This window comes from Comamonas sp. 4034 (assembly GCF_050434545.1).
GTDB classification, from domain to species: domain Bacteria; phylum Pseudomonadota; class Gammaproteobacteria; order Burkholderiales; family Burkholderiaceae_C; genus Comamonas; species Comamonas odontotermitis.
In genome coordinates this window covers 57,235-113,495 of the sequence record NZ_JBNDIT010000012.1, presented here as the reverse complement: position 1 = coordinate 113,495, position 56,261 = coordinate 57,235, and the positions used below count along the sequence as shown (strand labels likewise).

The window sequence follows — 56,261 nt, the reverse complement described above, 5'->3', positions numbered from 1 at the left end:
CCAGGTTACTCCGGCGGGCGTGGTGCCGCGCCTCAAGCAGATGAATGTCGTGGGCACATTCAACTCGGGCCACTATGAGTACGACTCCGCCCTGGTGCTGATGCACTACGAGGATGCTGCCAAGCTTTTCCGGCTGGAAGGCCCCACCGGCGTGCGCCTCAAGCTCAAGAACCTGCATGATGCGCCCGAAGTGGTGCAGCAACTGGCCAAGACGCTCAGCGGCCATTTGCTGATTCGCGACTGGACGCAGCAGAACAAGACCTGGTTTGCAGCCGTGCAGGTGGAAAAACGCATGATGTTCATCATCCTCACCCTGATCGTGGCCGTGGCAGCCTTCAATCTGGTGACGACCCTGGTGATGACCGTGACCGACAAGCGCGCCGATATCGCCATCCTGCGAACCCTGGGCGCCAGTCCCAAAAGCATCATGGGCGTGTTCGTGGTGCAGGGCGCACTGGTCGGGGTGATCGGCACCCTGGCGGGCCTGGCGCTGGGTTTGCTGATTGCCTGCAACATCGATGTGATCGTGCCTGCCATCGAGCGGGCGCTGCACACCAGCTTCCTGCCCAAGGATATTTACCTGATCAGCCGCATGCCGAGCGAGCCGCAAAGCGCCGACATCGTGCCGATCACCGTGATTTCGCTGATTCTGGCTTTTGTGGCCACGCTGTACCCGAGCTGGCGCGCCAGCCGCGTCAACCCTGCGGAGGCCCTGCGTTATGAATGATTCTTCTGTGGTGTTGCAGGCCAGCGGCCTGACCAAGCGTTTCTCCGAAGGACTTCTGGATGTGGAGGTGCTCAAGGGCATCGATCTGGAGGTACGCGCTGGCGAAACGCTGGCCATCGTGGGGGCCTCCGGCTCGGGCAAATCCACCTTGCTGCACCTGCTGGGTGGGCTCGATGAGCCCACCAGCGGCTCGGTGCGCCTGAAGGGCCAGTTGCTGGGCGAATTGAGCCCTGCGCGGCAGGGTCAGTTGCGCAACCAGCACCTGGGCTTCATCTACCAGTTTCACCATCTGCTGCCCGAGTTCAGCGCCCTCGACAATGTGGCCATGCCGTTGCGCATCCGCCGCATGCCTTATGAAGCGTGCACGGCGCGCGCCGAAGCCATGCTGGCGGCCGTGGGCCTGAAGGACCGCGTGCAGCACCGCCCGGCCGAATTGTCGGGCGGCGAGCGCCAGCGCGTGGCCATTGCGCGGGCGCTCGTCACGCAACCGGCCTGCGTGCTGGCGGATGAGCCTACCGGCAACCTGGACCGCTCCACCGCTGATACCGTGTTTGCGCTGATGATACAGCTCGCCCGCGAGCAGGGCACCGCGTTTGTGATGGTGACGCACGATGGCGAACTGGCAAAGCGCTGCGACCGCGCCGTACGCATGGCCAACGGCAGATTTGAATGAAATGGGCTGTCGGCGCTCAACCAGTGAACGCTGATTGCTCATATTTTGATAGCGTTTGATGGACGAGCATAGCCGCATATCGTGAGCTTCTGGATCGACACCCACTGCCACTGGGACGCGCCCGAGTTTGACCCTGATCGCGACCCGCTGCGCGAGGCTGCGCGTGCCGCCGGTGTGGCGCACTGTGTCATCCCTGCCATTGGCCGCATGGATTGGGAGACGGTGCGTGAGCTGGCCCATCGCTGGGGTGACAGCTACGCGCTGGGCATTCACCCGCTCTATACCGGCCCGGGTCGTGCGCATGAGCGTGATATCGACGCACTGGCGCAAATGCTGGAAGACTGCCGCGATGACCCGCGCCTTGTGGCCATCGGCGAGATAGGGCTTGATTTCTTTGTCGAAGGCCTGGATTCAGAACGGCAGACCTGGTTCTACCAGGAGCAGCTCAAGCTGGCGCGCCGCTTTGACCTGCCGGTGATCGTGCATGTGCGTAAATCCAGCGACCAGTTGCTCAAGGCCTTGCGGCAGTGGCCGGTGGTGGGTGGCATTGCCCATGCCTTCAATGGCAGCCTGCAGCAGGCGCAGCAGTTCGTGGAACGCGGCTTTGCGCTGGGCTTTGGCGGTGCGCTCACCTATGACCGGGCGCTTCACCTGCGTCGCTTGTTGCAAGGAGTGCCGATGGAGAGCATCGTCGTCGAGACCGACGCGCCGGATATCCCCCCGCATTGGCTCTACACCACGGCCGAACAGCGCGCGCAGGGCGTGCCGCAGGGGCGCAACCAGCCTGCCGAGATACCGCGCATTGCGCAGGTTTTGCAGGAAATACGCGCCCAGGGGTCATCAAACAAGCGCGAAATGCTACAAGATTGGATGCAAATCACCACGGCCAATGCTTGCCGGGTACTGCCCAAGCTGGGCGCTCTGCTGGCAGGAGCGCGCCATGGCTGACGGGCGCGAGCAGTCTTCGCTGGTGCTGCATGGCCTGTCGCCGGTGGTGGGGGCAGAGACTCGGGTGCTGATCCTCGGGAGCTTTCCCGGCGCTGCATCGCTGGGTGCCCAGCAATACTATGCCTACCCGCGCAACCACTTCTGGCCCATTCTGGCGCAGCTGTGGCCACAGTACCCGCAGCCGCAGGATTATGCGGGCCGCTGCGAGTGGCTGCTGGCGCGCGGGCTGGGGCTGTGGGATGTCTACGCCAGTTGCGAGCGCGCCGGCAGCCTGGACAGCGCCATCCGCAATGCCACGGTCAACGATTTTGCCGCGCTGAAGGCCCATTGCCCGCAACTGGTGGCAGCCGCCCACAATGGCGGCGAGAGCTTTCGCCATGCCAGGTCCGTTCAGGCCATCCTTGGTCTACCGGTGTACCGGCTGCCATCCACCAGCCCGGCCAATGCCTCATGGAGCATGCAGCGCAAGCTGGAGGGCTGGCGCGAGGTGCTGCGTCACTGCGGCTTGCCGGTCTGAACACGGGCCAGGGGCATGGGCGTGCCCGCATGGCTTTGCAGCAGGCGCAGTGACAGCCTTTGCACCCATGGGCCGAGCAGCACCACGATGACGAAGGCCGCTGGCCAGGCGCATGCATAGGCATGCAGCCACAGGCCGACAAAATGTGCGGTGAAACCCAGGTTCAGCCAGGTGACCCAGGCGGTCATCAGCCCGCTGAGCAGCAGAGACATCAGCATGGAAGTCAGCAGTCGTTGTTTGAGTGCGAGAGACATGGTGTGCGAAGCCTTTCTTGTGAATGGCCCGCAGTGTAGATTCTGATTAAATTAGAAAAAAGAGATAAATTATCATTTTTAAATTCCATATTTGAAATCATGTTCGATGATCTGGCCTTGTTTGTCGCCATTGTGGAAAGCGGCAGCCTGAGCGCAGCGGCACGCCGGGCCGGACTACCGCCAGCGACTGTGACACGCCGACTGCAGCAACTGGAGCGCCAACTGGGATGCAAGCTACTGCACCGCAGTGCACGCCGCATGCTGCCAACGCCCGAGGGCCAGGCCTACTTCGAGCGCTGCAGCCCGCTGTTGCAGTCGCTGGCACAGGCCACGCAGAATCTGGAGCAGAGCCTTACCCAGGTGCAAGGCATGGTGCGTGTGCTGGCGCCCATGAATCTGGCCAAAGGTCTGTTGCTGCCGGTATGGCAGGAGTTTCTGGCGCGCTACCCGGGTGTGCAACTGGACTTGCGCCTGTCCAATCTGCGGGAGGACCTGCTGGAGCAGGGGGCCGATCTGGCCATCCGCGTTGGCTCGCTTGCCGATTCGAGCCTGACAGGGCGCAGGCTGGGCCATGCTGCCATGGGGCTGCTGGCATCCCCCGGCTACCTGGCCCAGGCTGCACCCATCAACGGTCCGCAGGATTTGGCCGGGCATCGCTGGATTGTGGCCGATCCACTGCGCCAGTTGCGCCTTGCGCACAGCCAGACGGGGGAGGTCTACAGCCAGTCGCTCTATGGCGCTGCGATGCGTGGCATGGTCAACGATGTAGCGGTGGCTGCCACCATGGCGGCCAGTGGGCTGGGTCTGCTGTTTGCCCCGCTGTGGGCCTGCGCGAGCTATCTGGAGCAGGGCAGTCTGGTGTCGGTGCTGCCGCAGTGGCAGGCGGGTTCGCACGATATTTCGCTGATATGGCCGCAGCACCATCTGCCTGCGCGGGTGAGGGCCTTGATCGACCTGTTGCTGGAGTTTTCGGCCAACGATCCGCGACTGCAAGGCCAAATGCAGATAATGCCCGCACCATGACCAAAAGAAAAACCGTGGCAGCCGATGCAGCGCTGCCTGAAGTGACCATTTCCGATTTCGACGGCATCCGTTACCTGCACCTGGGAACGCCCTGGGTGCAAGGCTCCATGCGTATCAGGAAGCCATTCGACATCGACCTGGAATACGTGCAGCGCATGATGGCCTGGTTGCTGCTGGTAGACCCGGCCACCGTACCCGAGCGCCGCGCCATGCAACTAGGTCTGGGCGCGGCGGCGGCCACCAAGTTCTGCGTGCAGAAGCTGGGCATGGCGACCACGGCGGTGGAGCTGAACCCGCAGGTCATCTCTGTATGTCGTCAGTGGTTCAAGCTGCCGCCCGACAGCGACAGATTGCAGGTGGTGCTCGGCGATGCGGGGGCAGAAATCCAGAAGCCCCAGTATCTGCAGACGGTGGACGCCTTGCAGGTGGATCTGTATGACCACGAGGCGGCGGCTCCGGTGCTCGACAGCCCCGACTTCTACCTGCATTGCCGTAATCTGCTGACCGACGAAGGCTGCATGACGGTCAACCTGTTTGGCCGCACCAACAGCTATGCGCGCAGCCTGGCCAATATCCAGCAGGCTTTTGGCGATGAGGCCGTATGGCGCTTTGCTGCCACCAAAGAGGGCAATACCGTCGTGCTGGCACAACGCACCGCCAGCCGCCCGGAGCGCGAACTGCTGGTGCAGCGTGCCGATGCCATACAGCAGGCAACTGGCTTGCCCGCACTCAAATGGTTGAAGGTTTTTAAACCTGTGGTGGCCCTGGCGGTCTGAGCTTTACCCCGCCTGCGCGGGCTTTCAGGTATAACCTCGGCAGACCAACTATGACATGAGGGATTGCACCATGGGCGCGCCAGATCACCCGTCGGATGACGAGCCGGATTTTCAACATACGGTGCTGGTGGACCCTGCTGGCTTGCCGAGGGATGCGGACCCTCCTGCACCGCCTGCCTCATCCGGTCGGCGCTCTGCCGTGTTTGTGCCCGGCACGGTGGACAGCAACGATCCCGTGAGCGCACCGGCGGCATCTGCTTCTCAAGGTTCTGCATCCTCGCCCATTGGCCGCAGCGCCAAGTCTGCGCTGATGCAGCGCCCGCTCGATCTGGTGCAGATCATCAGCTGGCTGCAGGCAGATGGCTGGATCACTTCGGCCATTGCCAAGGCCACGATCGAGCGATGCAGCCATGCGTCCAGCAGCCAGCATCCGATCGTTCGTCTGGCCAGCGTGGTGGTGCCCCGCGCGCAGGATGGCAAGGCGCTCGACGTGGAGATGCTGACCGAGTTCGTCGCCAAGCACTGCGGCCTGCCTTATTACAAGATCGATCCACTCAAGACCGATGCGGCGAAGGTGGCCGAAACCATGGGCGCGCCGTATGCCCAGCGCCACGGCATCCTGCCGGTGCAGGCCTCCTCCCAGGAGGTGGTGATTGCCGTCAAGGAGCCCTGGATCGACGAGTGGGTGGGCGAGGTGGAACGCCAGGCACGGCGCAAGGTACGCCGTGTACTCGCCAACCCCAAGGATATCGACAGGTACCGCAGCGAGTTCTTTGCACTGGCCAAATCGGTCAAGGCGGCCAACAAACTGAGTGGCTCGCTATCGAGCATCGGCAATTTTGAGCAACTGGTCGATCTGGGCAACGCCAACCAGCAGTTCGATGCCAATGACCAAGGCATCATCCGGCTGGTCGATTGGCTGTGGCAGTTTGCGTTTTCGCAGCGCGCCAGCGATATTCATCTGGAGCCGCGCCGCGACCAGGCGGTGATCCGCTTCCGCATTGATGGCGTGCTGCACAAGGTCTACCAGATGCCCATTGGCGTGCACAACGCCATCGTCTCGCGTGTCAAGCTGCTCGGCCGTATCGATGTGGTGGAGAAGCGCCGCCCGCAGGACGGCCGCATCAAGACCCGCAACACCCTGGGCGACGAAGTGGAAATGCGCCTCTCGACCTTGCCGACCGCATTTGGCGAGAAGATGGTGATGCGTATCTTCGACCCGGAAAACACGGTCAAGGATCTGGCCGAACTGGGCTTCACCCCACATGACGCCCAGCGCTGGGAGCAGTTGGTATCGCGTCCGCACGGCATCATTCTGGTGACCGGCCCCACCGGCTCGGGCAAGACGACAACCCTGTACTCGACGCTGAAGCGGCTGGCGACGGAGGAGGTGAACGTCTCGACGGTGGAAGACCCGATCGAAATGATCGAGCCCTCCTTCAACCAGACGCAGGTGCAGCCGGTACTTGATTTCAGCTTTGCCGAAGGGCTGCGCGCGCTGATGCGCCAGGATCCGGACATCATCATGGTGGGCGAAATCCGCGATCTGGAGACGGCTGAGATGGCGGTGCAGGCGGCGCTGACCGGTCACCTGGTGTTCTCCACCCTGCACACCAACGATGCCCCCAGCGCCATCAGCCGCCTGATGGAGCTGGGCGTGCCGCCTTACCTGATCAATGCCACCATGCTGGGCGTGCTGGCCCAGCGCCTGGTACGCACCCTGTGCGAAACCTGCAAGCAGCCTGATGAAGAAAGCACGGTGGATGCGCTGAACAACGCCATCCACCCCTGGAAGATCAAGCGCGAGTACAGGCCCTACAAGCCCGTGGGCTGTGACGAGTGCCGCAATACCGGCTACCGTGGCCGCATGGGCCTGTATGAGTTGCTGACGGTCAGCGAGGCGATCAAGGACCAGGTGCATATCTCGCCCTCCATGTCTGCCCTGCGCCGCCAGGCGGTAAAGGACGGCATGCACCCATTGCGCCTGGCGGGCGCACTGCGCGTATCCGAAGGCATGACCACCTTCGAGGAAGTCATCGCGAGCACGCCGCCCATCGAGATGGGCGACCGCTGACAGCCACTGGCTCTTCAGCCTGTCTGCCAGTCGTTCGGGCTGTTATCAAAAGCAAAGTTCTGCCGTGCGCCGATGGCGCGGTGGTGGCCGGTCTCATAAAAAATTTCCGGGGCTAGAGAATCCCGGAAATACAGCCGTGCCCGTAATTGCTTGTGAATCATGGCGCTGCGGTTGGGGGCGGCGTTTTGACCTAGGGTTTTCCTGTGTCCAATCGTAAGTGGAATCCACATCTGTCAGCCAACTGTCAGCATCCACAATGCACAACATCCATATTTTCGTTTGGAGACATAGTGAAACTCAAGAGCCAAAAAGACTTTTGGGCGGGCATCATGTACATGACGGTGGGGATTGCGTTCGCAGTGGGCGCAAAGAACTACACGATCGGTACAGGCGCTCGCATGGGGCCAGGTTACTTCCCGCTGATTCTGGGCATTCTGCTTGCTGTGATTGGTGCGGCCGTCGCCTTCAAGGGCCTCACCAGTGGCCCCCGGGACGGTGATCCCATCGGTAAATGGGCATGGAAGCAGGTGTTCTTCATTCTGCTGGCGAACTTTGCATTCGGCATCCTGCTGGTTGGCGTGCCTACGCTCGGTATTCCAGCCATGGGCCTGATTGTTGCCATCTATGCACTGGTCTTCATTGCCAGCATGGCGGGGCATGAGTTCCGCGCCAAGGAAGTGTTCATTCTGGCCACCATCCTGGCCGTTGGCAGTTACGTCGCTTTCGTGTGGGCACTGAATCTGCAGTTCCCCGTGTGGCCTAGCTTCATTACCGGTTAAGAGGAGCCAGGACCATGGATCTGATCAATAACCTGGCCACCGGTTTCGGTGTGGCCTTCACTTTCCAAAACCTGATCTACTGCTTTGTCGGCTGTCTGTTGGGTACCCTGATCGGCGTGCTGCCTGGCATTGGCCCTGTGGCCACCATCGCCATGCTGCTGCCCGCCACCTACGCGCTGCCCCCCGTGGCCGCGCTGATCATGCTGGCCGGTATCTACTACGGCGCGCAGTATGGTGGCTCGACCACCGCCATTCTGGTAAACCTGCCGGGCGAATCGTCCTCGGTGGTGACCGTGATCGATGGCTACCAGATGGCCCGAAAAGGGCGAGCGGGGCCGGCGTTGGCAGCGGCGGGCATTGGCTCGTTCTTTGCGGGCTGCGTGGGCACCGTGATTCTGGCTGCCTTTGCGCCTCCGCTGACCGAAGTGGCCTTCATGTTCGGCCCTGCCGAGTACTTCTCGCTGATGACCCTGGGCCTGATCGGTGCCGTGGTGCTGGCCTCGGGCTCGCTGCTCAAGGCGGTGGGCATGATCGTGCTGGGCCTGCTGCTGGGTCTGGTGGGAACGGACGTGAACTCGGGCGTGGCCCGCTACTCCTTCGACATTCCTGAGCTGACCGACGGCATCGACTTCGTCGTGATTGCCATGGGTGTGTTCGGCTACGGTGAAATCATTGCCAATCTGTCCAAACCTGACGATGAGCGTGAAGTGTTCGCCGCCAAGGTGACGGGTCTGATGCCCACGGCAGAAGACTTCAAGCGCATGTTCCCTGCAATGCTGCGCGGCACGGCCCTGGGCTCGGCGCTGGGCATTCTGCCAGGTGGCGGCGCCATGCTGTCGGCATTTGCGGCTTACACGATCGAGAAGAAGACGCGCCTCAAGCCAGGTGAAGTTCCATTCGGCCAGGGCAATATCCGTGGCGTATGCGCACCGGAATCAGCCAACAATGCAGGTTCGCAGACCTCGTTCATTCCACTCTTGACCCTGGGTATCCCGCCAAATGCCGTGATGGCACTGATGGTGGGCGCCATGACCATTCACAACATCCAGCCTGGTCCCCAGGTGATGACCAGCAACCCCGAGCTGTTCTGGGGTCTGATTGCCTCGATGTGGATCGGTAACCTGATGCTGATCATCCTGAACCTGCCGCTGATCGGCGTCTGGATCAAGCTGCTCACCGTACCTTACCGCTGGCTGTTCCCTTCGATCGTGCTGTTCTGCGCGGTCGGTGTGTATGGCACCAACAACAACAGCTGGGACGTGTGGATGGTCGGTATCTTCGGCTTTGTGGGTTATGTGTTCCACAAGCTGGGCACCGAGCCTGCACCACTGCTGCTGGGCTTCATCCTGGGCCCGATGATGGAAGAGAACCTGCGCCGTGCACTGCTGCTTTCGCGCGGTGACTGGTCGGTGTTCGTCACCCGCCCCATCTCCGCAGGCTTGCTGATTGCAGCTGCCATCCTGCTGATCGTGGTGTGCTTGCCCGCAGTGAGCAAGAAGCGTGAGGAAGCCTTCGTTGAAGAAGACTGATCGCTGATAGAGACAGACAACTACCACTTTGCAGCGGCACCTTCGGGTGCCGCTTTTTTTTGGGCCTTCGATGCAATGCGGCGGGTTGTGGAAGAACTGCGTTTCAGGGAGTGCGGTGCCGGGTGGGGAGCAGGTAACGACTCTGGATGGAACTCGCAAGATTAACAACAGGGCGGGCAACAGGTACTGGCTTGGCGTAACAATGGCTGCCATGGCTGCGCCACCTACACAGGGCGTGGCTGCCAGCAACGCACACCTGCATGAAAAATCTGCCTCTCCTGCAACAGCACGGCCTGCGCCGCTCCTTGCACAACGAAGTCCATTCGCGCCCGCCCGAAGCCTTGCCCAACGACACCGCAGTCTTTTGCGTGGTGATGTGGGCTGATGCCGCAGAGCGCGCAGCCAGCCGCCAGTGGCTCTACCAGTTGCTGCGCGAGCTGCACCTGCCTATCCCCGATGGCGCAGACGATGCCAATCACCTGAGGCTGGATTTGGGAGACTGCCGCCTGCGCTGGGAGCTGCACACCGAGTTTGTATCGTGGACCTGGATGGTGTCCGCCAACGCCGCCACCATGCAGGCTACCGGCCCGCAATCGGCCAGTGATGCCATTCCTGCGCAATGGCTCGCCGGTTTACCGGGCCAGTGCCTGCTGGCGATGAATGTGTGGGTGCTGGCGCCGGCTGAAGGCCTGGAGCGGAATATCGAGCACGGCTGGCTGTATGAGGACAAGCTGGTTGCATCGCAAACCGCCGAGCAGCAGGCGCACATCTACACCGATTTCGCCATCCATTCGGATGGTGCCTCGCGCCTTTTTGTACTGAACCACGGCTTGCCGGCTGCACGCATGGGCCGGCTGGTGCAGCGGTTGATCGAGATCGAGACCTACCGCATGGCCGCACTGCTGGGTTTGCCTGCAGCGCGCGACACCATGGAGAAGCTGGCCGCCACCGAAATCGAGCTGGCCCAGCTGTCCGAAGCCATTCGCAGTGCCGGTACCACGAGCGAGCCGCAACTGCTCGATCAGCTCACGCGGCTGGCGGCGCAGGTGGAGAGCCAGTACGCGGCCAACCACTCACGGTTTTCGGCCAGCACGGCCTACTTCGCACTGGTGCAGCAACGGGTGGGCGACATCGCAGAAACGCGCCTGGCGGGCTACCAGACCATCCGCGACTTCATGGACAGGCGCCTCACCCCGGCGCGCAACACCTGTGTCTCCGCCCATCAGCGGCTGGAGGCGTTGTCCCAGCGCGTATCGCGCATCAGCAACCTGCTGCAGGCGCGGGTCGATATCAGCCAGAAGCAGGGCCGCCAGGCAGTACTCAAGGCGATGAACGAGCGGCAGGGCCTGCAGCTCAAGATGCAGTCGACGGTGGAGGGCCTGTCGGTGGCGGCCATCACCTATTACTTCGTCGGCCTCATCAGCTACCTGGCCAAAGGCCTGCAGAAATGGGGCTGGCCGCTGTCGCCAGAAACGACGGCAGCGCTGGCGATCCCCATGGTAGGCTTGGGTGTCTGGTGGTCGATCCGCCGCATGCACCACCGCTTGTTCCATGGTGCGCAAGAGCACAACTAAACCGCCCGCAGGCCCTGTGGTACCCGGGCCTTCTTCTTCGCTGGATTCACTGTGTCAGTTACTGCAGCACCTGCGCCGGTGCTTTCGCCATCGGCCCGCAAAATGGGCATGGCCTGTGCCGTGGTGGGCGCCATTGCCTTCAGTGGCAAGGCCATCATCGTCAAGCTTGCCTATCGCTACGGTGTAGATGCGGTCACGCTCATCATGTACCGCATGCTGTTTGCGCTGCCGTTGTTTGTTGTGATGGCCTGGTGGGCCGGGCGCGGCAAGCCCCCGCTTTCGCTGCGCGACTGGCTGGGTTCTGCAGCGCTGGGCTTTTCGGGCTACTACCTGGCGAGCTTTCTGGATTTTGCAGGGCTTACCTACATCACCGCAGGGCTGGAGCGCCTCATCCTTTACCTCAACCCCACCCTGGTGCTGGCACTGGGTTGGTTGCTCTATCGCAAGACAGCCTCCCGCCGCCAATTGCTGGGCCTGGCCATCAGTTACGCCGGTGTGATGCTGGTGTTTGGTGTGGAGGCGCTCGGGCACGGCGCTGCGGGCCCTGGTGGTGGCAAGGTGTGGTGGGGTGCCACGCTGGTGTTTGCCAGTGCGGTGAGCTATGCCATCTACCTGGTGTACAGCGCGCAGTTTGTGCAGCGCATGGGCGCGTTGCGTCTGGTGGGGCTGGCCACCAGCTTTGCCTGCCTGTTCTGTATTGTGCAGTTTCTGCTGGTTCGGCCCTTGGCTGCCGCACAGGTGGCGATGCCCGTCATCTGGCTGTCGGTACTCAATGCAACGGTGTGCACGGCGCTGCCGGTGCTGCTGGTCATGCTGGCGATCGAACGCCTGGGCGCCGCCACGGTGGCGCAAACTGGCATGATTGGCCCCTTGTCCACCATTTTGATGGGCGTTTGGCTGCTCGATGAGGCGCTGACACCCGTGATGGTGGCTGGCACGGCACTGGTGCTGGTGGGGATCTATGTATTCACCCACCAGGTGAAAATTATAAAAAAGATAGCTACAAGCGCTTGACAGGTAAGCGCTGGTGGCAGATTTTCTTTGATCTTGGTATTGCAATCTCGAAAGGAGACGGATTATGGATTTGGGAATTGCGGGCAAATGGGCCTTGGTGTGTGCGGCCAGCAAGGGGTTGGGGCGTGGCTGTGCGCAGGCCCTGGTCAACGAGGGCGTGAATGTGGTCATCAACGCCCGTGGCGCCGATGCGCTCAAGGATACGGCGCGCCAGTTCAAGGTGATGGCTGCCATGTGGGCGGCTGCAGCACCTGGCCGGGTGGCTCCACAGGTGATTGCCGTGGCAGCAGACATCACCACCGAGGAAGGCCGCGCTGCGGTGCTGAACGCCGAAGGCGGCCCTGGCAGCAACTTTGACATCCTGGTGAACAACGCAGGCGGGCCGCCCCCGGGTGATTTTCGCGACTGGGACCGCGAGGCGTGGGTGAAGGCGCTGGATGCCAACATGCTCACCCCGATTGCGCTGATCCAGACCGTGATCGACGGCATGGCCGAGCGTGGGTTCGGCCGCATTGTCAACATCACTTCCAGCTCGGTCAAGGCGCCCATCGATATCCTTGGCCTGTCCAATGGCGCGCGCAGCGGCCTGACTGGCTTTGTGGCGGGTGTGGCGCGCAGCTCCATCGCTGCGCAGGGCGTCACCATCAACAACATCCTGCCCGGCAAGTTCGATACCGACCGCATTGCAGGCACCATTGCTGCCACCGCCCAGAAAACCGGCAAGTCCGAAGCGGACATCCGGGCTGCGCAGCAAAAGCAGATCCCTGCGGGCCGCTATGGCACCGCTGAGGAGTTTGGCGCCATCTGCGCGTTTCTGTGCAGCCAGCAGGCGGCCTACATCACCGGGCAGAACATCCTGCCTGACGGTGGCGCCTATCCAGGTACCTATTGAGGTCAGGTACGGGGTGTCGGCTGGCGCTTGTCCCTGAGGGCCAGCTGCCATCAAACAAAAAAGCCACGGCATGCCGTGGCTTTTTCATTGCAGTTGCATGCAATCAGGCGAAATTGTCGTCGTCAAAGCTATCGCCGCCGTCGCTGAAGTTGCTGCCGAACCCGTCATCGCGGCTCTCATCGGCGCGGCCGTCGTCCAGCAAGGTGTTGGGTGACGTATCCGGCTGGCCGACATGGTCACGCCCGGCTTGCTGGGCCAGCTTGTCCAGGCCGCTGTTGTCGTTGCCGGGGAGGGCGCTGCCATGGTCCGTGGTGTTGGCGTTGCTGTCCTTGTTCCAGCCATTGCCCGCAGTTTGTTGGCTGCCCAGCAGGTGGCCCAGTCCATTGAACAGCAGCATGCCTCCTGCGACACCGGCAGCTGCTGCGGCGGCGCTGCCCAGAAAACTGCTGCCCAGGTTTGACGCGGGTGATGTGTAAGCGCCAGAGGACGTGGCAGGAGCCTGCGCAAGGGGAGCGCCGAGCCGGCGGTCGCGCCAGCCTGGGAGTGCGGAAGGCGCTGCGCCAACCGGCCCAGCAGTTGGCACATCGGCACCTCGGCCAAAGCGGGTGTCCAGGCCAGGCGCGGATGACAGAAAGCTGCCGGCTCCACTGCTGGCGCCAGTGCCAGCGGCGGCCGAGAGCTGGCCTTGCAGCTGTGCGATCTGCTGCTGGGCCTGTTGCAGCGATTGCTGCAGCAGCAGCGTGCGTTGGGTGAGCCAGTAAGCGGCATCCGGTGTTTGCGCGGCCCACTGGCGAATGCTGGCCTCAGCCTGTGCATCCTTGGGCTGGCCGTCCAGTTGGTGTAGTTGTTGGAACAAACTACTGATTAGTTGCTGCTCTTGTTCGGTCATGGGGTGAATTCCTTCCAGTCTGCCGAGGAATGAACCGAAGATGGTTGCAGTGTGCGCCGAAACAAGAGCACTTATGTGAAGTTACAGAGGCAGCCGTTGCAGGGTGTAACTCTGCGTCGCAGCCAGAGGCCGTGCATGTGTTTTCAGGCGCGGCGCGATGAGATCACGATGCCCGCCACAATCAGCAGGAAGGCGATGGCATGGTAGAGGCGCGGTGGCTCCCCCAGAAAGGCTGCGGAGAGCACGGCGGCGAAGAGCGGCGTCAGATTGGTGAAAAAACCCGCAGCCGTAGGGCCCGCGCGCTGCACACCCACGCCCCAGAAGCGGTAGGCCAGGATGGCCGGGCCGATCACGATATAGGCAATGGCGGCCAGCAAGGTGCCGTTCAGCTGCAGGTGGCTCGCGCCCACGGCCCATTCGCCTCCGGCAAACAGGCCCGACCAGACCAGGCCGAAGGCCAGTTGCGCCATCAACAACTGCGCCCAATGGCTTTTGATGCCTGCCGGCTCCGTGGTGCGCACCAACAGCCAGCTGTAGAGAGACCAGCAGGCCGTGGACAGCAGCATGTACAGATCGCCGGGCACCAGCCGCAGCTGGGTCAACTGCTCCCACTGGCCATGGCTGAGCACGATCAGCACGCCGGTGATGGAGAACACTGCTCCCGCCAGTTGTGGGCGCGTGATGCGGCTGTTGAAGAACAGGGCGCCAAAGGCCATCATCCACAGTGGCATGCTGGCGGCCACCAGCGTTACGTTGATGGGCCCCGAAGTCTTGAGCGCCAGGTATTGGAAGGCGTTGTAGCAGCCGATGCCCAGAAGGCCGATGACGGACCAGCGCTTCCAGTGCGACCACAGCGGGCTGTTCCTGGTCAGAATGCTGCGTGCCAGCGGCAGGATGACGGCAAAGGCAACCAGCCAGCGGATGAAGTTGAGCAACATGGGTGACACCAGATCGTGCACCACCCGCCCAACCACTGCATTGCCTGCCCACATGAGCGGAGCGGCTGTCAGGAAGAAGATGGTCGATGGCGTCAGTTTTTGTTGCATCGCGTGACTGTAACTGCTGCAGACCGCGTTCGAAGTCTCCTCGGGCAGTTGCCTGGTGCGCTGAGGCTTTGAGAAACCTGTGCTGCAGATTTGGCGAAACCATGGCAGCATGACCGTTCATTTGGCGACAGACAGGCGCAAAGGAGATCCCATGGTTTTGGCAGTACAGATTGAACGCAATGGTGGCCCTGAGGAGATGAAGCTCGTTCAGGTGCAGGTAGGCGCACCGGGCAAGGGCGAGGTGCGGGTGCGCCACCATGCCATCGGCCTGAACTTCATCGATGTGTACCAGCGCAGCGGCCTGTACCAGCTGCCCCTGCCTTTGCAATTGGGCATGGAGGGTGCGGGCGTTGTGGAGGCCGTGGGAGAAGGCGTGGACCATTTGAAGGAGGGCGACCGCGTCGCCTATGCCACCAATCCGCCGGGCAGCTACAGCGAAGTGCGAGTCATGCCTGCCACCTTTGTCTGCAAGCTGCCCGACGCGATCAGCTTCGAGACCGGCGCTGCCATGATGCTCAAGGGCATGACGGCGCAGTATCTGCTGAAAAGGGCCAAGCCCGTGGAGGGACTGAACCCTGGCGATCATGTGCTGTTCCATGCGGCTGCAGGCGGTGTCGGCCTGATTGCCTGCCAATGGGCGAGAGCGCTGGGCCTGCGCCTGATCGCCACCGCGGGCTCGGAAGAAAAATGCCAGCTGGCGCTCGCCAATGGTGCGGATGTTGCTATCAATTACCGCACGGAGGATTTTTCCAAGCGCGTGCACGAGATCACCGGCGGTGAAGGCGTGAAGGTGGTCTACGACTCGGTCGGCAAGGATACATGGGAAGGCTCGCTGCAGTGCCTGCGCCGTTTCGGGCTGATGGTGTCGTTCGGCAATGCATCCGGACCCGTACCGCCGTTTGCACCGGCGGCACTGGCACCCAAGAGCCTGTATGTGACGCGCCAGACGCTGTTTGCACACCTCAGCTCGCGCCAGGACGGTCAGGCCATGGCCGATGATCTGTTCGGCGTGGTGGCTTCCGGCGAGGTCAAGATTCACATCGAACAGCGCTTTGCGCTGGCTGATGTGCAAGAGGCCCACCGCGCGCTGGAAGCGCGCAAGACGACCGGCTCCAGCATACTGCTGCCGTAAACACCCTAGGCGTTATAAGAACCATAGCTGGCAGCGCTGTCTGATATTAGGTTTGATGGATAAAATCCATGTAAAGCCAATAAGGTAAAGCGCTACCAGCTCTCTTTTTTGATAGTTTCCATGCCAGCCATTCTTTCCGCCCTCTTTGCTTCAGAGCCGCCAGCGTGGCTTGCTACAGCACAAGCAGCCATGCAGCAGCCAGCGCGCAAGCCGCGCATTCCGCTGTGGGTCAATGGCCAGGCAGTGGGTTCGCTAGTGGAGCACTTTCTGCTGGAGACCGGTATCGCAGGCAGACTGGGAGGCGACAGTCTGTTGTCCAAGGAGGAGCGCGCAGGCGTGGCGGTGTGGCTGCTGGAGTCTCCCACCCAGGACGCCACCCGGTTGATGAACCGGTTGGCCGATGCGCTGCGCGATGTGGGCCGCAATGGCCCATGGCGCAATGAACAACTGGCCGTGCAGGCCGTCGATGGGCGCCGCATTGGAACGGTGGAGCGCGGTGCAGTGCGCGTGCTGGGTATTGCGACGCAGGCCGTGCATCTGGTGGGCGTCAGCCCCGATGGCCGATTGTGGGTGCAGCAGCGGGCGGCAGACAAGGCCAGCTATCCGCTGCACTGGGATACCCTGATGGGCGGTATGGTGTCCGCACAGGACACGCTGGAGCAGGCGCTGGAGCGCGAAACCTGGGAAGAAGCAGGGTTGCGAACCGCCGAGCTGGCCGATATGCGCTGGGGCGGTGTTCTGCATTTTCGTCAGCCGGGCATGGATGGCGGTGATGACATCAGCTACATGCACGAAGACATTCACTGGTATGCGGCTACCGTGCCCCAGGGCATGGCGCCGCAGAACCAGGATGGAGAGGTTGCACAGTTTGCCCCCTGGACGGCAGACGAGGTGCAGCAGCACTTGGCGCAAGGCCAATTTACCCCCGAGGCCAGCCTGGTATGGGCAGGCTATGCGGGATGGATGAAGTAGCAACAGAGGATGGTCATGGCAGAGCAGGCAGGTGCGGGAGGCGCAAACGTGGTGCGCCCCAAGGAAGCGGTGGTAGTGGGCGCGGGCGTGGTGGGTGTGGCAACTGCGCTGGCGCTGCAAAGCTATGGCGTGGCCGTCACCCTGATCGACCGTGGAGAGCCCGGCATGGAGTGCAGCTACGGCAACTCGGGCGCGATCAGCCCGGGCTCGGTGGCGCCGCTCGCCTTGCCCGGCATCTTGAAGACCGTGCCCGGCATGCTGCTGGACCAGGATGGCCCTTTATCCATTGCATGGAAGCATTTCCCCAAGGCGGCGTCGTGGCTGGTGGCCTTTGCGCAATCGGCCGAGCCCAAGCGTGTGGCGGCGGCTGCAGCGCGGCTCAACGACCTGTACCACGGCGCGGTTGATGCCCACGAAACCTTGGCGCAGCGCTTGGGCGTGCCGGAGCTGTTCATTCGCCATGGCCATCTGCACCTCTACCCCGATGCAGTGGCTGCAGAGAAGGACGCCATGGGCTGGAAGCTGCGCGAGCAATACGGCTACCAGGTCGAACAGCTGGACCGCGCCGGAATTGAAGCGCTGGAGCCCCATGCTCCCCCTGGCTATGGCCATGGCCGTTTTCTGGCTGACCACGGCACCATCCTGAACCCCTTGCGCTATGTACAGGCCATGGCGGATGCCTTTGTGCGGCGTGGCGGCACCTTGGTGCGTGCCGAAGTGCGCGCGCTCCACATCACTCCCGATGGCTGGTCGGTGAAAACCGGAGAGACGGCACTGGACAAGCAACGCTGGACGCAGGTGGTTGTGGCGGCGGGCGCCTGGGCTCCGCAATTGCTGCGGCCGCTGGGCATGTTGCTGCCGGTGGAATCGCAGCGCGGCTACCACGCGCAGTTTGCGGGTGCCCAGCATCTGGTGGGCCGTACCGTGGTGCTGGCCGACAAGAAGGTGTTCATCGCACCCATGGAGGGCGGCTTGCGTGTCGGTGGCACGGTCGAGATTGCAGGCTTGAAGGCGCCACCCAACCCGCGCCGCGCAGCGGGTATCGAACGCATCGCGCGCGAGGCATTCCCAGCCCTGGCGCAACACCAGGCCCAGCACTGGATGGGGCACCGGCCCTGCCTGCCGGGCTCAGTGCCGGTGGTGGGCCACATCGACACCATCCCCGGTCTGTGGCTTGCCGTGGGTCACGGCCATCTGGGGCTGACCGGATCGCTGCCCACGGCACAGCGCATTGCCGCAGGCATGTGCGGACCGCAGGCGCTGCCGTTCTGGCAACTGCGCACGGCAGGCTAGCGGTTGCTGCGCCACCGAAGACCTGCATGCCCGCGCAGTGCTTTTGGCGGGTGGCGCTTCGAGGTTTGGCGCTTTTAACTATATTTTCAATGGCAATATAAAAACCCCCTGTCACCGATTCGGCCGCAGGGGGTTTTGCGCAGGGCGGGTGCCCGGGTTATGGCATCAGGCGTTCGCGCGGCGCGCAGCGGCGCTGGCAACGGCCAGGGCTGTCATGTTGATCACGCGGCGCACGGTGGAGGCCGGTGTCAGGATGTAGGCCGTAGCAGCCGTGCCCATCAGGATCGGGCCGACGGTAACGCCACCGCTGGTCGTGGTCTTGAGCACGTTGTACAGAATGTTGGCCGCATCCAGGTTGGGGCAGACCAGCACATTGGCTTCACCCTTGAGCGTGGAGTCTGCCGATTCCATGTAACGGTCGCGGATGGCGGGCTCCAGCGCAGCGTCGCCGTGCAGTTCGCCATCACACTCGATGCCGGGGTGGCGGGCGACGAAGATGTCGCGCGCTTCGCGCATCTTGCGGGCCGAGGCACGCTTGGACGAACCGTAGGTGGAGTGCGAGAGGAAGGCCACCTTGGGCGGAATGCCAAAGCGTTGCACTTCCTGCACCGAAGCCCAGGCGATGTCGGCCAGCTCTTCAGCGGTCGGGTTTTCGTTCACGTAGGTGTCGGCAATGAACAGCGAACCGTTCTGCTCGGTCATTAGCGCGTTCAGGGCTGCGTACTGCTTTTCGCCTTCTGCGCGGCCGATGATGTTGTGGATGCGCTCCAGATGGGTTTCGTAGGTACCCACCAGGCCGCAGATCATGGCGTCGGCGTCGCCAAGTTTGACCATCAGCGCTGCGATGATGGTATTGGAGCGGCGCACCACCGCCTTGGCCACTTCGGCAGTCACGCCATTGCGCTTCATCAGCTGGTGGTAAGCCTCCCAGTACTGACGGAAGCGTGGATCATCTTCTGGGTTGACGATTTCCACGTCCTTGCCAGGCTGCATGCGCAGGCCAGCCTTGGCGATGCGTGCTGCAATCACGGCGGGGCGGCCCACCAGAATGGGGCGGGCAATGCCGTCGTCGATGACGATCTGAGCGGCACGCAGCGCGCGCTCATCTTCACCGTCGGCGTAGGCCACGCGCTTCTGGGCGTCCGGCAGGGCCTTGGCGGCGGTGATGACAGGGCGCATCAGCATGCCGGTCTGGTAGACGAAGCGGGTCAGGTGTTCCTTGTACGCTTCCATGTCGGTGATGGGGCGCGTGGCAACACCGGATTCCACTGCAGCCTGGGCTACGGCGGGCGCGATCTTCAGGATCAGGCGCGAATCGAATGGCGTAGGAATGAGGTAGTCCGGGCCAAAGGTCAGTTCCTTGCCGGAGTAAGCGGCGGCCACTTCTTCGCTGATGTCGGCCTTGGCCAGCTCGGCAATCTGGCGCACGCAGGCGAGCTTCATGGCTTCGGTGATCTTGGTGGCGCCGCAATCGAGCGCGCCACGGAAGATGTAAGGGAAGCACAGCACGTTGTTGACCTGGTTCGGATAGTCCGAACGGCCCGTGGCGATGATGCAGTCGGGGCGGATGGCCTTGGCCAGCTCTGGACGGATTTCCGGCTCGGGATTGGCCAGCGCCAGGATGATGGGCTTGTCGGCCATGGTCTTGACCATGTCGGCCGTCAGCACGCCGGGAGCCGAGCAACCGAGGAACACGTCGGCGCCATCGACCACGTCGGCCAGCGTGCGTGCTTTGGTGTTTTGCGCGTAGCGGGCCTTGGAGGCATCGAGGCCACCAGGGCGGCCTTCGTAGATCACGCCCTTGGAGTCCACCATGTAGATGTTCTCGCGCTTGACGCCCAGGCCCACCATCACGTCCACGCAGGCAATGGCTGCAGCGCCCGCGCCCGATACGGCAATCTTGACGGCGCCAATGGCCTTGCCCACCAGCTCCAGGCCATTGAGCAATGCCGCGCTGGAGATGATGGCGGTGCCGTGCTGGTCGTCATGGAACACCGGAATGTTCATGCGCTTGGACAGCTCCTGCTCGATGTAGAAGCACTCGGGCGCCTTGATGTCTTCCAGGTTGATGCCGCCCAGCGTGGGCTCCAGTGCTGCAACGATTTCGATGATCTTGTCAGGGTCGCGTGCGTCGAGTTCGATGTCGAACACATCGACGCCGGCGAACTTCTTGAACAGGCAGCCCTTGCCTTCCATTACCGGCTTGCCAGCCAGCGGGCCGATGTCGCCCAGGCCCAGCACGGCGGTGCCGTTGGTGATCACGCCCACCAGGTTGCCGCGCGAGGTGTAATCGAACGCCTTGCTGGGGTCGGCCTGGATGTCGAGGCAGGGGTAGGCCACGCCTGGCGAATAGGCCAGCGACAGATCACGCTGGTTGGACAATGGCTTGGTGGGGGTGACCGAAATCTTGCCTCTGCTGGGGCTGCGGTGGTATTCGCGAGCCGCATCGCGAAGGGCCTGTTCGGCGGCGGAAAGTGGTTGCTGTGCCATAGATCAATCCTGTAAATGTCAACTGCATCATAAATGCGTCGACCCACTCCATTTTGGTAGTGGGTCTCAATTTCAATGCTGCAGCGCAGCAAGTGTTGTTAGTGAGCGTCCGCCTGCCGAGCGGCCTGCACAATGGCGGCCTCGTCGTGTTTGGCACCGTTGAAGAACACGTTCAGTGCCACGGCGCAGATGGATGCCAGCAGAATGCCCGATTCGATCAGCGGGTGAATGGCGTGCGGCATCCATTGGCGAAAGCTCGGTGCAATGAGCGGGATCATGCCCACGCCAATGGACACGGCGACAATCATGCCGTTGTAGCGGTTGTTGCGGAAATCCACATTGCCCAGAATGCGGATGCCCGTGGCGGCCACCATGCCAAACATCACCAGGCCCGCGCCGCCCAGCACCATGGTGGGCAGCGATTCCACCAGGGCTCCCAGTTTGGGCAGCACGCCCAGAATGATCAGGATGAAGCCGCCAGCCACGCAGACGAAGCGGCTCTGGATGCCGGTGACTGCCACCAGACCCACATTCTGCGAGAAGCTGGTATAGGGGAAGGTGTTGAAGATGCCGCCCAGCAAGGTGCCCAGGCCATCGGTGCGCAGGCCGCGCGTCAGGTCATCCGGCGTCACTTCCTTGCTCGTCATGTCTCCCAGCGCGAGGAACATGCCAACCGATTCGATCATCACGACGATCATCACCAAGGTCATGGTCAGGATCAGGATCGGATCGAACACGGGTGCTGCAATCTCGAACGGCATCACGAAATCGAACCATTCGGCCTGTGCCACCTTTTCATAGGTCATGAAACCCATCGCCGTGGCGATGATGGCGCCGATCACGATGCCAGCCAGCACGGCCACATTGGCCAGAAAGCCTTTGGCGAACTTGGTGATCAACAGGATGGATGCCAGTACGATGCCCGAAATGGCCACGCCGCTGAGGTCTGCGTATTTGGGGTTGGGAATGGACGGCAGGATGCTCATGCCCTTTGGAATGGGTGGCAGCGAAGAGCCTGGTGCGCCGGCCATGGCCTGGGCCTCTTGCAACCACTTGGCGTATTCGGGGTTGACGACATTGGGCGCGGTCGGCCCTACTGGGTTGCCGAAGATCCAGTTGATGCCCACGCGCATCAAGCTGATACCGATGACCGTGATGATGGTGCCGGTGACGACAGGTGGAAAGAACCGCAGCATGCGGCTGACAAACGGGGCTATGGCAATCGATATCACCCCGGCCCCAATGACCGAGCCAAAAATCAAACCCGCCCCATAGGTGCCGCCCGTGGTTTGCGCCATGGAAATCATTGGCGCCACGCTGGCAAAGGTCACGCCCATCATCACCGGCAGCTTGATGCCGAACCAGCGTGTTGCGCCCCAGGCCTGGATCAGGGTGACCAGGCCGCACACAAACAGATCGGCGGAGATGAGCTTGGCGATCTGGTGGTGGTCCAGGTTCAATGCCCGGCCCACGATCAGCGGCACCGCGACCGCACCCGCATACATGACCAATACATGCTGCAAACCAAGTGCCGTCAACCGCCCCAACGGCAGTACTTCGTCCACAGGGTGTTTGTTAGATTGCATTCTTTCGCTCCTATCACGAAAAATCTTGTACAGCTGGATTGCGGTACGGCGAATCCATACAAAAAGTGTATACACATTCGGCGTGCAAGCGACTTGCTGATTACCCTGAAACTGCCCGCAACCTGTGCAGTCGGTGACAATTTTCTTGCTATTGAATCAGGAGCTTGCATGCGGACAGTGCATGCGCTGGAAGACGAAAGAATGCAAAAAGCCTCCCGAAGGAGGCGCTGCGAGAAGGCGATGCGCGGGGGATAGCTGCGCTCAGGCAGCGTTCGCGGCTACTTTCGCAGCCATCGTCAGGCCAGCAGGTCGTACAGCGCGCGTGCCACCACCTTGGTAGCGCGACGCAGGTCCTGCAGATCAAGGCGTTCGTCGGCGCGCTTGGCATGCGATTCCAGCACGGTACGAGGGCCTGCTCCGTAGATCACACCGGGAATGCCACGCTCCACATACAGGCGCACATCGGTGTACAGCGGTGTGCCGACTGCGGGCGGCTTTTCGCCGAAAACGGCTTCGCCATGCTGCTGGATGGCATCCACCAGGGGCTTGTTGCCGGGCAGCGGGGTCATGGCATTGGCCAGCAGCAGACGCTTGATATCCACGCGCACGGCATCTTCGCCGGTGTAGCCGCCTCGGGTGTTGAAATCTTCGATGGCCTTGGCGATGACCGCACGGATGTGGGCCTCGACTTCTGCGGGATTCTCTTCCGGAATCATGCGGCGGTCGATCTTGAGCATCACCTTGCCCGGCACCACGTTGGTGTTGGTGCCACCGTCGATGCGGCCGATGTTGAGATATGGGTGCTTGATGCCGGGCACCTTGGAGGTGATCTGCTGGTACTTGGCATTTTCGGCATACAGTGCATTCATCAGCACCACGGCGGCCTGCAGCGCGTCCACACCGGTGTGCGGCACGGCAGCGTGGGCCATCTTGCCCTGCACGGTGATTTCCATCTGCAGGCAGCCGTTGTGGGCCGTCACCACTTCGTAGCTGAAGCCGGCAGCGATCATCAGATCGGGCTTGGTCAGTCCCTTCTCCAGCAGCCAGCCCGGGCCCATGATGCCGCCGAACTCTTCGTCGTAGGTGTAGTGCAGTTCCACCGCGCCCTTGGCGGGCTTGGCCACGGCTTCGAGGGCACGCACGGCGTAGGTGAAGCTGGCGAAATCGCTCTTGCTTACAGCGGCTGCGCGGCCATAGAGCTTGCCATCCACGATTTCGGCGCCGTAGGGGTCCTTGGTCCAGCCTTCGCCCGGAGGCACCACGTCGCCGTGGGCGTTCAGGGCGATGGTGCGGCCCGTGCCTGCGCTGCCGTACTGGCGGCGCACGATCAGGTTGGTGATCGATTCCATGCCATAGGCCTTGACCTCGGCTTCCGGTACGACGTGCTTCTCGGCTTCGTAGCCAAAGTCCTTGAGCAGCTCGGCCGTGCGCTCCGCGTGAGGCGCGTTGTTACCGGGCGGCGTATCGGTGGGAACCTGCACCAGCTTCTGGAAGAACTGCACTTCTTCGTCAAAGTGCTGGTCGATCCACTGGTCCAGGGCTGCGTAGGTGGTTGCGTTGGTCATGCTGCCTCTTTTTCGAGTTGTTGAAGGATGTGGGTGAAAGCGTCGATGGACAGCTGCATGTCGTCAGACGTGCTCGATTCCAGTGGGTTGTGGCTGATGCCGCTGTTGATGCCGCGCACGAATAGCATGGCCTGCGGCATGACTTCGTGCAGCTTCATGGCATCGTGTCCCGCGCCGCTGGGCATGCGGAACAGAGACACTCCCTGGGCCTCTACCGCTTTTTCCCAGCGTTGTTGCCACTGCGGCGCGCTGGGGGCAGCGGCAGCCTGCATGGTCAGCTCGCTGGTCACGCGCAGGCCGCGGCGCTCGGCAATGGCTGCCAGCTCGGCGAGGATGTCGTTCACCATGGCATCGCGCTGTGCATTGGTGGGGGCGCGCATATCGAGGCTGAACTTGCAGCGGCCGGGCACCACGTTGATGGAGCCGCTGGGCACCTCCAGCATGCCGACGGTGGCGACCGAATCGCCATCCTGTGCGGCACGCTTTTCGGCGTACAGCATCAGCTCGGCCACGCCACAGGCGGCATCGCGGCGGCGATCCATGGGGGTGGTGCCTGCATGGCTGGCCATGCCGATCATCTCGCACACATAGCGGGAACTGCCGTTGATCGAGGTGACGATACCCAGCGGAATATCGAGTTCGTTGAGCACCGGGCCCTGCTCGATATGCACTTCAATGAAGCCCAGGTACCTGGCGGCATCGCGCTGGATCTTGGGGATGTCGTCGATGCACAGGCCGGCGTGCTGCATGGCTTCGCGCATGGTGATGCCATCCGCGTCCTTCTGGCTCAGCCAGTTCTGGTCAAAGTGGCCGATCAGCGCGCCTGAGCCCAGGAAGGTGGCCTTGTAGCGCTGGCCTTCCTCTTCGGCAAAGCCGACGACTTCGATACCGAAGGGCAGACGCTTGCCCGCGCGGTGCAGTTCGCGCACGCAGGCCATGGGCACGAAGATGCCCAGGCGGCCATCGTACTTGCCGCCGTTGCGCACGGTGTCGTAGTGGCTGCCGGTCAACAGGTATTGGGAATCGGGTGTGGCGCCGTGGTAGCGACCCACCACGTTGCCTACGGCGTCGATCTCGACTTCGTCAAAGCCGCACTCACGCATCCAGTGGCTGATGCGTTGGGCGCAGGCGCGGTGCGCATCGGTGAGGTAGGTGACGGTGAGCTGGCCTTTTTCAGCGTAGCCTTCGTCGCTATGCTGGGCCAGTTTTTCCTGCCAGTCCCAGACGTCGTTGCCCAGCGTGGGTTCGTAGCCGAACTTGTCGTTCAGGCGGATTTCTGCAATGCGGTGGATGTTGCGCAGCGCTTCGTCACGTTCAAAGCTTGGGTGGTTGTGCAGGCGGCGCTCGAAGGTGGCGATGATCTCGGCCTTGAGCAGGCCCAGGCCACGCGGGCCGCGCACAGCGAGTACGGGCGGGAAGCCGAAGCGCGCCTGGTAAGCGGCATTGAGCTGGCGGATATGGGCCAGCTCTTCAGGCGAGCAATTGGTCAGGCCTGCCTTGCTTTGCTCGTTGGTCGATTCGGCAGTGAGCGTGTTGGTTTCCATGGCCTTGCCAGCCAGCTCTGGGTGGGCGCGGATCAGGTCGAGCTTTTTTTGATCGCTGCTGGTGGCCAGCGCCTGGACCATGGCGTACTTGAGCTGCGCGAGCGATTGGAAGGGGCGCTGCGCCAGGGCGGCTTGCGCAATCCAGGGCGAGTGCTCGTACAGGCCATCGAGCATGGCAAGCGCTGCTTCAGGCGTTGCGCTGTTGAGTTGTTCCAGGGTCAAGGCCATGGTTGTCTCCTATCAAAATATGAGCATCCAGCGCTTGCCAATCAGGCGCTTGATGTCGTTTTCATTCAAAGTGCAGGTGCAGGGAAGTGCTGGGCCCAGTGGCGTGCAATATCGATGCGCTTGCAGACCCAGACCTTGTCGTGCTGCTGGATGTGGTCCAGAAAGCGCTGCAGCGCGGTGATGCGGCCAGGGCGGCCGAGCAGGCGGCAGTGCATGCCGATGCTCATCATCTTGGGGCGGTTCTCGCCGTGCGGGTCGCCTTCGGCATACAGCACGTCAAAGCTGTCCTTCAGGTACTGGAAGAATGGATCGGCATGCGAATAGCCCTGGGGCAGCGCAAAGCGCATGTCGTTGCAGTCCAGCGTGTAGGGCACGATCAACTGGTGGGCGGTTGCGCCATCGGATTTTTGCAGCTTCATCCAGAACGGCAGGTCGTCACCGTAGTAGTCGCTGTCATAGGCAAAGCCACCAAAATCGGCCACCAGGCGGTGGGTGTTGGGGCTGTCGCGGCCGGTATACCAGCCCAGGCCGTGCTCTACGCGGCTGCCATAGATATTCTTGAAGATATCCATGGCCTGCTGCATGTGCGCGCGTTCGGTCTCTTCGGACACGTTCTGGTAATGGATCCATTTGAGGCCGTGGCAGGCCACTTCATGGCCCAGGTCGGCAAAGGCCTGCGCCAGTTCGCGGTGGCGCTGCAGGGCCGTGGCCACGCCAAACACGGTCAGCGGCAGGCCGCGTTTTTCAAATTCGCGCAGCAGGCGCCACACGCCTGCGCGCGAGCCGTACTCGTAGATGCCGTCCATGCTCATGTGGCGCTCGGGGTAGGCCGCCGGGTTGAACATTTCGGACAGGAACTGCTCGCTGGCGGGATCGCCATGCAGCACGTTGTTCTCACCGCCTTCTTCATAGTTCAGCACAAACTGCACGGCAATGCGCGCGCCCTGGGGCCATTGCGCATGGGGCACGTCGCGGCCATAGCCAATGAGGTCGCGGGGATAGGAGGCGGTGGCGTCGTAAGTCATATCGTGATCGTGGACAAAGCCATGGACAAATCGTTGCTGGGAATATCGCGCTCAAACTGCAAGCCTTGCTCAACGTGCTCCAGGTGCTCCTGCAGCAGTTGCACGGCGCCTTCGACATCGCGCGCAGCAATCGCCTGCACGATGGCCTCGTGCTCTTCGTGCGAATGCGCGGCGGCGCTGGCCGACTGGTACATCAATGTGATCAGCGCACAGCGGGAGATCAGGTCGCTCAGCATCTGGGCGAGCACTTCGTTGCCCATCAGCTCGGCAATGCGGACATGGAAGTCGCCCAGCAGTTCGGTGCGGCTGCTGACATCGGTGCTGTTCATCGCGGCGGCCTCCTGCTTGACGTGGTCGCGCAGGGCCTTGAGCTGCTTGGGCGTAACGTTCTGCGCAAAGTTGCGCGTCATCTCGATTTCGAGCATCTTGCGCACGGCAAACACCTGGCGGGCCTCTTCGACTGAAGGGGTGGATACGAACGCGCCACGGGCGGGCTCCAGCGTGACCAGATGGTTCTGCGACAGCTGGAAGAGCGCCTGGCGCACCAGGGTGCGGGAGACGCCGAAGTGATCGGCAAGCTTTTGCTCTGCCAGTTTGGTGCCTGGCAACAGCTTGTGCTCGACGATGGCGCGGGTCAGCGCCTGGGCGATGGTGGAAGTGGAGGTGGATTCCATACCAGGATGATAGATCGATTGACAAAAAGTGTATACACTTTCAGTGCACATCACCAGTGTCATCTTAACCATAATCATCAGGAGATTTCCCTATGGGCCTCAGCACCCACGTTCTCGACACCATGAATGGCTGCCCCGCTGCGGGTATGGCGGTGGAGTTGTTCGCCACCGAAGGCGACAAGGCCACCCTGGTCAAAAGCCTGGTTCTGAACCACGACGGCCGCACCGACGCGCCGCTGTTTGACAACAGCACCCTCCAGGTGGGCACCTATCGCCTGACCTTTGACGTGGCAGCCTACTTCAAGGCCCGGGGCGTGCAATTGCCCGAGCCCAGCTTTCTGAACAAGGTGAGCCTGGATTTTGGCGTGGCCAATGTGGACCAGCACTACCACGTGCCGCTTCTGGTCAGTCCCTGGAGCTATTCCACCTACCGAGGTTCTTGATGCAAGTCATGCCTGGCTTTGTGGCAGCCTTTTGCGGCCGAGATTTCTGAGAAAAGCCGCTGTGACGCAACGCTAGTGCGCGCGACAAGCGACTGTTTGGATGGTGTCAGCGCTGGCCTTCTGTGAGGGTGTGCAGCTGAAAGCGGCCGCTTTCGTCCCACAGCCAGGTATCGGTGTAGATGGTTTGCGCCAGTCGGGGTGCAGCCGGAAAAGGGGCGGCGTCGTAGACCATGTCTTCGATCTGCTGCACTACTTCTGGCGCGTGGCTTGGCTCGCGCAGCCAGTTCAGGCCCTCGATGCGGCCTTGGGCATCCAGATAGAGTTCCAGGCTGCCGATGGCGTAGAGCATGGGCGGCATTACGCCCTGGAAGATGCGGTCCGCATAGCGTTCGTACAGGTATTGCGCGCACTCGCGGCGGTACTCGTCTTCGTTGCGGGCGGCAGACAGTGTGACGGGCTTGTCGGCAGATGGTGCAGAAGGCGCAAGTGGCGCGGGCTGTGCCGCTGTACCTTCCGTGGCAGCCAGGCTGGAGTTGGAATCTGCGTAGCCGGTGATTCTCTTCCAGAAGCGCTGCCAGGCGCTGGGGTTGGGTTCGGTCATGGTAGAAATGATAGCGTGCAGCGTCAATGGGCGTTGCCGCCTTTCGGGATGGAGAACTAGGAATGCGTGCGTTGCAGCAACTATTGGCCCGCCTGTCAACGGAGCCGGCGTGCCTGGTCGAAGTCGAGGCGACCCAGGGGTCGGTGCCACGTGAGCAGGGCGCATGGATGGCGGTGTTTGGTACAGGTGTTGCGCCAACCGCCATGGGCCAGATCGGAACCATCGGGGGCGGCCACCTGGAGTGGCTGGCCGCCGAAAAAGCCCGCACCATGCTGGCTGGCGGCGAGACGGAGGCGCACGAGCGCTACCCATTGGGCCCCAAACTTGGCCAGTGCTGCGGCGGCGTGGTGCATCTGCGTTTTTTGAAGGTGGGGCCCGCAGACCGTGCTGCCTTGCAGGCTCGGCTGGCGGAGAAGTTCGCGCCGGTCGCCATTTTCGGCGCTGGTCACGTAGGTGTGGCTCTCGTGCAGGTGCTGGCGCCACTGCCTCTGCAAATCACCTGGGTGGACAGCCGGGACACGATCTTTCCCACTGAGTTGCCCGCCAATGTGGTGGCCGAGCACTCCGAGCCCATCGAGGCTGCCGTGGCCGATCTGCCTGCTGGCAGCAGTATTTTCATCCTCACGCACAACCACCAGCAGGATCTGTTCATCACCCATTCCTGCCTTGCGCGGCTGCGCGAGCAGGGCGATTTGGGCATGGTCGGCCTGATCGGGAGTGCCACCAAGCGTGCGAGTTTTGCGCATCGCCTGGAAGAGCGCGGTTTTTCTGCCACTGAATTTGCCCGTATCACCTGTCCGATTGGCGTGTCGGGCATCACGGGCAAGGCGCCCGAAGTGATTGCCATTGCGGTGGCAGCGCAGCTTTTGCAGTCATTGAACTATTAATTTGATAGCTGGCGGCGCTTTCATGCTGTGCGCCAGAGGCCGAAGGAAGGCATCTTTTAGCCTTGGTTGCACGCACCTGTTCGAGACAGTGCGTAATCATGGTGTATTTCACATCAGGGTTTTAACTAGGGCGAGCGTGACGCAATAAACTCCCGCTGTCGCCAAAAATTGCATACACTTTGCGTCTACAAAATGGTCGCAGCGGAGCCCTGGCATCAATGATTGCTGTGGAGCGCGGCCACTTGGCTGCTCAGAGCGCCCGCAGTGGTGAGCAGCTTTTCCCGGACGGTGCCGGTTGCCCCACGCAACAGCGCCGCCCGCTAGGGCAGCTCCACGCTGCCAAGGATGAAAGCGATGGAAGGCTATATCCTCGACTGGGCGAACCTCTTGCTGCGCTGGCTGCATGTCATCACGGCAATTGCATGGGTGGGCTCGTCGTTCTACTTTGTGTTTCTGGACAGCAGCCTGACGCCGCCCGAAGACGAAGACCTGAAGAAGCAGGGCGTCAGTGGCGAGTTATGGGCCGTGCACGGCGGCGGCTTCTACCACCCGGTCAAGTTCAACGTCTCACCCCCCAAGCTGCCTGATCACCTGCATTGGTTCTACTGGGAAAGCTATACCACCTGGTTGTCCGGCTTTGCGCTGCTGACGGTGTCTTACCTGTGGAACGCGAATATCTATCTGGTCAACCCCGCCAACCCCAATGCCATGAGCACGCCGATGGCGGTGTTTGCGGCGCTGAGTTTTCTGGTGGTGTTCTGGCTGTTGTATGACGGCATCTGCCGTACCTTCGGCCAGAAGAAGAATGGCGATGGCATTGTGGGCGCCCTGGTGCTGGTGCTGGTCTGCATCGCAGCCTTCCTGGCCTGCCACATCTTCCCCGGCCAGGCGGCTTTCCTGCTGATGGGTGCCATGCTGGCGACATCAATGAGCGCCAATGTGTTCTTCTGGATCATCCCCGGCCAGCGCACGGTGGTGCGCGCGCTCAAGAACGGTGAACCGGTCGACCCCATCCACGGCAAGCGCGGCAAGCAGCGCAGCGTGCATAACACCTATTTCACGCTGCCAGTGCTGTTTGCCATGCTCTCCAACCACTACGGCTGGTTGTACAACCAGAAGTACAACTGGCTGGTGCTGATCTTCATGATGTTCGCGGGGGCAGCCATTCGCCAGTTCTTCGTGCTGCGCCATGGTTTCAAGCTTGGCCGCAACAAGCATCCCTGGCCGTATGCGGTGATTGGCGTGGTTGTCATCCTGGGCGTAATGGTCTGGCTCAAGCCTGGCCCTCAGGCTGCCGCGCCGGCAGCACCCGCAGCGGCTGCAAAGCCTGCAGCAGAAGGAGCTGTGGCGTACAGCGAGGTGTCCAAGGTGTTTGCCCAGCATTGTGTGGCCTGCCACAGTGCAGCTGGCCTGGCGCAGAAGAACGTGAAGCTGGATTCGCCGGGCGAAGTCGCGCAGCACACCCAACAGATCTACCAACAGGTGGTGGTGCTCAAGAAGATGCCATTCGGCAACCCGGATGGTCTGTCTGCCGACGAGCGCGATCTGGTCAAGCGCTGGTTTGAAAGCGGTGCGGCGACGGCGCCTTGATGGCTGGCGATGAATTGCCGACAAGACGCCCTCTGCTGAGGGCGTTTTTCATGGCATTCGTTTTGCCGCTCCGCAGCTCTTTAGTTCTTTAGCTTTGGCTTAACCCAGGAACAAGAAAACCTCCAAACTTTGTTTGGAGGTTTTTGCTTGTCGGCGCATAGGTAATGCGCGTCAGCGGCTATCCATCAGAGTGCAAGGCCGCAGTTGCATTTGAGTGGATGCATGGAGAGCATCGGCTGACGCGCAATGGGCTAGGGTCAGAAGCGGTGGCGAATGCCCACGCCCACGCTGGTGCCGCTGCCAACGTCCTTGACCTTGTCATACATCACGATGGCGTAACCATCGGTGCGTTTGGAAAAGTCGTAGTTGTAGCCAATCGAGACCGTATTGCGCTTGGTGCTGGACTGGTCCAGCTTGGACTGAGCCCAGGCGGCCAGGATGCGGCTGTTGGCAGCCAGTGGAATGGTGGCGCCCAACGAGCCGGTCTTGGCCTTGTAGTCGTCATTCTTGCCCTTGGTCTGGCCATAGGTGGCAAAGGTCTTGACCACGCCAAAGTCATAGCGTGCGCCCAGCATCCAGTTCTTGCGGCCATCGGGTAGCACGGTGGCAATGGGGCTGGTGATGCTGACGTCTTCGTAAAACGCCGTCAGGCCCAGCGGGCCCTGGCTGTAGGTAGCGTTGACGCCGACATTCTTCTTGCCGTTATCGCCGGGTTGCTCGCCAAACTGGTAGTGCACATTCGCCCTGAGACCGCTGAAGTCAGGGGTGGAATAGACGATCTGGTTGCTCCAGCCAGTATCGGTGGGGTTGGTGCTCTGCCATGCCGGACCGCTGATGTTCTGGTGCAGCACCAGTGGCGAGAAAGTGAACGAGTCGCCATAGGGGTTGAAGGAGATGGTGGGCACGAAGTTGGGTGCCACCGTGCGGCCGAGCAATACGCGGCCAAAGCCGCCATCCAGGGCCACAAAGGCATCGCGCGAGAAGAATGGGTCGCCATTGAAGCGGCCAGGAGAGCCCGTGTCGCCGCGGAAGAAACTGTTCAGCATGAAATTGAGCTTAAGGCCTCCGCCCAGATCTTCGGTGCCCTGGAAGCCGATCCAAGAGGTGGTCATGCCGCCGCTGTTGACGACGTTGTTGCGACCGGCATCGCCAGGGGCCTTCATCGAGCCCACATAAATGTCGGTCAGACCGGTCACCGTGACCGACGACTGGGCTTGTGCTGCTGCAGCGCAAGCCAGCATGGCAGCCATCGCGAGCAGTTTTTTGTTATGCATAGCAGTCCTTTGTTTCAGTTTTTTGACAGGGAATTGAGGAAGTTTTCAAAAGTGGGTAGCCCCACAGTGAAATATGCGTTTCAACCTGCGCTGTGTCAGTCAGAACTTACACGAGGTGTGGTGTAGAAGCAGCACGCAAGTGGATTGATGTAGCTCAATACGCGCGAGGGCAGCGGCATGCAAAGTGCGGGTCATGCTCGATCTGCTTTCTTTGGATGACTTTGTGACTCACAGCGCGCCTGCTGGCGCGACGGTGCGCCGACGGCATCAGCCGTTGGCGGATGTGCTGTACCTTGAAAGCGGCACCGTGGTCTTTGGCGTTCATGAAGAGGGGCGCATGCGCCATCTGCTGGGGGTAATGCATGCGCCTTGCTGGCTGGATGCGGCTCCGGCACTGGCGGGCCAGCCGTGTGCGGTGGACATGGTTGCGCAGACGCCCGTGCAGTGGCGCTCGGTACCGGTCGAGCAATTGCGCAGCAGTCTGCAGCAATGGCCTGCTGATGCGCAAGGCTTGGTGACCAGCATGGCCCAGGGCTACTGCCAACAGGCTGCGCTGGCGGTGAGTCGAGTGGCGCAGGACGCAGTGGCGCGCTGTGCCCAATGGCTGCTGCAGCATGCCGAGCCCGTGCAGGCCAGCGAAGCCATTGGCGGATTGGCCGTACATCTGGCCCAGTCCAAGCGCCAGATTGCCGCCCACCTCGGTATCGCGCCAGAAACCCTGTCGCGCGTGCTGCGGCAACTGCGTGACCAGGGGTTGCTCGATGGCATGGGCAAAAGCCTGCGGCTGCCCCAGCCGGAGTCGCTGCGCCAACTGGCTAAATCCTGATTTTCTGGCGCAGCGGCTGTGCGAGCCTCTTGCGGTGCTTTCCTGCAAACCCTTGGACCAAGGTGTTTTCCTTACGGCCTTCTACCGATAGCGGGATGGCGCTGAAATAGCGAACATGTGCGCAGTCTGAACAGGAGTTGCGCCATGTCCTTGCCTTTGGCAATCCGTCTCCCTTATCTACCAGCCGTTAAGGCCGCCTAGGGAGCGTATGGGACGCCTGCTTGACAACCAACGCCTGCTGCCTTCGCAGCACGCCACGCAGCCCGGCAGTGCTGTGGCGGGCCGCTGGACTCTGCAATTGATGGTGGTGGTGCCGCTGCTGGTACTCTTGGCAATGGCATTGGCGGGGCTGCTGGTCGTGCGCAGCAACCAGGAAAGCACCACCCGGCAGCTCGTGGCGCAGCAGGCTGATGAGACGGAGCTTCTGGCCAAGCTGATCGGCAGCAAGCTCGAGCAGAGCCAGAAGGTGCTGGCCACCGTGGCAGAGGCTGCGGCGCCCTGGGCGCTTGACTCCCGTCCCACCCTTGAATGGCTGCTGGACCAGGGGTTGCCTGCCACCCGTTACTTCGACAGCATGGTCTTCGCCCGTGGCGCGCAGGTGTTTCGGCTGGATTTTCGCTCGGGCGATGGCAGCCGGGCGGAGGTGGAATCGGCAGAGCGCGACCTGCTGAGGCGGGTGATTGTCGACGGCAAACCCCAGGTATCCGATCCGGTCAAGAGTACGCTGGGTGGGCCCAGCATCGCGCTGGGCATTCCGCTGCGGGCCCGAGACGGCAGTGTGCAAGGCGCCATGGCCGGTGTGCTGCGCCTCCAGTCGCAGAGCCTGTTGCCTGTGTCGTTGGCCGTACCGGCCCGTGAGAACGCGCAGTTGGTTGTGATGAGCACCAGTGGTGTGGTCATCTCGCACCCTGATCCATCCCGTATTCTGGGCATGGCGGTCGATGAGCCTGCGCTGGCCCAGGCTTTGCGGCTGTGGAGCGAGCGTGAGCGCAATGGTGCGTCCAACGGCGCGCAAGCCTGGTGGCGCGCACCGCAACTGATCAGCGTGGCGGAGATTCCGGCCGCGCGCTGGCTGGTGGTGCGGGTGGTGCAGCATGAGGCAAGCTTGCCTCTGGTGGGGCATATGCTCGACACTTGGGCGGGGCTGCCTGTCCTGGCTCTGGCACTCGCCATGGTGGCTCTTAGCCTGGCCTGGCTGTGGTGGCATACGCGCAAGCTGAGGGCGATGGTTGCCGATATCCCGCCGCCCATGCCGGGCGAGGCACTGATTGCGGGGGATGAGCTCGATCAGATCGGGCGCCAGTTGCGCAGCCTGCAGCAGCAGCAAAGCCTGCTGGAGCGCCGCCTGCAGCAGAAGTCCCAACTGGCCGATATCGTGCTGGAAAGTGCGCGCTTTTCCATGTTGCTTCTGAAAAATGAGCGCATGGTGCAGGTTTCGCAGGCGCTTTCGCATCTCCTGGGCTACGACCGCAGTGAGCTTGAGGGCAAGGATGTGCAATTGCTGGCGATGGATGCGGCGGATCTGGACGCGTTGTGGAATCAGGCCCAGCCATTGCTGTCTCGTGATGGCAGCGCTGAGGTGACGGTGAGCTTGCGCCACCAGTCGGGGGCACCGGTGATCGCCACGGTGCAGATGGTGCGCGTGCCTGGTGTGGCAGAGGGTTATCTATGGTGCTTTGTGCGCGCGGGCCAGGCCCGGGTGGCCAGCCGTTCGGCCTCACAGCAGGACAAGTTGACCGAATTGCCCAGTTACGATGCGCTGTTCTCGCATCTCACCGCCATGCTGCAGGCGCAGCGTGAAGGCCTGGACGGGTCCTCTCCCAGTACGCCGGTCCTGTTCTATGTGAATGTCGACAACATGTCGTCCATCAATGCATTGGCTGGCCATGCGCAAGGTGACCTGGTGCTGCAACAGGTGGCGCGCCAATTGCAGATGCTCCAGCCATTTCAGGGGTTTGCCGCGCGTGTGGCCGGCGACAAGTTTGCCCTGGTGTTGCGCCAGTGCAGCCGCGAAAAGGCCGACGCGCTCGCAAGGCAACTGTGCGAAGCGCTGCAGAATTGGCAGCCAGAGCTGCGTGGCAAGCACTTCATGGTCACGGTCAGCATCGGGCTGCTGCACATGGACGCAGGCTTTGCCGATGCCCACCAGGTGATCCGTGCTGCAGACATGGCCTGCTACGAGGCCAAGCGGCAAGGTGGCAACAGCGTGCACTGGAAAGCCGACCGGGTGGAAACAGGTGGTGCGTCGTTGCGCCACGGGTAAGACCGGGATTGCCGCGAGGGCCACTGCTGCTAAGCTCGTCGGATACGAGTTTTTCTGGCATGCGCTGCGTGCCCGCCGGCATGCGAGACCAAACCCTGTTTGACAAGATAGACCTGCACCTCATCCGGGTGCTGCACACGGTGCTGACCGAGCGCAGCGTCTCGCGTGCGGCGCTGCGCCTGGGCATGTACCAACCTGCGGTGTCGGCGGCCCTGAAGCGCCTGCGCGAGTTGGCGGGCGATCCTCTGCTGGTGCGCTCGGGTGCCGGCATGATGCCGACCGAGGCAGGCCAACGCATGGTGGAGCCGGCAGCGGCCATCCTGCGGGCGGCAGAAGGCCTGTTCAGCGATGTGCGCAGCTTTGACCCGCGCACGGCCACTCGCACCTTCCGGATTGCAGCAAGCGATTACTTCGATCCGCTCTACCTGCCCACACTGGTCGCACATATCAAGGCCGAAGCGCCGCTGTGTACGGTCGAGATCTATCCACTTTCGCCCGAAACCCATTACCACGCGCAACTGGCCAACGGTGACATCGATGTGGTGGTCGGCAACTGGTTACAACCCACCGATGACCTGCACATGGCCAATCTGATGCGCGACGAGGTGGTGTGCCTTGTCAGCAGCAAGCACCCGGCAGTGCGACGAGGCTGGGATGTGGCCAGCTGGCTGGAAGCCGAGCACATCGCCCCCACGGCCACCCACCCTGGCGCGCGCGGCATCATCGACGCACATCTGGATGCCATGGGGCTGCAGCGTCGCATCACGGCGCGCTGTGCCCATTTCAGTGCCATTCCGGCCATGTGTGCATCCACTTTGCTGGTGCTGACGACCGGCCGCCAGTTCTGCGAGCGGTTCAGAGGCCAGTTGCCTGTCGAGATTCTGGAGTGTCCCGCACAACTGCCTCCACTCGATTACTACCTGCTGTGGCATGCGCGCTCGCATGCATCGGACGCCGCAGCCTGGCTCCGTGATTGCCTCAAGAAAGTGGCGCAATCCTTGCGTAGTACTGCTGGCACCATGTAGAAAATCGATGTAAGTGAGCGCTTCTCCGGATTTTCTCCCGCTCCCCGTAACATTCTGAGAGACAATTGCGGCCCATGAATGCACAGACTCCGACTCCGACGACCGCAGGCACTGCAGTGCCCCGGTTACAGCTGATCGGCATCACCAAGCGCTACCCCGCGGTAGTTGCCAATAACCAGGTATCACTGACGGTACGCGCGGGCGAGATACACGCCATACTCGGCGAAAACGGCGCAGGCAAGTCCACGTTGATGAAGATCATCTATGGATCGGTGAAGCCGGACGAGGGCCAGATCCTGGTCGATGGCAAACCGGTGCAGGTGCGCAACCCGCAGGAAGCCCGCCATCTTGGCATCAGCATGGTGTTCCAGCATTTCAGCCTGTTCGATACCCTGACGGTTGCGGAAAATGTCTGGCTGGGTCAGGACAAGCGGCTTTCGCTGGCCGAGGTGACTGCACGCATCACTGCCGTTGCCGGCGAGTACGGGCTGGAAGTGGATCCGCTGCGCCCGGTCCATACCTTGAGCGTCGGCGAAATGCAACGGGTCGAGATCATTCGCGGCCTGCTGACCAAGCCGCGCGTGCTGATCCTGGACGAGCCCACTTCGGTGCTGACGCCGCAGGCGGTGGAAAAGCTGTTCGTGGTGCTGCGCAAGCTGGCTGCAGAGGGCTGCAGCATTCTGTATATCAGCCACAAGCTGCACGAGATTCGCGCGCTGTGCACCGCCTGCACGGTGTTGCGCGCCGGGCAGGTCACGGGCGAATGCAACCCGGCTGTTGAGAGCAATGCCTCGCTTTCGCGCATGATGATTGGCGCAGAGCCGCCGCAACTGGAGCTGCGCCCCAGCCAGGTCGGTGCTGCCGTATTGCAGGTGCAGCAACTGCGACTGCCTCGGCAAGACCAGTTCGGCGTCGATATCGACGGCATATCGCTGCAGGTGCGCGCTGGCGAGGTGGTTGGCATCGCTGGAGTATCCGGCAACGGCCAGAAGGAGCTGCTCTACGCGCTGTCGGGGGAGGACATGCGCGCTGCGCCTGCGATGGTGATGATCGGCAGCACGCCCGCAGGTCGCCTGACACCGGGCCGTCGCCGCACATTGGGGCTGCATTTTGTACCGGAAGAACGTCTGGGCCGAGGGGCCGTTCCCAGCATGGGCCTGGCCCACAATCTGATTCTGACCCGCAAGGAGATGGTCGGCCCTGGTGGCTGGCTGCGCATGGGGCTGCTCGATACCATGGCGCGCAACATCATCGATCGCTTTGGCGTCAAGGCGGGCGGCCCGCACGCGGCGGCGCAGTCGCTGTCGGGGGGCAATCTGCAGAAATTCATTGTGGGCCGGGAGATCGACGCCAAGCCCAGCCTGCTGATCGTATCGCAGCCGACCTGGGGCGTGGATGTGGGCGCCGCAGCGCAGATTCGCGGGGCGATACTCGCGCTGCGCGATGCGGGCTGCGCGGTGCTGGTGGTCAGTGAGGAGTTGGACGAATTGTTTGAAATCAGTGATCGCCTGCATGTGATTGCCCATGGACGCCTGTCGCCTTCGGTGGCGCGTGCCGATGCCACCGTGGCGCAGATTGGCGAATGGATGAGCGGCCTGTGGCCCACAAGCAACGCGGAGGTGGCCCATGCTCAAGCTTGAAGCCCGCCCGCAGCCATCACGCATCTGGACCCTGGCGTCTCCATTGCTGGCACTGGTCATCACCGTGCTTCTGGGCATTGCACTGTTTGCGCTGCTGGGCAAGGACCCGGTTCGCGGCCTGCAGGCCTTCTTCTGGGAACCGGTCAAATCGGCCAATGCGCTGGCAGAACTCACCGTCAAGGCCACCCCGCTGCTCTTGATTGCGCTGGGCCTGGCCGTGTGCTTTCGCTCCAACGTCTGGAACATTGGTGCCGAGGGGCAGTTCGTCATGGGGGCCATTGCCGCTGGCGGTGTGGCGCTGATGGCAGGCAAGGGCACAGGAGGCTGGATCGTGCCCGTCGTACTGCTCGCCGGTGTGGCAGGCGGCATGGCCTGGGCTGGCGTTGTGGCGCTGCTGCGCGACAAGTTCAATGCCAATGAGATTCTGGTGAGCCTGATGCTGGTCTATGTGGCCACCTTGTTCCTCGGATATCTGGTGTATGGCCCGTGGAAAGACCCGATGGGCTACAACTTTCCGCAGACCAAGATGTTCGAGCGCGTCACCCAGATACCGAAGCTGGTGCAGGGCATGCGCATGAACATCGGCGTCATCATTGCCCTGGTGGCGGCGGCCCTGTTGTGGGTGTTTCTGTTTCGCACCAAAGTGGGGTTTGCGCAGCAGGTGGGCGGTCTTGCACCGGCCGCGGCCCGCTATGCGGGTTTCAGCTCGCGCCGCGCGCTGTGGACGGCATTGCTGATCTCGGGCGGCTGTGCAGGCCTGGCAGGGGCGCTGGAAGTGGCGGGCCCCGTAGGCCAGCTCACGCCCTATGTGCCCATGGGCTACGGCTTTGCGGCCATCATCGTGGCCTTTGTGGGGCGCCTGCACCCAGTGGGCATGGTGTTCTCCGCCATTTTGATGAGCATGTTCTATATCGGTGGCGAGCTCGCGCAGTCGCGCCTGGGCTTGCCCAAGTCGCTGACCGGCGTGTTCCAGGGCATGCTGCTGTTCACCTTGCTGGCCTGCGACACCCTGATCGCCTACCGGGTGTGCTGGGTGCGGCCCGCTGCCGCTGTGAAGGGAGGCCTGTGATGGACGCTTACGCACTGTTATTGGGCTCCACGCTGACGGCGGGCACCATTCTGGCGCTGGCGGCGCTGGGCCTCCTGATCAATGAAAAGGCCGGTATCGTCAACCTGGGCGCCGAGGGGATGATGCTGTGCGCCGCCATTGCGGGCTTTGCCACCGTGGTGCACTCGGGTAGCACCTGGCTGGGCTTTGTGGCGGGCATGGCCGCGGGTGCAGCATTGGCACTGGTGTTTGGCTGGCTGGTGATCTGGCTCAATACCAACCAGTACGCGACCGGCCTGGCGCTGAGCCTGTTCGGCGTGGGCTTCTCGGCATTTGTCGGCATCAACTATGTGCAGGCCAAGATGCCGGCATCGCCCAAATATGGCATTCCGGTGCTGGAAGACCTGCCTGTCGTTGGCAAGGCGCTTTTCACCCTGCATCCACTGGTCTACGGCACCATGGTGCTGGCCGCGGTCATGGTCTATTTCCTCTACCGCACCCGGGCAGGCCTCGTGCTGCGCTCGGTGGGCGAATCGCCTGCCTCTGCCCATGCACTGGGCTACCCCGTGCGCCGCATCCGCCTGATGGCCGTGGTGTTTGGCGGCGCGTTGTGCGGGCTGGCTGGTGCATTCATCTCGGTGGTGTATACGCCGCTGTGGGTGGAAAACATGGTGTCGGGGCGCGGCTGGATTGCGCTGGCACTCACAACCTTTGCCACCTGGCGCCCGGCGCGCGTGCTGCTGGGGGCGTACCTGTTCGGCGGCGTGACGATGCTGCAGTTCCACCTGCAGGCCACGGGTGTGCAGGTGGCCAGCCAGTTGCTGTCCATGCTGCCGTATGTGGCCACCATTGTGGTGCTGGCAATCATGTCGCGTAATCCAACCTGGATTCGCGTCAACATGCCGGCATCGCTGGGCAAACCGTTCTACCCGGGTTCATAAAAAGTATAGGCAGTAACCCATTCCGTTCCACCATTTCAGATTCGAAAGCGTTCACCCATGAGCCATTCCAGCAAACGCACCTTGATCCAGTTGATCGGCCTGTCGGCAATTTCCATGGCGGCTCTCGTGGCCTGCGGCAAGAAAGAAGAAGCTGCGGCCCCGGCGGCTGCGCCAGCACCTGCTGCAGCCGCTCCGGCTGCTGACAAGTTGAAGATCGGTTTCGTCTACGTCAGCCCCATTGGCGATGGTGGCTGGACGTACCAGCACGAACTGGGCCGCAAGGCGATCCAGGAAAAGTTTGGCGACAAGATCGAGACCTCGATGGTCGAGAGCGTGCCTGAATCTGCCGATGCCGAGCGTGTGATGCGCGACATGGCAGGCCAGGGCAACAAGCTGGTCTTCGCCACCAGCTTTGGTTACCAGGAATTCGTGCAGAAGGCTGCAGCCGACCTCAAGGATGTGAAGTTCGAGCACGCCACCGGCTACAAGACCGGTGACAACGTGGCCGTTTATGACACCAAGACCTTTGAAGGCGCCTACCTGGCTGGCGTCGTGGCGGGTGCCATGACCAAGACCAAGACGGTGGGCGTGGTGGCATCGGTGCCGATCCCCGAAGTGGTGCGCAACATCAACAGCTTCGTGCTGGGCGCGCAGAGCATTGATCCTGCGATCAAGGCCAAGGTGGTGTGGGTGAACGAATGGTTTGCGCCACCCAAGGAATCCGAAGCCGCCACCAGCCTGATCAACGGTGGTGTGGATGTGCTGTACCAGAACACCAATTCGCCAGCGGTGCTCAAGACTGCCGAAGAGCGCGGCGTGCGCGCCTTTGGCAAGGATGGCGACATGAGCGCCTTTGCGCCCAAGGCGCACCTGGGCTCAGCCGTTATCGACTGGACGCCTTACTACACCAAGGTGGTAGAAGACACCCTGGCTGGCAAATGGCAGACCGGCAACTTCTGGTGGGGCGTGAAGGAAGGCGCGATGGACCTCAAGAAGATCGCAGACGATGTGCCGCAAGAGATCAAGGACAAGGTCGAAAAGGCCAAGGCCGGCATGAAGGACGGCAGCTTTGCCGTCTGGACGGGCCCTGTGCAGGACAACACCGGCAAGCAGGTGCTCGAAGCTGGCAAGGTGGCTGACGACGCCTTCCTGCGCGGCATCAATTTCTATGTGAACGGTATTGAGGGCAAGGTACCCGGTACCAACTAGAGACGGCAAAGGGCGCATTGGCGCCCTTTTTGCTAGAGGGTACGGAGTAGGGCGCTGCATCCATGCAGACCATGACCTGTCGTTTTTTGGCGGCAGAGCTCGGCAAATCCCATGCTTTGTGCCTATATTGAACACAGTTTGATTGATCTCCCCGATAACAACCACGCAACCGAGGACTTTTCCATGCATTCCATGCACAAGCGTTCGCTGCTCAAGGTAGCAGCCCTTTCGGCCCTGGCCAGTGCGGCCCTGGTGGGCTGCGGCAAGAAAGACGAGCCAGCGCCTGCGCCGGCCCCCGCACCGGCAGCTGCTGCGCCTGCACCGGCTGCAGAGCCGCTCAAGATTGCCTTTGGCTACGTGGGCCCTGTGGGCGACGGCGGCTATTCGTTTGCGCACGACCAGGCGCGCAAGGCCATCGAGAAGGAATTTGGCGACAAGATCCAGACCTCGTTCGTCGAGAGCATTCCTGAAGGTGCCGATGCCGAGCGCGTGTTCCGCGACATGGCGGCCAACGGCAACAAACTGGTGTTTGCCACCAGCTTCGGCTACATGGAGCCGATCCAGCGCATCGCGCCCGATTTCCCGGATGTGAAATTCGAGCATGCCACGGGCTACAAACAGGGCACCAATGTGGCGACCTACGACAGCCGTACTTACGAAGGCGCCTATCTGGCGGGCGTCATTGCCGGAGCGATGACCAAGTCCAATGTGCTGGGTGTTGTTGGCTCGGTGCCAATCCCCGAGGTGCTGCGCAACATCAACAGCTTCACCCTGGGCGCACAGTCGATGAATCCGAAGATCACCACCAAGGTGGTCTGGGTGAACGAATGGTTTGCGCCGCCGAAGGAAACCGAAGCAGCCACGGGCCTGATCAACGGCGGCGCCGACATCCTGTTCCAGAACACCGATTCGCCTGCCGTGCTCAAGACGGCCGAGGAAAAAGGCAAGCGCGCCTTTGGCTGGGATTCGGACATGACGGCCTACGGCCCCAAGGCGCATCTGGGCTCGGCCATCATCAACTGGACACCGTACTACAGCAAGGTGGTGAACGACGTGTTGGCCAACAAGTGGACCAGCCAGCACACCTGGTGGGGTGTGAAGGAAAACGCCATCGACATCGTGTCACTGGCGCCTGATGTTCCCGACAACGCCAAGGCCAGGATCGAGGAAGTGAAAAAGGGCCTGAAGGACGGCACCTTCACCATCTGGAAGGGCCCGATCCTGGACCAATCCGGCAAGGCCGTGGTGGAAGAGGGCAAGTCGGCGGATGACGACTTCCTGCGCGGTATCAATTTCTACGTCAAGGGCGTGGACGGCAAGGTGCCAGGCGCGCAGTAAACCGCTTTTGGCACATGCCCAGGGCCGCACATGCGGCCCTTTTTTCGTTACAGTGGTTCATTCATCGGACTTTGCGATACTGGCAAACTGCTATGAAAATTGAACTGCTGGCGCTTGCAGCACCTCCGCCAGCGGCTGAAATCGATAAAAACCAGAAAACAAACAGAAAGTACCCATGCCCTCCTTGCCCACCGATTTTCCCCATGATCTGCCTGCAGACCGCCTGCCTGCCCTGCTGCGCGCCATGCCCAAAGCCGAGCTGCACATGCATATCGAAGGCTCGCTGGAGCCCGAGTTGATCTTTGCGCTGGCCCAGCGTAACGGTGTGGCGCTGGCCTACCAGGATGTGGAAGCCTTGCGCGCGGCCTACGCCTTCACCAATCTGCAGAGCTTTCTCGACATCTACTATGCAGGCGCCAGCGTGCTGCTGACCGAGCAGGATTTCTATGACATGGGCATGGCCTACCTGGAAAAGGCCGTGGCTGACAACGTTGTGCATACGGAGATATTTTTCGATCCGCAGACGCACACGGCACGCGGCGTGCACATCAAGCACGTCATCCTGGGCTTGCACCGCGCCTGCCAGGTGGCTGAAAAGCGCTGGGGCATCACCTCGCAACTGATCCTGAATTTCCTGCGCCATCTGAGCGAGGACGACGCCTGGCTCACGCTGGAGCAGGCCTTGCCCTACCGCGACTACTTCAGCGGCGTGGGCCTGGACAGCAGCGAAGTCGGCAATCCGCCGGAGAAGTTTGCCAGCGTGTTCGCCCACTGCAAGGACCTGGGCCTGCGCCGCGTGGCCCATGCGGGTGAAGAGGGGCCTCCAGCCTATATCTGGGGTGCGCTGGATCTGCTGCACGCCGAACGTGTTGACCACGGCGTGCAGGCCGTGCATGACGCAGCCCTGGTCCAGCGTTTGAAAGAGGAGCGCATTCCGCTCACCGTCTGCCCGCTGTCCAACCAGAAGTTGCAGGTCTTCCCTGATCTGGCCGACCACAACATGCCCCAACTGCTGGCGCAAGGGCTGGTAGCGACCGTCAACTCGGACGATCCAGCCTATTTTGGTGGCTATGTGAACGACAACTTTGTGCAGCTGTTTGCCGCCACCGGCATGGGCGCGCGCGAAGCCTACCAGCTGGCTGCCAACAGCTTTGAGGCGAGCTTTGTGCCACAGGAGCGCAAGGACGCATGGATGTCGCAGCTGCAGCAATGCTTTGTGCAGGCAGCGCGCGGCGCATAGGCTGGATAAAAAGGGCGTTTGCGCAGTATGGATGCGCGCTGGCAGCTATCAAAACCATAGAAAGGAGACGCTGCGGCGTCTCTTTTTCGTATTGCGGCAGGTGACTGCCCGCATCTGCGCCATGGCGGAGCGCTGCGCCAGGCGTACATATGCCATGACAGAATGCCGACCATGACTTTTTCCAACTGGAACCGTCCGCTGGTCTGGCTCTCCGCCTGGGTGGTGGTGGCCGTTGCAGGCGCTGCCTGGCTGGGCTACGCGCGCCTGCAGGTGCTGGAAGACGCGTTTGTGACGGACGCGCGCATCGTGCACCGCCTGCTCAGCCAGCGCGCGGTACAGCACGATGCGGTGATGGCCATGCTGCCGCTGCTGCAGCCACCGGTCGACCGTCCGGGTAACGTGGCCTTGCCGCTGCCGCGCCTGCCCGCTGCCTATCCGCAGATCACCCAGGTGTTTCGCCGCCTGCCGGACAGCACCTGGCCCGCCAACTGGCCCGACGCGTTGCGCGCTGGGGCGCAGGAGGCGGTCACCCGTTCGGGCCAGAGCGGCCATGCGGAGCTGGCCCTTGCTGATCTGCCCGCGGGCAAGGCCTGGCTGGCACTTGCAGGCCAGGAGGTCGATTTTGCGCTGCTGCTGGATTTGCGCGCAGCGATTCCCTGGGAGGAGTGGCCCATGGATGCTGCAACCAGCGCGGTGCGCGTGCGGCTGGAATACCAGGGGCAAGCCATGGTGGTGCAGGCCGGGCGGCCACCATCGGATGGCTGGCGCTATGCCTTTCGCAAAACCCTTGCCTCGCAGAGCCAGCCTTTCGATGTGGTGCTTGCGCGTGAAGTGGGTTGGGGCGAACTGCCCTGGGGCCGCATGCTCACCTGGGCGGTGGTGAGCGCAGCAGTGCTTGCTGCGCTGCGAGCACTTCTGCGCCAGCGGGCAGCGGTGCGCCGGGCCGAAGAGCTGCTGCGTGTGGGGCAGGTGGCGCGGCTCAACCAGCTGGGAGAACTTGCCGCCGGCATGGCCCATGAGTTGAACCAGCCCCTGACCGCCTTGCTTGCCAATACCCAGGCTGCGCAACGTTTGCTGAAGGACGAAGAGCCCGATCTGGACACCGCGCGCCATGCGATGGGGCAGGCCGTGGAGCAAGCGCGGCGCGCGAGTGCCGTCGTGGGGCGGTTGCGCCGCGTGGTGGAGCGGCCCGATCTCTCGGGCCAGGCCCAGCCGCTGGCACTGGCCGCTGCCGTGCACGAAGCGCTGCACTTGCTGGAGCCCGAGCTGCGCCGCCGCAGCATTGCCGTGCAGGTGGATGCGCCTGCCGATCTGCCTGCCGTGCTGGCCGAGCCGGTGGCGCTGCAGCAAATCCTCCACAACCTGGTGATGAACGCGCTGCAGGCGATGGAGCAGGTGGAGGCCAGCCAGCGTCGCCTGCATATTCGCTTGCGTGTGCAGGGTGCGCAGGCGCTGCTTGGCGTGTGCGATTCGGGGCCTGGTGTGCCCGCCGAGGCACGTACACGGCTTTTCACGCCGTTCTATACGACGCGCGCAGGCGGGCTTGGGCTGGGCCTGTCGCTGTGTGAAAGCCTGGCCCAGGCAATGGCGGGCGAGTTGACACTGGCGCCATCGCCGGAAGGGCCCGGCAACCGGCCGGGCGCTGAATTCCACCTGCTGTTGCCGCTGGCCGTTCCGGCCTCGCTGGCCTGAACGATTTCCTTTACAGATGCCATGACCTCTGCACTCTCGCCCCTCATCCATCTCGTGGACGACGATGCCGCTGTGCGTGACAGCCTCGCGCTGCTCATCGGTACGGTGGGCCTGCGTGTGCAGCCATGGAGCGATCCGCAGGTGTTTCTGTCGCAGTTTGAGCGCGGCGATGTTGGCGCCATTGTGCTGGATGTGCGCATGCCCGGCACCAGCGGGCTGGCAGTGTTGGACATGCTGGTGGCGCAGGGCGTGGACCAGCCGGTGATCATGCTGACCGGCCATGGCACGGTGGAGATGTGCCGCCGCGCTTTCAAGGCGGGAGCTGCGGAGTTTCTGGAAAAGCCGGTGGATGACGAGCTTCTCATCGAGGCATTGCAGGCGGCGGTGCGCCAGCATGTGCGCTCGCGCGAGCGCCTGCAGGCCGACCGACAGGCCCGCGAGCGCTATGCACAGCTCTCGGGCCGCGAGCGCGAGGTGCTGGGGCTGATTGTGGCAGGTCTCACCAACAAGGAGATAGGCCGGGCGCTGACGCTTTCGCCACGCACCGTGGAGACGCACCGCGCCAACCTGTTTGCCAAACTGGGGGCGGATTCGCTCGCGCAGCTCATTCGCGGCTACGCCGCGCTGGTGGACGAAGACACTGCGTAGTTTTACGGAGGTGCGCGCGTAGCCGGCCGCATTGGCGCGGGGCTGGTGTTTTTCTACAGTGGCATGCATTCCATCCCTTTCGGAGAACCGCATGCAACGCACCTTGATCCTTGCCGCCCTGTCCCTGGCCGCTACCGCCGCCAGCGCCCAAGGCGTGCGCACCGAGAAGAACATGTCGCTGGAGCTGGCGAGCCAGATTGCTGCGCAAACCGTGGCTGCCTGTACTGCCAGTGGCTATGCCGTGACTGCCACCGTGGTGGACCGCGCAGGCGGCGTGCGCGCCGTGCAACGCGCCGACAATGCCGGCCCGCACACGGTGGAGGCAAGCCGTGCCAAGGCATTCACCTCGGTCTCGGCCAAGGCGCCGTCGCTCGCCATCATGGAGAACGCGCAGAAGAACCCCGCTGCAGCAAATCTGAAGGATATTCCCGGCTTTTTGCTGCTGGGCGGCGGTGTGCCCGTGAAGGTGGACAACGAAGTGATCGGCGCTGTGGGCGTTGCCGGTGCGCCGGGTGGTCATCTGGACGACCAGTGTGCCCAGACTGCCCTGTCCAAGGTCGCAGACCTGCTGAAGTAAGCCATCGCAACCATCCCTACCTACCGATGAAGAACCTCCAACGCATCCTTCCCGTCCTTTTTCTGGCTGCGAGCGGCAGCGCTCTGGCCCAGGGCAATCCGAGCACTGGTAGCGGCAGCTACTATGGCGCGCTGCGCATCAATTCCGCCAGCTACAAGGCGCATGACATGGATTCCAGCGCCCGCCCTGGCCTGGGACAATTCGTTCCGGGCGACGATTCCCGCACTGCGGCTGGCGGCTCACTGGCTTTGGGCTACCAACTGCCTTCGAACTGGCGCGTGGAAGCGGAATACACGCTGCCGAAGAACAACGAGTTCACCAGTGGTTCCACCAACTTCCCGACCAGCTTCAACCACCACAAGATCCGCTCGCAGCGTCTGATGCTCAATGCGTACAAGGATTTCCCCTTGAATGCGCAGTTCTCGCTGTACGGCATGGGCGGCCTGGGGCTCTCCCACCTGGAGTCCAGCGGCTGGCAGGGCAATGTGAACCGTCAGTATTTCAGTGATTCGCAGAACAAGCTGGCATATTCGCTGGGCCTGGGCCTGAGCTACTCGCCGGTGCAGAAGGTCAGCATCGACCTGGGCTGGCGCTATGTTGCCATGGGCAAGACCAGGAGCGGGGCGAACAACTTCACCAATGTTCGCGGCAAGCAGGACGAGCAGATGCGGGCCAAGCTGACTTCCAGCGAGGTCACGCTGGGCCTGCGCTACAGCTTCTGATCAGGCGACCGATGTGGCTTGCACATGCATGGCGTTGCGCAGCTGCAGCGCATAGCCTTCCAGCATTGCGCTGCCCGGCTCCTTGCGCGGCCAGGTGAAGGTGAGGCCGTCGCCTGCATGGCGCGGCACCACATGCAGGTGGAAGTGCGCCACGGTCTGGCCACCTTCGGCACCATTGGCCTGCAGCAAGGTGAGGCCCGCAGGCTCGAAAGCCAGCTTGGCTGCCAGCGCCACCTTGCGGGCGGTCTGCATCACGGCCGCTGATTCGGCATCGGTGATCTCGAAGATGTTGGCAGCGTGGCGCTTGGTGGCGACCAGCACATGGCCGGGGTTGACCTGGCCCAGGTCCATGAAGGCGAGGGTCAACTCGTCCTCGTACACCTTGGCCGAAGGAATCTCGCCGTTGACGAGCTTGCAGAAAATGCAGCTGCCTGCGGGAGAGGTGTCAACAAAATGCGGCATGGGCTGTGCCTCCTCCTTTTCGCGCGTCCTTCGCAGAGGGCGCGTCGGTTCATGGTTGATATGGGTGAAAACTGATTTCACCAACCGGTAAAAGAAACACTATAGACCGCCCAATTGCGCTCATTGGGATTCAATATTCAGGGTTTTCCCTTGATTTTTAATGGTTTGCGATTGCCGCGTTTACGTGGGTTCGGCACCTTCAGGCTCGCCAGGCACCGATAGGTGATATAGGTCAATCCATATATCGGTGGCGCTGGCTGCGTTTAAGCTTGCTGCATGCATATCTACCGATCCTCCCTGCTGCGCTTTGCCGATGATGGCCGCGCCATATATGACGAAGATGGACTGCTGGCCACGGCGCCCGGCGCCGATGGCCGTGAGCGCGTGGTGGCAGCGGGCAGCTGGCAGGCACTGTCGCCCCAACTGCTGGGGCAGGCGGGTGGCGAAGTGGTGGTGCGCCACCTGCCGGGCCGCCTGATTGCGCCGGGCTTTGTCGATCTGCACATCCACTATCCGCAGACCGATGTGATCGGTGCGCCGGCGCCCGGTCTGCTGCCTTGGCTGGAGAACTACACCTTTCCGCATGAATCGCGCTTCCACGACCGCGCCTATGCCGACGGGGTGGCTGATTTCTTCATGGACGAATTGCTGCGCAACGGCGTGACCACGGCGCTCGCCTTTGCCACATCGCACCCCACGTCGGTGGATGCGATCATGACGGCCGCGCAGCAGCGCCGCATGCGCATGATTGCCGGCAAGGTGCTGCAGGACCGCAACAGCCCGGACGGCGTGCGCGACAATACCGAGCAAAGCCTGGTCGATACGGAAACGCTGATTCAGCGTTGGCACGGCACAGATCGCCTGGGTTATGCGATCACCCCGCGCTTTGCCCCGACGAGCACGCCTGCCCAGTTGCGTGGTGCGGGCGAGTTGGCTACCAAGTACAGCGATGTGTGGATTCAGTCGCATGTGGCAGAAAACCTCGACGAAGTGGCCTGGGTGAAGGAGCTGTTTCCGGCCGCGCGCAGCTATCTGGCGGTCTACGACGACTTTGGCCTGATGCGCGAGCGCGCCGTGTATGCGCACAGCATCTGGCTCGATGACACCGACCGCCAGTTGATGCACGCCACCAGATCAGCGGCAGCCGTGAGCCCCACCAGCAACCTGTTTCTGGCCAGCGGCTACTTCGATTACCTCAAGGCCGACGAGGCGCAGATGCTGTACGGCCTGGCCAGCGATGTGGGGGGCGGCATGAGCTTTTCACCGTTCCGTACCATGCAGGCGGCCTATGTGGTGGGGCGTGAAAGCCACGCCAAGGAAGGGCAGAGCCTGTCGCCGCAGCACCTGTGGTGGCAGCACACCGCGGGCGCTGCCAAGGCGCTGGGCCTGCAGGGCGTCATCGGCAACCTGCAGCCCGGCTGCGAGGCAGACTTTGTGGTCATCAATCCGCGTGCGACACCGCTGCTGGCCCGCAAGGCCGAGCAGGCGCGCAACCTCGATGAGTTGCTGTTTGGCATGGTCATCCTCGGTGACGACCGCTTGATCGAGCAGACGCACATTGCCGAACAGGTTTGAGTGATTTTGGCCGGTGGCGCACAACAGATGAGCGCTACCAGCTATCAAAAAGATACTAAACCTGTGATTCGGGTCTTGCTCCTGCATTCGCTACAATCTCCGCCCAGGAGTTTTAGACATGAGCATTCAGAGCGATAAGTGGATCCGCCGCATGGCAGAACAGCACGGCATGATCGAGCCGTTTGAGCCCGGCCAGGTGCGCCAGGTCGATGGCAAGAAGATCATCAGCTACGGCACATCGAGCTACGGCTACGACATCCGCTGCGCGCGCGAGTTCAAGGTCTTCACCAACATCCACAGCACCGTGGTCGACCCCAAGAATTTCGACGAAAAGAGCTTCGTCGATTTTGAAGGCGATTACTGCATCATCCCGCCCAACAGCTTTGCACTGGCGCGCACGGTGGAGTACTTTCGCATTCCGCGCGATGTGCTGACCGTCTGCCTGGGCAAGAGCACCTATGCGCGCTGCGGCATCATCGTCAACGTCACGCCGTTCGAGCCCGAGTGGGAAGGCTATGTGACCCTGGAGTTCTCCAACACCACGCCGTTGCCTGCCAAGATCTATGCAGGTGAGGGTTGCGCGCAGGTGCTGTTCTTCCAGGGCAACGAGCCTTGTGACGTGAGCTACAAGGACCGTGCCGGCAAGTACCAGGGCCAGCACGGGGTGACCTTGCCCAAGGCCTGACAGTGTTGAGCATGCAGAAAAGCCATCCAGCGTCTTGGATGGCTTTTTTTATCGATCTTTGTTAATGCCTAACTTTTTGCAAGATTTGCAAATTTTGTTCAATTGCAGGGGCGACTGTCCCGCGGTTGGCCGCCCAAAGCGTTGCTTTGCGAGCATGGCGGCAACAAATGCGCTACTGTAGCGACCAGTGACAGGTAATAGATAAATGATAGATAACTGATGCGGCGCCTTGGCGCGGCAAGGAGAGTGACGATGAGATGGGAAGGCAATCGCGAATCTGAGAATGTGGAAGACCGCCGTGGGCAGGGTGGCGGCGGAGGTGGTGGTGGTTTTGGCATCGGCGGCCGCAGCATTGGCATCGGCACCGTGGTGCTGGCGTTGATTGGCTGGGGCGTGTTCGGCATCAATCCGCTGACCACGATTGGAGTGCTGTCGGGCAGTGGTTCGCCCGCACCGGTGGAGCAAGGACCCGCCAAGGCGCCGCCGTCGAACGATCAGGGGGCCAAATTCGTCTCGACCGTGCTGGCGTCGACCGAAGACGTCTGGACCGATATCTTCAGCAAGGCCGGCGCCCGTTACCAGGCGCCAAGGCTGGTGCTGTTCACCGGCGTGACACGAACCGCCTGTGGCACGGGCCAGTCCGCCATGGGGCCGTTCTACTGCCCGGGTGACCACAAGGTCTATCTGGATATGGACTTTTTCAACACCATGAGCCGCCAACTGGGCGCGCCTGGCGAATTTGCCCGCGCCTATGTCGTGGCGCACGAAGTGGGCCACCACGTGCAGAACCTGCTGGGCATATCGGACAAGGTAGACAGCATGCGGGGCCGCATCAGCGAACGCGACCAGAATGCGCTGTCCGTGCGTCTGGAGCTGCAGGCAGACTGCTATGCAGGTGTATGGGCCAACCATTCGCAGCAGGCCAAGAACTGGCTGGAGCAGGGCGATATCGAATCGGCCGTGAATGCCGCGCAGCAGATTGGCGACGACAAGCTGCAGCGAGAAGCCTCGGGCACGGTGCGGCCAGACAGCTTCACCCACGGCTCCAGTGCGCAGCGGGTGCGCTGGTTCACTCAGGGCTACAAGACGGGCAGCGTGCAGTCGTGCGACACCTTCCAGGCGGGCAGCCTGTAGTTCTGTCGGGAACACGTGTCCAGCAGCCGGCTTTGCCGGCTGTTTTTTTGTGCGGCCTGCTGTGGTTGAGCTCCCATTTTTTAAAAACAATAGCAGTTAAGCAAGGGTATGCGTGCCAAGGCAGCAATACATGACAGCTACATCCCCATTCCGTAACCGTGTACGGGGTTAAGCGCAGCAGCAATCTGCCCACGGTGCGACAATAGGGGGCTTACATGACAAATTCTTTCTCCAACCTTCATCTGGCCGAGCCCTTGGCCAAGGCCATCGCCGAGATGGGCTATGCATCCATGACGCCGATCCAGGCACAGGCCATTCCTGTGGTGCTGACCGGCAAGGATGTCATGGGCGCGGCGCAGACTGGTACCGGTAAGACGGCTGCCTTTTCACTGCCGTTGCTGCAGCGCTTGATGGCGCACGAAAACAGCTCGGCTTCGCCTGCCCGCCACCCGGTGCGCGCGCTGGTGCTGTTGCCCACACGCGAGCTGGCCGATCAGGTGGCCCAGCAGATTGCCCAATTTGCCAAATACACCAAGCTGCGCAGCACGGTGGTGTTCGGTGGCATGGACATGAAGCCCCAGACCATCGAGCTGAAGAAGGGTGTAGAGGTGCTGGTCGCTACACCGGGCCGCCTGCTCGACCATATCGAGGCCAAGAACGCCGTCCTCAACCAGGTGGAATATGTGGTGCTGGACGAGGCTGACCGCATGCTCGACATCGGCTTTCTGCCCGATCTGCAGCGCATCCTTTCGTACCTGCCCAAGAAGCGCACCACCTTGCTCTTCTCGGCCACGTTCTCGCCCGAGATCAAGCGCCTGGCCGGCAGCTACCTGCAAGACCCGATCACCATCGAAGTCGCGCGCCCCAACGAAACGGCTTCCACCGTTGAGCAGCGCTTTTTCAGCGCTTCCGATGATGACAAGCGCCGCGTGATCATCAAGACGCTGCGTGATCGCCAGGTTCGCCAGGCCTTTGTATTCGTCAACAGCAAGCTGGGCTGCTCGCGCCTGACACGCACTCTGGAGCGGGACGGCCTGCGTGCCGCAGCACTGCATGGCGACAAGAGCCAGGACGAGCGTCTGAAGGCGCTTGAAGCCTTCAAGCAAGGTGAGGTCGATCTGCTGGTGTGCACCGACGTGGCTGCGCGCGGACTGGACATCAAGGATGTGCCTGCTGTCTTCAACTACGACGTGCCTTTCAACGCCGAAGACTATGTACACCGCATTGGTCGCACGGGCCGTGCGGGCGCTTCGGGTCTGGCCGTGACGCTGGTCACCAATGCCGACGCGCGCCACGTGAGCGACATTGAAAAGCTGATCAAGAAGAAGATCGAGGTCGAACCCTTCGAGCTGGATGAGCGGCCACGTGGCCGCTTCAACGACGGCCACCGGGACCGCCGCGAGCGTGAAAGCCGCGACCAACGTGGTCGTGAGCGCGATGACGAAACATCGGACCGCCGGGAGCGCTATCGCCCGGCACCCGTGTCGCGCGATCCGTTCTTTGACAAGCCCTACGAAGCCAAGGCTGCCGAGCCCGCAGCCTGGGATGCGAGCGCCAAGCCCGCACCTGCACGGGGCGCTGCCAGCGTCAAGCCACGTCGCAAGGTGGCGGCGCTCTTCAAGCCCGCACCCACGACCGAGTCGTGACACTGTGATTTCAACGGTAAGGCCTCTGCAGGAATGCAGGGGCCTTTTTCTATCTGGTTCTTCAGCGCGGTTGTTGGCGCTCAGCCGGGCTGCTGCGCCTGCTCGCATTCCACGTGAATGAGTTCGCGCTCTTCCAGGCTGGAACCAAAGCGCACGGCCGTCAGGCATCCGCCCCAGACACAGCCTGTATCCAGCGCAATCAGGTGCGGGCGATTCAGTTCGCCGAGTGTGGACCAGTGGCCAAAGGCGATGGTGGTCTCGGCGGTCACGCGGCTCGGCAGGTCGAACCATGGCAGAAGACCGGGAGGGGCATGTTCGGTGCTTTCGGCGCTTTCAAAATCCATCCGGCCATCGGGGGCGCAGTAACGCATACGGGTAAGCACATTCGTGATGACGCGCAACCGCTCCATGCCGGAGAGCTGCTCGCTCCACTGGTCGGGCTCGTTGCCATACATGGCCTGCAGGAAGAGGGGCAGATCATCGCCCTTCAACACGGCTTCCACCTCCCGCGCGTAACGAAGGGTATCGGCCGCGCTCCAGCGTTGGTGGACGCCGGCATGCACCATCAGCAGGCTTTCTCCGCCCACATCATGGGTACGTGCCAGCGGCTGTTGCCGTACCCATCGCAGCAGTTGGTCTGCATCGGGCGCTTGCAGCACTTGCAGCAGGGTGTCGCGCCTGGAGAATTTGCGTCGTCCGTTGGCTGCGGCGAGCAGATGCAGATCATGGTTGCCCAGCAGCACGCGGATGCTGTCCCCTGATTCCATGCAGCGGCGAAGGGTTTTTTCCGAATCTGGTCCCCGGTTGACCAAGTCGCCCAGAAGGTAGACGGTGTCGCGGCTGGGCGAGAAATCAATTTTGGTGAGCAAGCGCTCCAAAGCGCCATCGCATCCCTGGATATCGCCAATACAGTAAAGTGACATGCTTGTTGAACTACCTGTGAACTATTTTGTTAGACGTACTTCTGATCGCGCTTTTGACCCTGCTTAATGGCGTATTTGCCATGTCGGAGTTGGCGCTGGCAAGCAGCCGTAAATCACGTTTGCTGGCCATGGCGGAAAGCGGCGACAAGGGCGCCAAGGCGGCCCTGGAATTATTGGCCAATCCTACCCAGTTTCTTTCGTCCATTCAGGTGGGCATCACTTCCATTGGCATGCTCAATGGTATTTTCGGCGAAGCCGCTTTCAGCGACGGCCTGGCGAGCTGGCTCATTTCTGCAGGAATGCCGGCCTCGGTGGCGTCTGTGGCAGCAACGGCCACGGTGATCATTGTGATCACCTACCTCACCATCGTGTTTGGCGAATTGGTGCCCAAGCGCATTGGCCAGATGTATCCCGAGGCTTCGTCACGCATGATTGCGCTTCCGCTCACATGGGTGTCCAGGATTGCCAAGCCGTTCGTGTGGTTGCTGTCGGTTTCCGCGCAGTATGTACTCAAGTTGTTGCGTATCAAGGATGAATCGAGCCGGGCTGTGACCGAGGAAGAAATCGTGGCCAGCCTCGATGAAGGCCGTGATGCAGGTGTGATCGAGCAGCACGAACACCTGATGGTGCAGAACGTCTTCCATCTGGATGACCGCCCTCTGATCTCGATGATGGTGCCTCGCGGCGACGTGCAGTGGCTGGATGCCCGCCTGACAGTGGCCGAAGCGCTGCACGAAGTGCGTGCGGCCGGAGGCAAGGGAGCGCACTCCTGGTATCCCGTCTGCCGCGAATCGCTCGACAACGTGGTGGGCCTGGTGAGCGTTGCGCACCTGCTGGATGTGGTGTCTCCCAAGACAGTGCCGGTGTCGGATCTGGTGGTGGCGGCCACCTATGTGCCTGAAACACTGAGCGGCTTTGAGTTGCTGGAGCAGTTCCGCGCTCGCGCCGGACGCATGATTTTCGTGGTGGATGAATACGGAGTCGTGCAAGGCATCATCACGCCGCGCGATGTGCTGGAAGCCATTACCGGAGAACTCAAGCCAGGTGGTGCCAACGAGGCCTGGGCCGTTCAGAACGATGATGGCTCCTGGTATCTGGATGGCCTGATGCCGATATCCGAATTGAAGGCACGCCTGGATATCAAGGAATTGCCGGATGAAGACAAGGGCAGATATAACACGCTGGCCGGTATGCTGATGGCCGAATCCGGGCATATGCCGCCGGTGGGCGAGAAGATATATTGTGCAGGATGGGTATTCGAAGTAATGGCTCTGGAAGGGAAACGCGTGGACAAGGTGATTGCTCGCATCGACGCGGGCCTTGCCGATTACTAAAGGTAATAGACCGCCATGTTTATGAAAATTTACATTGGTATTTAATGGTTGAGGGGCAAAAAAGCCTTTTGCAAATTTGAGTTTTGGGTATACTGGGGCCGTTAATTAAATTACTTGGATATACCAACATGGCTACTTTGAAGGAAATCGACGCCCAATTGGCGGCACTGCAAGCCCAACGTGAAGAAGTTCGCAAAAATGAACTGAAGAACGTCGTGGATCAGGTGCGCAGCCTGGTGGCCGAATATGGACTGAGTGAGCTGGACGTGTTTCCCCCAGCACGTGGTGGCCGCAGTGCCGCAGCAGGCTCCAAGGTTGCTCCTAAATACCGCGATCCAGCGACTGGCGCAACCTGGACTGGCCGTGGCAAGGCTCCAAAGTGGATTGAAGGCCAGGCCCGCGAGAAATTTGCGATCTGATCAAGAGAGCGCAATGCATGAAAACCCGCTTCGGCGGGTTTTCCTTTTTTCAGGGAGCGATTTTCAGCATTTTGCAGCTACAGAAATCCCCTTCTTCATAGATTGCTGCTATTGAAAATTCTGATGAATCTATAGGCTTATTTTTCGAGTTGCTGAGTGGAGGGATATTGGGGCAATGGGTATGACAAGTCCCCGGTCACGAAAGCTTCAGACGGTCCGTGCCTGAGGTGGTATGGACTTTGCGAATGGGCGGGGCGCGGTGGCAGGCAGCACCAATAGCCATATCGAATGTCTGGCGACATGCAGGTGTCGGCGCACGCAGGTAGACTGTCTGTTCGAGAAGAATTTCTGTGGCATTCCCAAGCAAAACAGGAGCAACGATGAAATCGAGCAACCCTCAGTCGGGCAAGCATGCTTTTGCCTCCACCTTGAAGTCTCTGTCGCTGGGTAAGGCGGGCAAGGGCAGCTTCTATTCGCTGCCAGCCCTGGCCAAACAGTATCCCAATATCAAGCGGTTGCCGGTTTCACTGCGCATCGTGCTGGAGTCGGTGCTGCGCAACTGTGATGGCCAGCGGGTTCTGCCGGAGCATGTGGAGCAGCTTGCCAATTGGAAACCTCGGGCGGAACGGACCGAAGAGGTGCCATTCGTCGTTGCCCGCGTGGTGCTGCAGGATTTTACGGGCGTGCCATTGCTGGCAGATCTGGCTGCTATGCGCAGCACTGCCGACCGGTTGGGGAAAAAGCCCAAGGCGATCGAGCCGCTGGTGCCGGTGGACCTGGTGGTGGATCACTCGATCATGGTCGACTACTACGGCAACAAGAATGCCCTTGACCTGAACATGAAACTGGAATTCCAGCGCAACAACGAGCGCTACCAGTTCATGAAGTGGGGAAT

General features: G+C 61.9%; 52 protein-coding genes (2 of these 52 only partly in view). 38 read left to right on the top strand and 14 right to left on the bottom strand.

The genetic code is table 11. The annotated features are described in order from the left end of the window. The 4 genes from ABIE32_RS14225 to ABIE32_RS14210 all read left to right on the top strand — a co-directional run. Positions 1-727, top strand: partial view of a lipoprotein-releasing ABC transporter permease subunit gene (locus ABIE32_RS14225; RefSeq protein ID WP_429017118.1) — the 3' portion only. Its footprint begins 530 nt before the window's first position; 727 of the gene's 1,257 nt are visible here — the last part of the coding sequence; the start codon falls outside the window, past its left edge; it ends in the stop codon at positions 725-727. Continuing rightward, positions 720-1,400, top strand: a complete 681-nt coding sequence (lolD, locus tag ABIE32_RS14220; protein ID WP_429017117.1) for a lipoprotein-releasing ABC transporter ATP-binding protein LolD — start codon at positions 720-722, stop codon at positions 1,398-1,400. Before ABIE32_RS14225 ends, lolD begins: the two co-directional genes overlap by 8 nt. Positions 1,401-1,481: 81 nt before the next feature. Then, positions 1,482-2,348, top strand: a complete 867-nt coding sequence (locus ABIE32_RS14215) for a TatD family hydrolase (RefSeq protein WP_429017114.1) — start codon at positions 1,482-1,484, stop codon at positions 2,346-2,348. Then, positions 2,341-2,865: a DNA-deoxyinosine glycosylase gene (locus ABIE32_RS14210; protein ID WP_429017112.1), complete on the top strand. Its 525-nt coding sequence runs from the start codon at positions 2,341-2,343 to the stop codon at positions 2,863-2,865. The genes ABIE32_RS14215 and ABIE32_RS14210 overlap by 8 nt, the downstream gene beginning before the upstream one ends. On the opposite strand, the gene ABIE32_RS14205 is transcribed toward ABIE32_RS14210, so the two are convergent. Beyond that, the gene (locus ABIE32_RS14205; RefSeq protein WP_429017110.1) at positions 2,844-3,119 is read right to left on the bottom strand and encodes a DUF2798 domain-containing protein; all 276 of its coding nucleotides are present in this window, start codon (positions 3,117-3,119) and stop codon (positions 2,844-2,846) included. The genes ABIE32_RS14210 and ABIE32_RS14205 overlap by 22 nt on opposite strands. A gap of 99 nt (positions 3,120-3,218) precedes the next feature. Here ABIE32_RS14205 and ABIE32_RS14200 point away from each other — a divergent pair, with 99 nt between their 5' ends. The 3 genes from ABIE32_RS14200 (at position 3,219) to ABIE32_RS14190 (ending at position 6,992) form a co-directional block, all read left to right on the top strand. Continuing rightward, positions 3,219-4,142 carry a LysR family transcriptional regulator gene (locus tag ABIE32_RS14200; RefSeq protein WP_224151628.1) on the top strand — a complete coding sequence of 308 codons (924 nt, stop codon included), beginning with the start codon at positions 3,219-3,221 and terminating at the stop codon, positions 4,140-4,142. After that, positions 4,139-4,918: a spermidine synthase gene (locus ABIE32_RS14195; protein ID WP_429017107.1), complete on the top strand. Its 780-nt coding sequence runs from the start codon at positions 4,139-4,141 to the stop codon at positions 4,916-4,918. The genes ABIE32_RS14200 and ABIE32_RS14195 overlap by 4 nt, the downstream gene beginning before the upstream one ends. A gap of 310 nt (positions 4,919-5,228) precedes the next feature. Further along, positions 5,229-6,992, top strand: a complete 1,764-nt coding sequence (locus ABIE32_RS14190) for a GspE/PulE family protein (protein WP_429017167.1) — start codon at positions 5,229-5,231, stop codon at positions 6,990-6,992. A gap of 14 nt (positions 6,993-7,006) precedes the next feature. Here the strand turns inward: ABIE32_RS14190 and ABIE32_RS14185 are convergent, their stop codons facing one another. Then, on the bottom strand, positions 7,007-7,222 hold the full coding sequence (locus tag ABIE32_RS14185) for a hypothetical protein (protein WP_429017105.1): 216 nt from the start codon (positions 7,220-7,222) through the stop codon (positions 7,007-7,009). 60 nt (positions 7,223-7,282) lie between these two features. On the opposite strand from ABIE32_RS14185, the gene ABIE32_RS14180 reads away from it, so the two are divergent. The 5 genes from ABIE32_RS14180 (at position 7,283) to ABIE32_RS14160 (ending at position 12,780) form a co-directional block, all read left to right on the top strand. After that, positions 7,283-7,771: a tripartite tricarboxylate transporter TctB family protein gene (locus ABIE32_RS14180; RefSeq protein ID WP_224151631.1), complete on the top strand. Its 489-nt coding sequence runs from the start codon at positions 7,283-7,285 to the stop codon at positions 7,769-7,771. A 14-nt stretch (positions 7,772-7,785) separates the two neighbouring features. Then, positions 7,786-9,300, top strand: a complete 1,515-nt coding sequence (locus ABIE32_RS14175) for a tripartite tricarboxylate transporter permease (protein ID WP_184709183.1) — start codon at positions 7,786-7,788, stop codon at positions 9,298-9,300. A gap of 260 nt (positions 9,301-9,560) precedes the next feature. Continuing rightward, the gene (locus ABIE32_RS14170) at positions 9,561-10,874 is read left to right on the top strand and encodes a DUF3422 family protein (RefSeq protein ID WP_429017102.1); all 1,314 of its coding nucleotides are present in this window, start codon (positions 9,561-9,563) and stop codon (positions 10,872-10,874) included. 102 nt (positions 10,875-10,976) lie between these two features. Next, positions 10,977-11,888 (top strand): DMT family transporter, encoded by a 912-nt coding sequence (locus ABIE32_RS14165; protein ID WP_224152596.1) that lies wholly within the window; start codon positions 10,977-10,979, stop codon positions 11,886-11,888. A gap of 64 nt (positions 11,889-11,952) precedes the next feature. Further along, entirely contained in the window at positions 11,953-12,780 is an 828-nt protein-coding gene (locus ABIE32_RS14160; protein WP_429017099.1) for an SDR family oxidoreductase, read from the top strand. 103 nt (positions 12,781-12,883) lie between these two features. Here the strand turns inward: ABIE32_RS14160 and ABIE32_RS14155 are convergent, their stop codons facing one another. Both ABIE32_RS14155 and ABIE32_RS14150 read right to left on the bottom strand, forming a co-directional pair. Then, on the bottom strand, positions 12,884-13,669 hold the full coding sequence (locus ABIE32_RS14155; RefSeq protein WP_429017097.1) for a DUF2076 family protein: 786 nt from the start codon (positions 13,667-13,669) through the stop codon (positions 12,884-12,886). Positions 13,670-13,812: 143 nt separating this feature from the next. Beyond that, positions 13,813-14,715: a DMT family transporter gene (locus ABIE32_RS14150; RefSeq protein WP_429017094.1), complete on the bottom strand. Its 903-nt coding sequence runs from the start codon at positions 14,713-14,715 to the stop codon at positions 13,813-13,815. Positions 14,716-14,866: 151 nt separating this feature from the next. On the opposite strand from ABIE32_RS14150, the gene ABIE32_RS14145 reads away from it, so the two are divergent. The 3 genes from ABIE32_RS14145 (at position 14,867) to ABIE32_RS14135 (ending at position 18,112) form a co-directional block, all read left to right on the top strand. After that, positions 14,867-15,847 (top strand): quinone oxidoreductase family protein, encoded by a 981-nt coding sequence (locus ABIE32_RS14145; RefSeq protein ID WP_429017092.1) that lies wholly within the window; start codon positions 14,867-14,869, stop codon positions 15,845-15,847. 189 nt (positions 15,848-16,036) lie between these two features. After that, positions 16,037-16,819 carry an NUDIX hydrolase gene (locus tag ABIE32_RS14140; protein WP_429017089.1) on the top strand — a complete coding sequence of 261 codons (783 nt, stop codon included), beginning with the start codon at positions 16,037-16,039 and terminating at the stop codon, positions 16,817-16,819. Positions 16,820-16,834: 15 nt separating this feature from the next. Continuing rightward, positions 16,835-18,112: an NAD(P)/FAD-dependent oxidoreductase gene (locus ABIE32_RS14135; protein ID WP_429017086.1), complete on the top strand. Its 1,278-nt coding sequence runs from the start codon at positions 16,835-16,837 to the stop codon at positions 18,110-18,112. Positions 18,113-18,277: 165 nt separating this feature from the next. Here ABIE32_RS14135 and ABIE32_RS14130 read toward each other — a convergent pair whose 3' ends face one another. The 6 genes from ABIE32_RS14130 to ABIE32_RS14105 form a co-directional block, all read right to left on the bottom strand. Further along, positions 18,278-20,602 carry an NADP-dependent malic enzyme gene (locus tag ABIE32_RS14130; RefSeq protein WP_429017083.1) on the bottom strand — a complete coding sequence of 775 codons (2,325 nt, stop codon included), beginning with the start codon at positions 20,600-20,602 and terminating at the stop codon, positions 18,278-18,280. 98 nt (positions 20,603-20,700) lie between these two features. After that, a complete protein-coding gene (locus ABIE32_RS14125) occupies positions 20,701-22,188 on the bottom strand; it encodes a nucleobase:cation symporter-2 family protein (protein WP_224151640.1) in 1,488 nt (495 codons plus the stop codon). Between the two features lie 296 nt (positions 22,189-22,484). Beyond that, a complete protein-coding gene (locus tag ABIE32_RS14120; protein WP_429017080.1) occupies positions 22,485-23,753 on the bottom strand; it encodes a M20 family metallopeptidase in 1,269 nt (422 codons plus the stop codon). Then, complete coding sequence (gene uraD, locus ABIE32_RS14115) at positions 23,750-25,525, bottom strand: 2-oxo-4-hydroxy-4-carboxy-5-ureidoimidazoline decarboxylase (protein ID WP_429017078.1); 1,776 nt, start codon at positions 25,523-25,525, stop codon at positions 23,750-23,752. The genes ABIE32_RS14120 and uraD overlap by 4 nt, the downstream gene beginning before the upstream one ends. A 65-nt stretch (positions 25,526-25,590) precedes the next feature. Further along, entirely contained in the window at positions 25,591-26,550 is a 960-nt protein-coding gene (gene puuE / locus ABIE32_RS14110) for an allantoinase PuuE (protein WP_429017075.1), read from the bottom strand. Further along, positions 26,547-27,224: a GntR family transcriptional regulator gene (locus ABIE32_RS14105; protein ID WP_429017073.1), complete on the bottom strand. Its 678-nt coding sequence runs from the start codon at positions 27,222-27,224 to the stop codon at positions 26,547-26,549. The genes puuE and ABIE32_RS14105 overlap by 4 nt, the downstream gene beginning before the upstream one ends. A 92-nt stretch (positions 27,225-27,316) precedes the next feature. On the opposite strand from ABIE32_RS14105, the gene uraH reads away from it, so the two are divergent. Next, positions 27,317-27,667 carry a hydroxyisourate hydrolase gene (uraH, locus tag ABIE32_RS14100; RefSeq protein WP_429017070.1) on the top strand — a complete coding sequence of 117 codons (351 nt, stop codon included), beginning with the start codon at positions 27,317-27,319 and terminating at the stop codon, positions 27,665-27,667. A gap of 106 nt (positions 27,668-27,773) precedes the next feature. On the opposite strand, the gene ABIE32_RS14095 is transcribed toward uraH, so the two are convergent. Next, on the bottom strand, positions 27,774-28,268 hold the full coding sequence (locus ABIE32_RS14095; protein ID WP_429017067.1) for a hypothetical protein: 495 nt from the start codon (positions 28,266-28,268) through the stop codon (positions 27,774-27,776). Positions 28,269-28,330: 62 nt separating this feature from the next. Between ABIE32_RS14095 and xdhC the strand changes: the two genes are divergently transcribed. Both xdhC and ABIE32_RS14085 read left to right on the top strand, forming a co-directional pair. Continuing rightward, positions 28,331-29,155 carry a xanthine dehydrogenase accessory protein XdhC gene (gene xdhC, locus ABIE32_RS14090; RefSeq protein WP_429017065.1) on the top strand — a complete coding sequence of 275 codons (825 nt, stop codon included), beginning with the start codon at positions 28,331-28,333 and terminating at the stop codon, positions 29,153-29,155. A gap of 354 nt (positions 29,156-29,509) precedes the next feature. After that, positions 29,510-30,745, top strand: a complete 1,236-nt coding sequence (locus ABIE32_RS14085) for a urate hydroxylase PuuD (protein WP_429017062.1) — start codon at positions 29,510-29,512, stop codon at positions 30,743-30,745. Between the two features lie 257 nt (positions 30,746-31,002). On the opposite strand, the gene ABIE32_RS14080 is transcribed toward ABIE32_RS14085, so the two are convergent. Further along, positions 31,003-32,019, bottom strand: coding sequence for a porin (locus ABIE32_RS14080; protein WP_429017060.1), 1,017 nt, complete (start codon positions 32,017-32,019; stop codon positions 31,003-31,005). 193 nt (positions 32,020-32,212) lie between these two features. Between ABIE32_RS14080 and ABIE32_RS14075 the strand changes: the two genes are divergently transcribed. From ABIE32_RS14075 to ABIE32_RS14015, 13 genes are all read left to right on the top strand, one after another. Further along, positions 32,213-32,845: a Crp/Fnr family transcriptional regulator gene (locus ABIE32_RS14075; RefSeq protein WP_224151649.1), complete on the top strand. Its 633-nt coding sequence runs from the start codon at positions 32,213-32,215 to the stop codon at positions 32,843-32,845. 208 nt (positions 32,846-33,053) lie between these two features. Continuing rightward, positions 33,054-35,108 carry a diguanylate cyclase domain-containing protein gene (locus ABIE32_RS14070; RefSeq protein ID WP_429017056.1) on the top strand — a complete coding sequence of 685 codons (2,055 nt, stop codon included), beginning with the start codon at positions 33,054-33,056 and terminating at the stop codon, positions 35,106-35,108. 80 nt (positions 35,109-35,188) lie between these two features. Then, on the top strand, positions 35,189-36,133 hold the full coding sequence (locus tag ABIE32_RS14065; protein WP_429017053.1) for a LysR family transcriptional regulator: 945 nt from the start codon (positions 35,189-35,191) through the stop codon (positions 36,131-36,133). Between the two features lie 74 nt (positions 36,134-36,207). Beyond that, positions 36,208-37,773, top strand: coding sequence for an ABC transporter ATP-binding protein (locus ABIE32_RS14060; RefSeq protein WP_429017050.1), 1,566 nt, complete (start codon positions 36,208-36,210; stop codon positions 37,771-37,773). Continuing rightward, the gene (locus tag ABIE32_RS14055) at positions 37,760-38,842 is read left to right on the top strand and encodes an ABC transporter permease (RefSeq protein WP_429017047.1); all 1,083 of its coding nucleotides are present in this window, start codon (positions 37,760-37,762) and stop codon (positions 38,840-38,842) included. Before ABIE32_RS14060 ends, ABIE32_RS14055 begins: the two co-directional genes overlap by 14 nt. Then, positions 38,842-39,762 (top strand): ABC transporter permease, encoded by a 921-nt coding sequence (locus ABIE32_RS14050; RefSeq protein WP_224151654.1) that lies wholly within the window; start codon positions 38,842-38,844, stop codon positions 39,760-39,762. The genes ABIE32_RS14055 and ABIE32_RS14050 overlap by 1 nt, the downstream gene beginning before the upstream one ends. 57 nt (positions 39,763-39,819) lie before the next feature. After that, entirely contained in the window at positions 39,820-40,971 is a 1,152-nt protein-coding gene (locus ABIE32_RS14045; protein WP_224151655.1) for a BMP family ABC transporter substrate-binding protein, read from the top strand. A 183-nt stretch (positions 40,972-41,154) separates the two neighbouring features. Further along, positions 41,155-42,309 carry a BMP family ABC transporter substrate-binding protein gene (locus ABIE32_RS14040; RefSeq protein WP_429017044.1) on the top strand — a complete coding sequence of 385 codons (1,155 nt, stop codon included), beginning with the start codon at positions 41,155-41,157 and terminating at the stop codon, positions 42,307-42,309. 175 nt (positions 42,310-42,484) lie between these two features. Beyond that, positions 42,485-43,549 carry an adenosine deaminase gene (locus tag ABIE32_RS14035; RefSeq protein ID WP_429017042.1) on the top strand — a complete coding sequence of 355 codons (1,065 nt, stop codon included), beginning with the start codon at positions 42,485-42,487 and terminating at the stop codon, positions 43,547-43,549. A gap of 171 nt (positions 43,550-43,720) precedes the next feature. Then, entirely contained in the window at positions 43,721-45,241 is a 1,521-nt protein-coding gene (locus tag ABIE32_RS14030; RefSeq protein WP_429017039.1) for a sensor histidine kinase, read from the top strand. A 21-nt stretch (positions 45,242-45,262) separates the two neighbouring features. After that, positions 45,263-45,889: a response regulator transcription factor gene (locus tag ABIE32_RS14025; protein ID WP_429017036.1), complete on the top strand. Its 627-nt coding sequence runs from the start codon at positions 45,263-45,265 to the stop codon at positions 45,887-45,889. A gap of 91 nt (positions 45,890-45,980) precedes the next feature. Beyond that, positions 45,981-46,466 (top strand): GlcG/HbpS family heme-binding protein, encoded by a 486-nt coding sequence (locus ABIE32_RS14020; RefSeq protein WP_429017034.1) that lies wholly within the window; start codon positions 45,981-45,983, stop codon positions 46,464-46,466. A 26-nt stretch (positions 46,467-46,492) separates the two neighbouring features. Continuing rightward, entirely contained in the window at positions 46,493-47,188 is a 696-nt protein-coding gene (locus tag ABIE32_RS14015; RefSeq protein WP_429017032.1) for an outer membrane protein, read from the top strand. Here the strand turns inward: ABIE32_RS14015 and ABIE32_RS14010 are convergent, their stop codons facing one another. Further along, positions 47,189-47,650 (bottom strand): HIT family protein, encoded by a 462-nt coding sequence (locus tag ABIE32_RS14010; RefSeq protein WP_377779735.1) that lies wholly within the window; start codon positions 47,648-47,650, stop codon positions 47,189-47,191. Positions 47,651-47,926: 276 nt separating this feature from the next. Between ABIE32_RS14010 and guaD the strand changes: the two genes are divergently transcribed. The 4 genes from guaD (at position 47,927) to ABIE32_RS13990 (ending at position 52,690) form a co-directional block, all read left to right on the top strand. Next, positions 47,927-49,225, top strand: a complete 1,299-nt coding sequence (gene guaD / locus ABIE32_RS14005; protein ID WP_429017029.1) for a guanine deaminase — start codon at positions 47,927-47,929, stop codon at positions 49,223-49,225. Between the two features lie 118 nt (positions 49,226-49,343). Beyond that, complete coding sequence (gene dcd, locus ABIE32_RS14000) at positions 49,344-49,910, top strand: dCTP deaminase (protein WP_184709251.1); 567 nt, start codon at positions 49,344-49,346, stop codon at positions 49,908-49,910. A 252-nt stretch (positions 49,911-50,162) separates the two neighbouring features. Further along, positions 50,163-51,044 (top strand): KPN_02809 family neutral zinc metallopeptidase, encoded by an 882-nt coding sequence (ypfJ, locus tag ABIE32_RS13995; protein WP_224151664.1) that lies wholly within the window; start codon positions 50,163-50,165, stop codon positions 51,042-51,044. 215 nt (positions 51,045-51,259) lie between these two features. Beyond that, the gene (locus ABIE32_RS13990) at positions 51,260-52,690 is read left to right on the top strand and encodes a DEAD/DEAH box helicase (protein ID WP_429017025.1); all 1,431 of its coding nucleotides are present in this window, start codon (positions 51,260-51,262) and stop codon (positions 52,688-52,690) included. An 80-nt stretch (positions 52,691-52,770) separates the two neighbouring features. Here the strand turns inward: ABIE32_RS13990 and ABIE32_RS13985 are convergent, their stop codons facing one another. After that, entirely contained in the window at positions 52,771-53,613 is an 843-nt protein-coding gene (locus ABIE32_RS13985; RefSeq protein ID WP_429017024.1) for a symmetrical bis(5'-nucleosyl)-tetraphosphatase, read from the bottom strand. 53 nt (positions 53,614-53,666) lie between these two features. Here ABIE32_RS13985 and ABIE32_RS13980 point away from each other — a divergent pair, with 53 nt between their 5' ends. The 3 genes from ABIE32_RS13980 to ABIE32_RS13970 form a co-directional block, all read left to right on the top strand. Then, complete coding sequence (locus ABIE32_RS13980) at positions 53,667-54,947, top strand: hemolysin family protein (RefSeq protein ID WP_429017022.1); 1,281 nt, start codon at positions 53,667-53,669, stop codon at positions 54,945-54,947. Between the two features lie 128 nt (positions 54,948-55,075). Further along, positions 55,076-55,366: an H-NS family nucleoid-associated regulatory protein gene (locus tag ABIE32_RS13975; protein WP_224151668.1), complete on the top strand. Its 291-nt coding sequence runs from the start codon at positions 55,076-55,078 to the stop codon at positions 55,364-55,366. Between the two features lie 380 nt (positions 55,367-55,746). Next, on the top strand, positions 55,747-56,261 hold the start of the coding sequence (locus ABIE32_RS13970; protein WP_429017020.1) for an aconitate hydratase. Its footprint extends 2,395 nt past the window's final position; 515 of the gene's 2,910 nt are visible here — the first part of the coding sequence; it begins with the start codon at positions 55,747-55,749; its stop codon lies off the right edge, out of view.

What these genes read in the sequence shown, in the direction of transcription:
- lolD (WP_429017117.1), top strand. Translation starts at nt 720, where the DNA reads ATGAATGATTCTTCTGTGGTGTTGCAGGCCAGCGGCCTGACCAAGCGT.
- ABIE32_RS14210 (WP_429017112.1), top strand. Translation starts at nt 2,341, where the DNA reads ATGGCTGACGGGCGCGAGCAGTCTTCGCTGGTGCTGCATGGCCTGTCG.
- ABIE32_RS14205 (WP_429017110.1), bottom strand. Translation starts at nt 3,119, where the DNA reads ATGTCTCTCGCACTCAAACAACGACTGCTGACTTCCATGCTGATGTCT.
- ABIE32_RS14200 (WP_224151628.1), top strand. Translation starts at nt 3,219, where the DNA reads ATGTTCGATGATCTGGCCTTGTTTGTCGCCATTGTGGAAAGCGGCAGC.
- ABIE32_RS14195 (WP_429017107.1), top strand. Translation starts at nt 4,139, where the DNA reads ATGACCAAAAGAAAAACCGTGGCAGCCGATGCAGCGCTGCCTGAAGTG.
- ABIE32_RS14190 (WP_429017167.1), top strand. Translation starts at nt 5,229, where the DNA reads ATGCAGCGCCCGCTCGATCTGGTGCAGATCATCAGCTGGCTGCAGGCA.
- ABIE32_RS14185 (WP_429017105.1), bottom strand. Translation starts at nt 7,222, where the DNA reads ATGTGGATTCCACTTACGATTGGACACAGGAAAACCCTAGGTCAAAAC.
- ABIE32_RS14175 (WP_184709183.1), top strand. Translation starts at nt 7,786, where the DNA reads ATGGATCTGATCAATAACCTGGCCACCGGTTTCGGTGTGGCCTTCACT.
- ABIE32_RS14170 (WP_429017102.1), top strand. Translation starts at nt 9,561, where the DNA reads ATGAAAAATCTGCCTCTCCTGCAACAGCACGGCCTGCGCCGCTCCTTG.
- ABIE32_RS14165 (WP_224152596.1), top strand. Translation starts at nt 10,977, where the DNA reads ATGGGCATGGCCTGTGCCGTGGTGGGCGCCATTGCCTTCAGTGGCAAG.
- ABIE32_RS14160 (WP_429017099.1), top strand. Translation starts at nt 11,953, where the DNA reads ATGGATTTGGGAATTGCGGGCAAATGGGCCTTGGTGTGTGCGGCCAGC.
- ABIE32_RS14155 (WP_429017097.1), bottom strand. Translation starts at nt 13,669, where the DNA reads ATGACCGAACAAGAGCAGCAACTAATCAGTAGTTTGTTCCAACAACTA.
- ABIE32_RS14150 (WP_429017094.1), bottom strand. Translation starts at nt 14,715, where the DNA reads ATGCAACAAAAACTGACGCCATCGACCATCTTCTTCCTGACAGCCGCT.
- ABIE32_RS14145 (WP_429017092.1), top strand. Translation starts at nt 14,867, where the DNA reads ATGGTTTTGGCAGTACAGATTGAACGCAATGGTGGCCCTGAGGAGATG.
- ABIE32_RS14140 (WP_429017089.1), top strand. Translation starts at nt 16,037, where the DNA reads ATGCAGCAGCCAGCGCGCAAGCCGCGCATTCCGCTGTGGGTCAATGGC.
- ABIE32_RS14135 (WP_429017086.1), top strand. Translation starts at nt 16,835, where the DNA reads ATGGCAGAGCAGGCAGGTGCGGGAGGCGCAAACGTGGTGCGCCCCAAG.
- ABIE32_RS14130 (WP_429017083.1), bottom strand. Translation starts at nt 20,602, where the DNA reads ATGGCACAGCAACCACTTTCCGCCGCCGAACAGGCCCTTCGCGATGCG.
- ABIE32_RS14125 (WP_224151640.1), bottom strand. Translation starts at nt 22,188, where the DNA reads ATGCAATCTAACAAACACCCTGTGGACGAAGTACTGCCGTTGGGGCGG.
- ABIE32_RS14120 (WP_429017080.1), bottom strand. Translation starts at nt 23,753, where the DNA reads ATGACCAACGCAACCACCTACGCAGCCCTGGACCAGTGGATCGACCAG.
- uraD (WP_429017078.1), bottom strand. Translation starts at nt 25,525, where the DNA reads ATGGCCTTGACCCTGGAACAACTCAACAGCGCAACGCCTGAAGCAGCG.
- puuE (WP_429017075.1), bottom strand. Translation starts at nt 26,550, where the DNA reads ATGACTTACGACGCCACCGCCTCCTATCCCCGCGACCTCATTGGCTAT.
- ABIE32_RS14105 (WP_429017073.1), bottom strand. Translation starts at nt 27,224, where the DNA reads ATGGAATCCACCTCCACTTCCACCATCGCCCAGGCGCTGACCCGCGCC.
- uraH (WP_429017070.1), top strand. Translation starts at nt 27,317, where the DNA reads ATGGGCCTCAGCACCCACGTTCTCGACACCATGAATGGCTGCCCCGCT.
- ABIE32_RS14095 (WP_429017067.1), bottom strand. Translation starts at nt 28,268, where the DNA reads ATGACCGAACCCAACCCCAGCGCCTGGCAGCGCTTCTGGAAGAGAATC.
- xdhC (WP_429017065.1), top strand. Translation starts at nt 28,331, where the DNA reads ATGCGTGCGTTGCAGCAACTATTGGCCCGCCTGTCAACGGAGCCGGCG.
- ABIE32_RS14085 (WP_429017062.1), top strand. Translation starts at nt 29,510, where the DNA reads ATGGAAGGCTATATCCTCGACTGGGCGAACCTCTTGCTGCGCTGGCTG.
- ABIE32_RS14080 (WP_429017060.1), bottom strand. Translation starts at nt 32,019, where the DNA reads ATGCATAACAAAAAACTGCTCGCGATGGCTGCCATGCTGGCTTGCGCT.
- ABIE32_RS14075 (WP_224151649.1), top strand. Translation starts at nt 32,213, where the DNA reads ATGCTCGATCTGCTTTCTTTGGATGACTTTGTGACTCACAGCGCGCCT.
- ABIE32_RS14070 (WP_429017056.1), top strand. Translation starts at nt 33,054, where the DNA reads ATGGGACGCCTGCTTGACAACCAACGCCTGCTGCCTTCGCAGCACGCC.
- ABIE32_RS14065 (WP_429017053.1), top strand. Translation starts at nt 35,189, where the DNA reads ATGCGAGACCAAACCCTGTTTGACAAGATAGACCTGCACCTCATCCGG.
- ABIE32_RS14060 (WP_429017050.1), top strand. Translation starts at nt 36,208, where the DNA reads ATGAATGCACAGACTCCGACTCCGACGACCGCAGGCACTGCAGTGCCC.
- ABIE32_RS14055 (WP_429017047.1), top strand. Translation starts at nt 37,760, where the DNA reads ATGCTCAAGCTTGAAGCCCGCCCGCAGCCATCACGCATCTGGACCCTG.
- ABIE32_RS14050 (WP_224151654.1), top strand. Translation starts at nt 38,842, where the DNA reads ATGGACGCTTACGCACTGTTATTGGGCTCCACGCTGACGGCGGGCACC.
- ABIE32_RS14045 (WP_224151655.1), top strand. Translation starts at nt 39,820, where the DNA reads ATGAGCCATTCCAGCAAACGCACCTTGATCCAGTTGATCGGCCTGTCG.
- ABIE32_RS14040 (WP_429017044.1), top strand. Translation starts at nt 41,155, where the DNA reads ATGCATTCCATGCACAAGCGTTCGCTGCTCAAGGTAGCAGCCCTTTCG.
- ABIE32_RS14035 (WP_429017042.1), top strand. Translation starts at nt 42,485, where the DNA reads ATGCCCTCCTTGCCCACCGATTTTCCCCATGATCTGCCTGCAGACCGC.
- ABIE32_RS14030 (WP_429017039.1), top strand. Translation starts at nt 43,721, where the DNA reads ATGACTTTTTCCAACTGGAACCGTCCGCTGGTCTGGCTCTCCGCCTGG.
- ABIE32_RS14025 (WP_429017036.1), top strand. Translation starts at nt 45,263, where the DNA reads ATGACCTCTGCACTCTCGCCCCTCATCCATCTCGTGGACGACGATGCC.
- ABIE32_RS14020 (WP_429017034.1), top strand. Translation starts at nt 45,981, where the DNA reads ATGCAACGCACCTTGATCCTTGCCGCCCTGTCCCTGGCCGCTACCGCC.
- ABIE32_RS14015 (WP_429017032.1), top strand. Translation starts at nt 46,493, where the DNA reads ATGAAGAACCTCCAACGCATCCTTCCCGTCCTTTTTCTGGCTGCGAGC.
- ABIE32_RS14010 (WP_377779735.1), bottom strand. Translation starts at nt 47,650, where the DNA reads ATGCCGCATTTTGTTGACACCTCTCCCGCAGGCAGCTGCATTTTCTGC.
- guaD (WP_429017029.1), top strand. Translation starts at nt 47,927, where the DNA reads ATGCATATCTACCGATCCTCCCTGCTGCGCTTTGCCGATGATGGCCGC.
- dcd (WP_184709251.1), top strand. Translation starts at nt 49,344, where the DNA reads ATGAGCATTCAGAGCGATAAGTGGATCCGCCGCATGGCAGAACAGCAC.
- ypfJ (WP_224151664.1), top strand. Translation starts at nt 50,163, where the DNA reads ATGAGATGGGAAGGCAATCGCGAATCTGAGAATGTGGAAGACCGCCGT.
- ABIE32_RS13990 (WP_429017025.1), top strand. Translation starts at nt 51,260, where the DNA reads ATGACAAATTCTTTCTCCAACCTTCATCTGGCCGAGCCCTTGGCCAAG.
- ABIE32_RS13985 (WP_429017024.1), bottom strand. Translation starts at nt 53,613, where the DNA reads ATGTCACTTTACTGTATTGGCGATATCCAGGGATGCGATGGCGCTTTG.
- ABIE32_RS13975 (WP_224151668.1), top strand. Translation starts at nt 55,076, where the DNA reads ATGGCTACTTTGAAGGAAATCGACGCCCAATTGGCGGCACTGCAAGCC.